Source organism: Mycolicibacterium alvei, assembly GCF_010727325.1.
GTDB lineage: Bacteria > Actinomycetota > Actinomycetes > Mycobacteriales > Mycobacteriaceae > Mycobacterium > Mycobacterium alvei.
The window spans coordinates 2340278-2397201 of sequence record NZ_AP022565.1 but is presented as its reverse complement, the minus strand read 5'-3'; the positions used below and the strand labels follow the sequence as shown (position 1 = coordinate 2397201).

55 protein-coding genes and 1 pseudogene (2 of these 56 running past the window's edge) are annotated in these 56924 nt (G+C 67.1%); 43 read left to right on the top strand and 13 right to left on the bottom strand.

The annotated features are described in order from the left end of the window. The 4 genes from eccCb to G6N44_RS11515 form a co-directional block, all read left to right on the top strand. A protein-coding gene (gene eccCb, locus G6N44_RS11530) for a type VII secretion protein EccCb (protein ID WP_163664071.1) crosses the window boundary here: on the top strand, window positions 1-3150 show its 3' portion. Its footprint begins 570 nt before the window's first position; the window shows 3150 of its 3720 coding nt (coding positions 571-3720); its start codon lies beyond the left edge, outside the window; it ends in the stop codon at window positions 3148-3150. Continuing rightward, window positions 3147-4304 (top strand): type VII secretion-associated protein, encoded by a 1158-nt coding sequence (locus G6N44_RS11525; RefSeq protein WP_163664069.1) that lies wholly within the window; start codon window positions 3147-3149, stop codon window positions 4302-4304. Before eccCb ends, G6N44_RS11525 begins: the two co-directional genes overlap by 4 nt. Window positions 4305-4381: 77 nt before the next feature. Further along, window positions 4382-4705 carry a WXG100 family type VII secretion target gene (locus G6N44_RS11520; protein ID WP_163664067.1) on the top strand — a complete coding sequence of 108 codons (324 nt, stop codon included), beginning with the start codon at window positions 4382-4384 and terminating at the stop codon, window positions 4703-4705. A gap of 12 nt (window positions 4706-4717) precedes the next feature. Next, the gene (locus G6N44_RS11515) at window positions 4718-5014 is read left to right on the top strand and encodes a WXG100 family type VII secretion target (RefSeq protein WP_163664065.1); all 297 of its coding nucleotides are present in this window, start codon (window positions 4718-4720) and stop codon (window positions 5012-5014) included. A gap of 73 nt (window positions 5015-5087) precedes the next feature. Here G6N44_RS11515 and G6N44_RS11510 read toward each other — a convergent pair whose 3' ends face one another. After that, window positions 5088-6473 carry a DEAD/DEAH box helicase gene (locus G6N44_RS11510; RefSeq protein ID WP_163664063.1) on the bottom strand — a complete coding sequence of 462 codons (1386 nt, stop codon included), beginning with the start codon at window positions 6471-6473 and terminating at the stop codon, window positions 5088-5090. A gap of 250 nt (window positions 6474-6723) precedes the next feature. Here G6N44_RS11510 and G6N44_RS11505 point away from each other — a divergent pair, with 250 nt between their 5' ends. From G6N44_RS11505 to G6N44_RS11455, 11 genes are all read left to right on the top strand, one after another. Next, window positions 6724-8058 (top strand): helix-turn-helix domain-containing protein, encoded by a 1335-nt coding sequence (locus G6N44_RS11505; RefSeq protein ID WP_276039410.1) that lies wholly within the window; start codon window positions 6724-6726, stop codon window positions 8056-8058. Between the two features lie 168 nt (window positions 8059-8226). Then, the gene (gene adh, locus G6N44_RS11500) at window positions 8227-9750 is read left to right on the top strand and encodes an aldehyde dehydrogenase (protein ID WP_163664059.1); all 1524 of its coding nucleotides are present in this window, start codon (window positions 8227-8229) and stop codon (window positions 9748-9750) included. Between the two features lie 96 nt (window positions 9751-9846). Continuing rightward, window positions 9847-10908, top strand: coding sequence for an alcohol dehydrogenase AdhP (gene adhP / locus G6N44_RS11495; protein WP_163664056.1), 1062 nt, complete (start codon window positions 9847-9849; stop codon window positions 10906-10908). Between the two features lie 173 nt (window positions 10909-11081). Beyond that, on the top strand, window positions 11082-11525 hold the full coding sequence (gene rplM / locus G6N44_RS11490; protein ID WP_163664054.1) for a 50S ribosomal protein L13: 444 nt from the start codon (window positions 11082-11084) through the stop codon (window positions 11523-11525). Beyond that, a complete protein-coding gene (rpsI, locus tag G6N44_RS11485; RefSeq protein ID WP_163664052.1) occupies window positions 11522-12010 on the top strand; it encodes a 30S ribosomal protein S9 in 489 nt (162 codons plus the stop codon). The genes rplM and rpsI overlap by 4 nt, the downstream gene beginning before the upstream one ends. Window positions 12011-12338: 328 nt before the next feature. Continuing rightward, complete coding sequence (locus G6N44_RS11480; RefSeq protein ID WP_235683004.1) at window positions 12339-12764, top strand: hypothetical protein; 426 nt, start codon at window positions 12339-12341, stop codon at window positions 12762-12764. A gap of 139 nt (window positions 12765-12903) precedes the next feature. Next, a complete protein-coding gene (gene glmM / locus G6N44_RS11475) occupies window positions 12904-14244 on the top strand; it encodes a phosphoglucosamine mutase (RefSeq protein WP_163664050.1) in 1341 nt (446 codons plus the stop codon). 69 nt (window positions 14245-14313) lie between these two features. Next, on the top strand, window positions 14314-14619 hold the full coding sequence (locus G6N44_RS11470) for a type VII secretion target (protein WP_163664048.1): 306 nt from the start codon (window positions 14314-14316) through the stop codon (window positions 14617-14619). Between the two features lie 3 nt (window positions 14620-14622). Further along, complete coding sequence (locus G6N44_RS11465) at window positions 14623-16053, top strand: hypothetical protein (protein ID WP_163664047.1); 1431 nt, start codon at window positions 14623-14625, stop codon at window positions 16051-16053. A gap of 69 nt (window positions 16054-16122) precedes the next feature. Beyond that, window positions 16123-16779: a TetR/AcrR family transcriptional regulator gene (locus G6N44_RS11460; protein WP_163664043.1), complete on the top strand. Its 657-nt coding sequence runs from the start codon at window positions 16123-16125 to the stop codon at window positions 16777-16779. A 132-nt stretch (window positions 16780-16911) separates the two neighbouring features. Beyond that, on the top strand, window positions 16912-20100 hold the full coding sequence (locus G6N44_RS11455) for an ATP-binding protein (RefSeq protein WP_163664041.1): 3189 nt from the start codon (window positions 16912-16914) through the stop codon (window positions 20098-20100). Between the two features lie 16 nt (window positions 20101-20116). On the opposite strand, the gene G6N44_RS11450 is transcribed toward G6N44_RS11455, so the two are convergent. After that, window positions 20117-21157: an LLM class F420-dependent oxidoreductase gene (locus G6N44_RS11450; protein ID WP_163664039.1), complete on the bottom strand. Its 1041-nt coding sequence runs from the start codon at window positions 21155-21157 to the stop codon at window positions 20117-20119. 106 nt (window positions 21158-21263) lie between these two features. Here G6N44_RS11450 and G6N44_RS11445 point away from each other — a divergent pair, with 106 nt between their 5' ends. Then, window positions 21264-21410: a hypothetical protein gene (locus tag G6N44_RS11445; protein WP_163664037.1), complete on the top strand. Its 147-nt coding sequence runs from the start codon at window positions 21264-21266 to the stop codon at window positions 21408-21410. 7 nt (window positions 21411-21417) lie between these two features. Here the strand turns inward: G6N44_RS11445 and G6N44_RS11440 are convergent, their stop codons facing one another. Then, entirely contained in the window at window positions 21418-22269 is an 852-nt protein-coding gene (locus G6N44_RS11440; protein ID WP_179964513.1) for a dienelactone hydrolase family protein, read from the bottom strand. A 115-nt stretch (window positions 22270-22384) separates the two neighbouring features. Between G6N44_RS11440 and glmS the strand changes: the two genes are divergently transcribed. The 10 genes from glmS to G6N44_RS11390 all read left to right on the top strand — a co-directional run bounded on the left by glmS (window position 22385) and on the right by G6N44_RS11390 (window position 32621). Next, window positions 22385-24262: a glutamine--fructose-6-phosphate transaminase (isomerizing) gene (glmS, locus tag G6N44_RS11435; protein WP_163664035.1), complete on the top strand. Its 1878-nt coding sequence runs from the start codon at window positions 22385-22387 to the stop codon at window positions 24260-24262. 174 nt (window positions 24263-24436) lie between these two features. Further along, window positions 24437-25858, top strand: a complete 1422-nt coding sequence (locus tag G6N44_RS11430) for an NAD(P)H-hydrate dehydratase (protein WP_163664033.1) — start codon at window positions 24437-24439, stop codon at window positions 25856-25858. A 15-nt stretch (window positions 25859-25873) separates the two neighbouring features. Beyond that, window positions 25874-27268 carry a glutamate decarboxylase gene (locus tag G6N44_RS11425; protein WP_163664031.1) on the top strand — a complete coding sequence of 465 codons (1395 nt, stop codon included), beginning with the start codon at window positions 25874-25876 and terminating at the stop codon, window positions 27266-27268. Window positions 27269-27357: 89 nt separating this feature from the next. Beyond that, window positions 27358-28527, top strand: coding sequence for an alanine racemase (alr, locus tag G6N44_RS11420; protein WP_163664030.1), 1170 nt, complete (start codon window positions 27358-27360; stop codon window positions 28525-28527). Then, the gene (locus tag G6N44_RS11415) at window positions 28524-29612 is read left to right on the top strand and encodes an alpha/beta fold hydrolase (protein WP_163664028.1); all 1089 of its coding nucleotides are present in this window, start codon (window positions 28524-28526) and stop codon (window positions 29610-29612) included. The genes alr and G6N44_RS11415 overlap by 4 nt, the downstream gene beginning before the upstream one ends. Then, on the top strand, window positions 29605-30072 hold the full coding sequence (tsaE, locus tag G6N44_RS11410) for a tRNA (adenosine(37)-N6)-threonylcarbamoyltransferase complex ATPase subunit type 1 TsaE (RefSeq protein ID WP_163664026.1): 468 nt from the start codon (window positions 29605-29607) through the stop codon (window positions 30070-30072). Before G6N44_RS11415 ends, tsaE begins: the two co-directional genes overlap by 8 nt. Further along, on the top strand, window positions 30069-30707 hold the full coding sequence (gene tsaB, locus G6N44_RS11405; protein ID WP_163664023.1) for a tRNA (adenosine(37)-N6)-threonylcarbamoyltransferase complex dimerization subunit type 1 TsaB: 639 nt from the start codon (window positions 30069-30071) through the stop codon (window positions 30705-30707). The genes tsaE and tsaB overlap by 4 nt, the downstream gene beginning before the upstream one ends. After that, complete coding sequence (rimI, locus tag G6N44_RS11400; protein ID WP_163664020.1) at window positions 30704-31165, top strand: ribosomal protein S18-alanine N-acetyltransferase; 462 nt, start codon at window positions 30704-30706, stop codon at window positions 31163-31165. The genes tsaB and rimI overlap by 4 nt, the downstream gene beginning before the upstream one ends. Beyond that, window positions 31162-32184, top strand: a complete 1023-nt coding sequence (gene tsaD, locus G6N44_RS11395) for a tRNA (adenosine(37)-N6)-threonylcarbamoyltransferase complex transferase subunit TsaD (RefSeq protein ID WP_163664018.1) — start codon at window positions 31162-31164, stop codon at window positions 32182-32184. The genes rimI and tsaD overlap by 4 nt, the downstream gene beginning before the upstream one ends. Then, complete coding sequence (locus G6N44_RS11390; RefSeq protein ID WP_163664016.1) at window positions 32181-32621, top strand: nuclear transport factor 2 family protein; 441 nt, start codon at window positions 32181-32183, stop codon at window positions 32619-32621. Before tsaD ends, G6N44_RS11390 begins: the two co-directional genes overlap by 4 nt. Before the next feature lie 50 nt (window positions 32622-32671). On the opposite strand, the gene G6N44_RS11385 is transcribed toward G6N44_RS11390, so the two are convergent. From G6N44_RS11385 to G6N44_RS11375, 3 genes are read right to left on the bottom strand one after another with little or no spacing between them, the layout of a single operon-like run. Continuing rightward, window positions 32672-33232 (bottom strand): hypothetical protein, encoded by a 561-nt coding sequence (locus G6N44_RS11385; protein ID WP_163664013.1) that lies wholly within the window; start codon window positions 33230-33232, stop codon window positions 32672-32674. Next, window positions 33225-36296, bottom strand: coding sequence for an ATP-binding protein (locus G6N44_RS11380; protein ID WP_163664011.1), 3072 nt, complete (start codon window positions 36294-36296; stop codon window positions 33225-33227). The genes G6N44_RS11385 and G6N44_RS11380 overlap by 8 nt, the downstream gene beginning before the upstream one ends. Further along, on the bottom strand, window positions 36293-36640 hold the full coding sequence (locus tag G6N44_RS11375; RefSeq protein ID WP_163664009.1) for a hypothetical protein: 348 nt from the start codon (window positions 36638-36640) through the stop codon (window positions 36293-36295). The genes G6N44_RS11380 and G6N44_RS11375 overlap by 4 nt, the downstream gene beginning before the upstream one ends. Between G6N44_RS11375 and G6N44_RS11370 the strand changes: the two genes are divergently transcribed. The 3 genes from G6N44_RS11370 to groL all read left to right on the top strand — a co-directional run bounded on the left by G6N44_RS11370 (window position 36635) and on the right by groL (window position 39243). Continuing rightward, entirely contained in the window at window positions 36635-36901 is a 267-nt protein-coding gene (locus G6N44_RS11370) for a hypothetical protein (RefSeq protein WP_163664007.1), read from the top strand. The two genes, G6N44_RS11375 and G6N44_RS11370, sit on opposite strands and share 6 nt — an antisense overlap. 334 nt (window positions 36902-37235) lie before the next feature. Continuing rightward, window positions 37236-37538: a co-chaperone GroES gene (groES, locus tag G6N44_RS11365; RefSeq protein ID WP_163669842.1), complete on the top strand. Its 303-nt coding sequence runs from the start codon at window positions 37236-37238 to the stop codon at window positions 37536-37538. A gap of 85 nt (window positions 37539-37623) precedes the next feature. Next, window positions 37624-39243 (top strand): chaperonin GroEL, encoded by a 1620-nt coding sequence (gene groL / locus G6N44_RS11360; RefSeq protein ID WP_163664005.1) that lies wholly within the window; start codon window positions 37624-37626, stop codon window positions 39241-39243. Between the two features lie 82 nt (window positions 39244-39325). Here groL and G6N44_RS11355 read toward each other — a convergent pair whose 3' ends face one another. Then, on the bottom strand, window positions 39326-39727 hold the full coding sequence (locus tag G6N44_RS11355) for a styrene oxide isomerase (RefSeq protein ID WP_163664003.1): 402 nt from the start codon (window positions 39725-39727) through the stop codon (window positions 39326-39328). A gap of 92 nt (window positions 39728-39819) precedes the next feature. On the opposite strand from G6N44_RS11355, the gene G6N44_RS11350 reads away from it, so the two are divergent. Then, window positions 39820-40206, top strand: a complete 387-nt coding sequence (locus G6N44_RS11350; protein ID WP_163664001.1) for a hypothetical protein — start codon at window positions 39820-39822, stop codon at window positions 40204-40206. Window positions 40207-40261: 55 nt separating this feature from the next. Next, window positions 40262-40741, top strand: a complete 480-nt coding sequence (locus tag G6N44_RS11345; protein ID WP_163663999.1) for an SRPBCC family protein — start codon at window positions 40262-40264, stop codon at window positions 40739-40741. On the opposite strand, the gene G6N44_RS11340 is transcribed toward G6N44_RS11345, so the two are convergent. After that, the gene (locus G6N44_RS11340; protein WP_163663997.1) at window positions 40704-41240 is read right to left on the bottom strand and encodes a hypothetical protein; all 537 of its coding nucleotides are present in this window, start codon (window positions 41238-41240) and stop codon (window positions 40704-40706) included. The two genes, G6N44_RS11345 and G6N44_RS11340, sit on opposite strands and share 38 nt — an antisense overlap. A gap of 133 nt (window positions 41241-41373) precedes the next feature. Between G6N44_RS11340 and G6N44_RS11335 the strand changes: the two genes are divergently transcribed. The 4 genes and pseudogenes from G6N44_RS11335 (at window position 41374) to G6N44_RS11320 (ending at window position 45528) form a co-directional block, all read left to right on the top strand. Beyond that, a complete protein-coding gene (locus tag G6N44_RS11335) occupies window positions 41374-42891 on the top strand; it encodes an adenylate/guanylate cyclase domain-containing protein (RefSeq protein ID WP_163669840.1) in 1518 nt (505 codons plus the stop codon). A 78-nt stretch (window positions 42892-42969) separates the two neighbouring features. Beyond that, window positions 42970-44409: an FAD-dependent oxidoreductase gene (locus G6N44_RS11330; protein WP_163663995.1), complete on the top strand. Its 1440-nt coding sequence runs from the start codon at window positions 42970-42972 to the stop codon at window positions 44407-44409. A 94-nt stretch (window positions 44410-44503) separates the two neighbouring features. Beyond that, window positions 44504-44656: pseudogene (locus G6N44_RS11325) on the top strand (IMP dehydrogenase); the annotation flags it as partial. A gap of 86 nt (window positions 44657-44742) precedes the next feature. Continuing rightward, window positions 44743-45528, top strand: coding sequence for an enoyl-CoA hydratase (locus G6N44_RS11320; RefSeq protein WP_163663992.1), 786 nt, complete (start codon window positions 44743-44745; stop codon window positions 45526-45528). An 11-nt stretch (window positions 45529-45539) separates the two neighbouring features. Here G6N44_RS11320 and G6N44_RS11315 read toward each other — a convergent pair whose 3' ends face one another. Further along, window positions 45540-45923 carry a hypothetical protein gene (locus tag G6N44_RS11315; RefSeq protein ID WP_163663990.1) on the bottom strand — a complete coding sequence of 128 codons (384 nt, stop codon included), beginning with the start codon at window positions 45921-45923 and terminating at the stop codon, window positions 45540-45542. Window positions 45924-46056: 133 nt separating this feature from the next. Between G6N44_RS11315 and G6N44_RS11310 the strand changes: the two genes are divergently transcribed. Continuing rightward, a complete protein-coding gene (locus tag G6N44_RS11310) occupies window positions 46057-46602 on the top strand; it encodes a TetR/AcrR family transcriptional regulator (protein ID WP_163663989.1) in 546 nt (181 codons plus the stop codon). 7 nt (window positions 46603-46609) lie between these two features. Here G6N44_RS11310 and G6N44_RS11305 read toward each other — a convergent pair whose 3' ends face one another. Together G6N44_RS11305 and G6N44_RS11300 are read right to left on the bottom strand one after the other, a co-directional pair. After that, window positions 46610-47017, bottom strand: coding sequence for a nitroreductase family deazaflavin-dependent oxidoreductase (locus tag G6N44_RS11305; protein WP_163663987.1), 408 nt, complete (start codon window positions 47015-47017; stop codon window positions 46610-46612). Between the two features lie 115 nt (window positions 47018-47132). After that, a complete protein-coding gene (locus G6N44_RS11300; protein ID WP_163663985.1) occupies window positions 47133-48008 on the bottom strand; it encodes a sigma-70 family RNA polymerase sigma factor in 876 nt (291 codons plus the stop codon). A 77-nt stretch (window positions 48009-48085) separates the two neighbouring features. On the opposite strand from G6N44_RS11300, the gene G6N44_RS11295 reads away from it, so the two are divergent. Then, window positions 48086-48448, top strand: a complete 363-nt coding sequence (locus G6N44_RS11295) for a DoxX family protein (RefSeq protein ID WP_163663983.1) — start codon at window positions 48086-48088, stop codon at window positions 48446-48448. A gap of 74 nt (window positions 48449-48522) precedes the next feature. On the opposite strand, the gene G6N44_RS11290 is transcribed toward G6N44_RS11295, so the two are convergent. After that, window positions 48523-48813 (bottom strand): WhiB family transcriptional regulator, encoded by a 291-nt coding sequence (locus G6N44_RS11290; protein WP_163663981.1) that lies wholly within the window; start codon window positions 48811-48813, stop codon window positions 48523-48525. A gap of 437 nt (window positions 48814-49250) precedes the next feature. Between G6N44_RS11290 and G6N44_RS11285 the strand changes: the two genes are divergently transcribed. The 3 genes from G6N44_RS11285 to G6N44_RS11275 all read left to right on the top strand — a co-directional run bounded on the left by G6N44_RS11285 (window position 49251) and on the right by G6N44_RS11275 (window position 51884). Next, a complete protein-coding gene (locus tag G6N44_RS11285) occupies window positions 49251-50048 on the top strand; it encodes a hypothetical protein (RefSeq protein ID WP_163663979.1) in 798 nt (265 codons plus the stop codon). 89 nt (window positions 50049-50137) lie between these two features. Continuing rightward, window positions 50138-50716: a sigma-70 family RNA polymerase sigma factor gene (locus G6N44_RS11280; RefSeq protein WP_163663977.1), complete on the top strand. Its 579-nt coding sequence runs from the start codon at window positions 50138-50140 to the stop codon at window positions 50714-50716. Then, complete coding sequence (locus G6N44_RS11275; protein WP_163663975.1) at window positions 50709-51884, top strand: anti-sigma-D factor RsdA; 1176 nt, start codon at window positions 50709-50711, stop codon at window positions 51882-51884. Before G6N44_RS11280 ends, G6N44_RS11275 begins: the two co-directional genes overlap by 8 nt. On the opposite strand, the gene G6N44_RS11270 is transcribed toward G6N44_RS11275, so the two are convergent. Next, a complete protein-coding gene (locus tag G6N44_RS11270) occupies window positions 51875-52279 on the bottom strand; it encodes a DUF5319 domain-containing protein (RefSeq protein ID WP_003882245.1) in 405 nt (134 codons plus the stop codon). The two genes, G6N44_RS11275 and G6N44_RS11270, sit on opposite strands and share 10 nt — an antisense overlap. A 158-nt stretch (window positions 52280-52437) precedes the next feature. On the opposite strand from G6N44_RS11270, the gene guaB reads away from it, so the two are divergent. The 3 genes from guaB to G6N44_RS11255 all read left to right on the top strand — a co-directional run. Further along, on the top strand, window positions 52438-53979 hold the full coding sequence (gene guaB / locus G6N44_RS11265) for an IMP dehydrogenase (protein WP_163663973.1): 1542 nt from the start codon (window positions 52438-52440) through the stop codon (window positions 53977-53979). Window positions 53980-54008: 29 nt separating this feature from the next. Next, window positions 54009-55145 carry a GuaB3 family IMP dehydrogenase-related protein gene (locus tag G6N44_RS11260; RefSeq protein ID WP_163663971.1) on the top strand — a complete coding sequence of 379 codons (1137 nt, stop codon included), beginning with the start codon at window positions 54009-54011 and terminating at the stop codon, window positions 55143-55145. Between the two features lie 199 nt (window positions 55146-55344). Then, on the top strand, window positions 55345-56924 hold the 5' portion of the coding sequence (locus G6N44_RS11255; RefSeq protein WP_163663969.1) for a GMC family oxidoreductase. It continues 157 nt past the right edge of the window; the window shows 1580 of its 1737 coding nt (coding positions 1-1580); it begins with the start codon at window positions 55345-55347; its stop codon lies beyond the right edge, outside the window.

Below are 56924 nucleotides of genomic sequence, written 5' to 3'. Positions count from 1 at the left end.
TCGGCTCTGGCACAACTGATCCGGCGCCGGTCGACGGTGGCAGGCGTCCCGGTGACGGTGAACTTGCGCGGCCTGGGGCACGTGACGGTGGGCGGGCCGGTCGACGCGGCACGGGCCTTGCTGCGCGCGGTCGTCTGCCAACTGGCCACCACGCACGGTCCGCGACATGTCCGCATCGCCGCGGTCGTCGACGTGTCGACGGCAGGTCACTGGGAATGGTTGAAATGGCTTGGCCACCACTGGTATCCCACCGGACACGGTCCACCGGTCGCGCTGCGGTTGCGCACCCTGGCCGACCTGCCGGCCACGGAGTCGCCGGCCCAGACCATCGTCATCGTCGATTCCGCCACCGCCGGCCCGGCCGGTTCGCCCCCGGGTACGGGCGTCACCGTACTGACCGTCGCGGCTCATTCCGGGATTCCCGCCGCGGACCTGCATCTGGAGCTCGGGGCCGACGTGCTGCAATTCGGCGCCGCCGCGGTGCGGCCCGACCGGATGAACCATGAGCAGGCCGTCACGTGTGCCCGGTGGTTGGCGCGATGGCGTTGCGCTCCCGTGCCCGAAGCCGCCGGCTGGCCCGAGCTGATCGGCATCGCCGACCCGGCGCGCTTCGATCCGCCCAGCGTGTGGACGACATCGGACCCGCAGCGGTTCCTGCGGGTTCCCGTCGGCCGGTGTGCCGACGGCACCCCGCTGCACCTCGACCTCAAGGAAGCGGCCCACGACGGCATGGGCCCGCACGGACTGTGCGTCGGTGCCACCGGATCGGGAAAGTCGGAGTTTCTGCGCACGCTGGTCCTGGGGCTGATCACCACACACCCGCCCGAGGAGCTCAACCTGGTCCTCATCGATTTCAAGGGCGGGGCAACATTTCTCGGACTGCACCGGGCACGTCATGTCAGCGCATTGATCACCAACCTGGCCGAGGAGGCGCAGCTCGTGGCCCGGATGGCCGATGCCCTGGCGGGGGAGATGACCCGCCGTCAGGAACTGCTTCGGGCAGCCGGCAACGTGGCCAACATCGCGGAATACCGGCGTCGCACCGATCTGCCCGCCCTACCCGCCCTGCTGATCGTGGTCGACGAGTTCTCCGAGCTGCTGCAGCAGCACCCGGATTTCGCAGAGTTGTTCGTGGCGATCGGCCGCCTCGGGCGATCGCTGGGTATGCACCTGCTGCTGGCCAGTCAGCGACTCGACGAAGGCCGGCTACGCGGGCTGGAGAGCCACCTGTCGTATCGGGTGTGTCTGAAGACGTTCTCGTCCAACGAATCCCGATCGGTGCTCGGAATCGCCGATGCGTACGAGCTGCCGAACACACCAGGCGCGGCCTATCTGAAGACACCATCCGGCGACCTCGTCAGGTTTCAGACCGCGTTCGTCTCGGCGACCGGTACAGTGCCCGAACACTTGCCCGCGGCGCCGCACCACACGCCGCGGCCGCGGCTTTTCGCGACGTCCTGGATGCCGGCCTACCACCGCCCCGCCACATCCGCGACGACCGTGCTGCAGCAGGTCGTCGATCGGCTGGCCGGGTACGGCACCTCGGCACATCAGGTCTGGCTGCCACCGTTGCCGTCTGCCATCCCGCTCAGTGACGTCCTGTTGTCGGATCCCGGTCCACTCGACGTTGCGATCGGGCTGATCGACCGCCCCTTCGAACAGCGCCGGGACCGCCTGATGCTGTCGTTGGGTGGCGCTCGGGGCAACGTGGCGATCGTCGGTGGGCCCCAATCCGGAAAATCCACGACGGCAAAGACTTTGGCGGTGGCGCTGGCTGCGACCCACCATCCCCGAGATGTTGCGATCTACTGCCTGGACTTCGGTGGCGGAACGTTGAGCGCACTGCGGGCCCTGCCACACGTCGGCGCGGTCGCCGGACGTACCGATACCGATCTCGTTCGACGCACCGTCGCCGAGATGCAGGTCCTGGTCAACGTCCGCGAGGCGCGTCGTGCCGCCGGAGAGATCGACGATCCCTGGGGCGATGTATTCCTGATCATCGACGGCTGGCCGACGTTCCGCGCCGAGTTCGATGCGCTGGAGCCGACGATCACCGCGCTTGCCGTGCAGGGACTTTCGCTCGGCGTGCATGTGGTCGTGACGGCGTCGCGGTGGGCAGACTTCCGGCCGGCGCTCAAGGACCAGCTCGGAACCCGTATCGAGCTGCGACTCGGCGATCCGGCCGAGTCCGAGATGGACCGGAAAGGCGCCAGGCAACTGACCCAGAACGCACCGGGGCGGGGGCTCACCCACGACGGGCGTGAGTTGTTGATCGCGTTGCCCCGGCTTGACGGGACACCGTCGGACACCGGAATCGGTGCAGCGTTGGCACGGATCGCCGACACCTTGGCGGCCCAGCACGGCGCGGTCCGCGCGCCGGCCGTGCGGTTGCTGCCGGTGCGCGTGAGCGGACACGAACTGCGTCCGCTGTCCCGCATCAGACCCGCCACCGACGTGCTGCTGGGCCTCGGGGAACGCGAACTCACGCCGGTGCTGGTCGATTTCGAAGCTCAGCCCGATCTGGTGATCCTCGGTGACACCGGATGCGGCAAGTCGACCGCGCTGCGCGCCCTGTGCTGCGACCTGGTGGCGGGCAACGGCCCGGAGGGCGTGCAACTGCTCATCGTGGATTTCCGTCGCGCGCTGCTGGGCGCGGTGGAATCGGAGCATCTGGCGGGGTATGCGGCGTCGGTCGTGGCGCTGGATGCCGCGCTTGCGGGAGTGCTTGAGACCCTGAAGAGCCGGATGCCGGGGCCCGAGGTCACCCAGCGTGCGCTTCGCGACCGTTCGTGGTGGACCGGACCCGAACTCTATGTCGTGGTCGACGACTACGACCTGGTGGCCGGAGGTGGGTCGAATCCACTGTCACCGCTGTTGAATTACCTGCCCCATGCCCGTGACATCGGACTGCACCTGGTGCTGGCCCGTCGTTCGGGCGGTGCGGCGCGGGCGATGTTCGATCCGCTGCTGGCCACGGTGAAGGACCTCGGCTGTATGGGTCTGATGATGAGCGCCGGTCCCGACGACGGCGTGCTGCTGGGATCGGTACGGCCGGTACGGCTTCCACCGGGGCGCGGCACGCTGATCACCCGTGCGGCACCCGACCAGCTGGTTCAGGTCGCCCTGCCCGGCCGGGACGAGACGCGGTGAGGTCAACGGTCGTGGCGGTAGGGCCGGTGACCGTGTGTGGACCCGGCCCGGTGTCGGCGGACCTTGCGGCAGTCGCCGTCGCCGGAATCGACGACGAAATCGCCCTGGTCGACGACGAACCCGTTGCGGTGTCGGATCTGTGGGCCGAGGTTCTCGATTCCGCCGGTGCAGGGGCACGGTCGCTCACCCTGGTGTGTCCGACCTGGTGGTCCACCGAGCGTTGTGACCGTGTGCGGGAAGCCGCGAGGGATTCCGACGTTGTGGTGATGCGGCGGGTTCAGGCCCTGAGCGACTTCCCGCCCGGCGTGTCTTCGGTGGTCGTCGAGATTGCCGACGAGGTCGTCATGGTGTCGGGTGTGGATACCGGTGACATCGCACTGGCCCGCCATTGCGAGGGCGATCCGAATCCGGACACAGTGGTGCGTGCGGTGATAGCGCTCGCCGGCACGTCGGCACAGGTGGTCGTCGATGCTCCGGCGGAGGTGGTCGGAGCGGTGCCACTGGGCCACGCGGTGGCGGCGGCGCTTCGCGGCCGTGGCGTGGTGGCGAACGTGGCCGACACCTGGTTCTGGCGCGACACCCCTGTCGTGCCGGACGACACGGCCGAGGAGCAGATCGGTAGCCGGAGACGGACTGGTCGGGGCGCGATATGCGCGGCTGCGGCTGCGGCTGCGGCTGCGGCGTTGGTGTTGGGTGGGATCGTCGTTGCCCGGGGCGGACCCGCGGACGATCCGTCGATGACGGTGGTGGTCGAGGGCCGGGTGGGTATGCAGATTGCGGCTGGCTGGGCCGTGCGGCGGGTCACCGATGGCCCGGGATCGGCTCGGCTTGAGGTGGTTTCGCCGAGCGACCCACAGATGATGATTCACCTGACCCAGTCCGGTGTCGGTGACGGCACGGTTGCCGACACCGTGGGCCGCGCACTCGAGGAGCAACCTGCGGGCATTTTTGTCGACTTCGACCCGTCCGCGGTCGTCGCCGCCCGGTCGGTGGTCAGCTACCGGGAGGTCCGTACCGGGCGGGAGATCCGGTGGGCGGTGTTCGCCGACGGTGCCGTGCGGATCGCGGTCGGATGCCAGAGCGCACCGGGTCGCGAGGAAGCCGTCCGTCCGGCCTGCGAGGCGGCCATCGGGTCCGCGCACGCGGTGTTCTGAAAATCGGATGGAACCAAACCGGGCGGTGCTGCGTCGAATTGTTATATCCCGCAAGACGAGACCGGAGGCCAGAGGACATGCCAACAGGACTGACGGGGCCGTTGGGCACCGACTTCGAGATGATGACGAGCGTGGCAGGCCGGATCGACGTGCTCAACGACGATGTCCGGGCCATGTTGGCGACCTTCATCGGAAAGATGAGCAGCGTGCCACCGTCGGTATGGGGCGGCGTGGCTGCGGCGCGGTTCCGCACCGTGGTGGACCGCTGGAACGGCGAATCGCTGACTCTGCACACCACACTGGGCCGGATCGCCGAGACCATCCGGACCAACGAGCGCACGCTGCGTGCCGCTGCCGACGCTCACGCGCAGCGGCTCGGCGTCGTCGGCGACGGCATCTGATCGGCATCGGCCATGGATCACGTGCTGTCATACAACTTCGGCGAGATCGAATACTCGGTTCGCCAGGAGATCCACACCACGTCGAGCCGATTCAACGCCGCGCTCGATGAATTACGTTCGCAGATCGCGCCGTTGCAGCAGGTCTGGACGCGTGAGGCCGCGCAGGCCTACGCCGTCGAGCAGGCGCGCTGGAACCAGGCCGCGGCGGCCCTCAACGAGATTCTGTTCTCCCTGGGCAATGCGGTGCGCGACGGCGCCGACGAGGTGGCCGCGACCGACCGCAGCGCGGCCAACGCGTGGGGAGTCTGAGGCCGATCACCCCGGAAGACATGTGCGGTCCCGTTCGGTGGAGAGGACCGAGCGGGACCGCACACTTTCGTCTCTAGCGGGCCGAGCCGGCGTCGCCTCCGCGACGGGGTCGGCGGTGTCCACCACCGCGCTGTCCGCCGGCACCGGCACCGGACCGGGCTGCGTGGGCGCCGCCGCCGTTGCGGCCGGACCCGTTGGGGCGGTTGCGATTCTGTTGCTGCCCGGACCTACCGCCCTGACGGCGCGGTGCCTGGGTGGCCTGAGCGACCGGCTCCTGACGGATCGGATCACCGAAAACCCGCTCCCCGGGGGCGATCTCACGCAGCACCGGGTGGTCCACGTTGTTGATCCGGGTGATGGTGGGCTTGACCCCGGCCTTCTTGGTCAGGGTGCGCACATCCGACACCTGCGCGTCATGCATGAGAGTCACGACGGTGCCCTCGTTCCCGGCGCGGGCGGTGCGCCCGGACCGGTGCAGGTAGGCCTTGTGCTCGACGGGCGGGTCGGCGTGGACGACCAGGCTGACGTCGTCAACGTGGATACCGCGGGCGGCGATGTCGGTGGCCACCAGAACTGCCGCCGATCCGTCGGAAAATGCCGTGAGATTGCGCGTGCGGGCATTCTGGGACAGGTTGCCGTGCAGCTCAACAGCGGAAACGCCACGCGAATTAAGCTGGCGAGCAAGGTTTTTTGCCCCGTGCTTGGTGCGGGCGAAGACGATGGTGCGGCCCGGGGCGGCAGCCAGATCGGCGACGACGTTGACCCGTGCGGCGTTGTCCACGTGCAGCACGTGGTGCACCATCGCGGACACCGGTGACTGTGCCGAATCGACACTGTGCACCACGGGATCGTGCAGATAGCGCTTGACCAGCACGTCGACCCCGGCGTCGAGCGTGGCCGAGAACAGCAGGCGCTGGCAGTCTTTCGGGGTGCGGTCCAGCAGGCGCTTCACGCCGGGCAGGAACCCGAGGTCGGCCATGTGGTCGGCCTCGTCGAGCACGGTGATCTCCACCGCGGACAGGTCGGCATGGCCGGACCGCATGTGGTCCTCGAGCCGGCCCGGGCAGGCGATCACGATGTCGACGCCGCCTCTGAGCGCGGAGATCTGCGGGTTGGCGCCCACGCCACCGAAGATGTTGACCGAGCGCAGGCCGGTTGCCGCAGCCAACGGGGCCAGCGAGGCCTGGATCTGGGTCACGAGCTCGCGGGTGGGCGCCAGGATCAGCGCGCGCGGCCGGTTCGGTGCCCGGCGGGTGCCACTGGTCGCCAGGCGGGCCACCAGCGGAAGCAGGAATGCGTACGTCTTGCCGGAGCCGGTGCGGCCGCGGCCGAGCACATCGCGGCCCTTGAGGGAATCGGGCAGGGTCGCGGCCTGGATCGGGAAGGGGGACTCCACGCCGTTTCCGGCGAGGGTGGCGACGATCTCGGCGGGCAGGCCGAGCTCGGCGAAAGTGGGCACAGCAGTGCCAGGGATTTCTTGGACAGACAAAATGAAAGCTCCGAAAATAGAGGGCGGTCGTCCTGCCCGGCGCGAGTGATATCTCGCGGCGCTCGGTTGACGATCGAGAAGGCGGCAAAGGCAGAACAGACAAGCCGCCGTGCCCCAACTATACGGGTAGTGGGGTGGATTCCCCGAGTTCTGAGGGCTGACCTGCGGGTGGTATCCATCACAGGTCCGGCCGGTCAACTATCCTGGCGGACACGCGTGAATGCCATGCCGCTGGTCCGACGCCGGGAGCGTGATTGCCGTGGCCGCATCGAGAAATGCGGGAGGCCGGGTGTCCACCCGTGCCCTACCCGCGAAGGTGCGCGCGATCCATGACCTGTTCGTCGGGGGCCAGGTCGACGCCGATTCCCTCGATTCCACTCCGGTGCGCCGAGTCATCGTGGAGAGCTGGCAGCGCAGCCTGGCAACGGGAGTGGACCCCGATCTGGGCACCCGGGCGGCGGCCGCAGCGGCGGCACTGACCGAGTTGCGCGATGCCCATCCGCTGGCGTCCACGCTGCCGCTGATCCGTCGACTCCTGGTCGACGATGCCGTCGATTCCGGAGTGGTGGTGGCCATCACCGCGGCCGACGGCACCCTGTTGTGGGTCGAAGGTGACCCCGGTGCGCGCCGGAAGGCCGAGGCGATGAACTTCGTGCCCGGGTCGGACTGGAGCGAGCGGGTTGCCGGGACCAACGCGCCAGGTACGGCGCTGGCGCTCGACCGTGAACTGCAGATCTTGGGGTCGGAGCACTTCTCCCGCACGGTGCACTCCTGGAGCTGCACCGCGGTACCGGTGCACGACCCGACGACCGGGGTGCTGCTCGGTGCCATCGACCTGACCGGCGGCGCCACGGTCGCCTCACCGCAGACCTTAGCCCTGGTCAGAGCGACTGCGGTCGCCGTCGAAAACCAGTTGGCCCTGCTGCGGCTCACCGGGCCCGCCGCCCCGGCCGCGACCGAGGGAGCCCGGCTCACCGTGCTGGGCGCCGACCGCCCTCGCTGGCACGTGACCGATGCCGCAGGCCGCCCGCAGTCCAGTGCGCTGACCGGCAGGCACGCCGACATCCTGGTCCTGCTGATCCGGCACCCCGAGGGTTTGAGCGCCGATCACCTGGCCATGCTGCTCGACGACAAAGACCTCGATGTGGTTACCGTGCGGGCCGAGGTGTCGCGGCTGCGCCGGGTCATCGGCAGCACCTACGTCGAGTCCCGGCCTTACCGCCTGTTGGCGCCGGTTGCCAGCGACATGGCAGATGTCTACGACGCGCTGCAGACCGGGAATGTCTCGGCCGCCCTGGACGCGTATTCGGGGGCGTTGTTGCCGCAATCGGTCTCGCCGGCGATCGCGCGACTGCGTACCGAGCTGAGTGCCGGCCTGCGCGAAGCCGTGCTGACCGGAAGTGATCTGAGCCTGCTGCGGCGGTGGTTGGCACTTCCCGACGGCCGTGACGATCGGCAGGGCTGGCGGACGTTGCACGACCATGCCCAGGCCGATCCGGTGGTCAGGGCGCAGGCCCGCGGTCATCTGGCCGGGATCGACGCCGAACTGGGTTGATCTTGTCGGCCCGCCGACGTGTTGATCTTGTCGGCCCGCCGACGTGCTGATTTCCGGCGTTCTGAGGTCTGCAACGGTCCGATTATCTGTGCAACCGCGCTGCAACCTACTCCTGACTACCTTTAGTGATCACCGACACATTTCAGTGTCCGACTGCAGGAGATTGCCATGACTGTTTATGCACGTCCGGGTGCCGACGGCGCCGCGATGTCCTTTGAGGCCCGCTACGACAACTTCATCGGCGGCCAGTGGGTCGCACCCGTGGAAGGCCGCTATTTCGAGAACCCGACGCCGGTCACGGGTCAGGTGTTCTGCGAGGTGGCCCGCTCCACCGAGGCCGATGTCGAGAAGGCGCTGGATGCCGCCCACGCGGCTGCGCCGGCGTGGGGCAAGACCTCGCCCGCCGAGCGTGCGATCGTCCTCAACAAGATCGCCGACCGGATCGAGGAGAACCTCGAAGCCGTGGCGCTGGCCGAGTCGTGGGACAACGGCAAGCCGATCCGCGAGACGCTGAACGCCGACATCCCGTTGGCGGTCGACCACTTCCGCTACTTCGCCGGGGTGCTGCGCGCCCAGGAGGGCTCGCTGTCGCAGATCGACGAGGACACCGTCGCCTACCACTTCCACGAGCCGCTCGGTGTCGTCGGCCAGATCATCCCGTGGAACTTCCCGATCCTGATGGCGGTGTGGAAGCTGGCCCCGGCGCTGGCTGCCGGCAATGCCGTGGTGCTCAAACCTGCTGAGCAGACCCCGGTTTCGGTGCTGTTCCTGATGTCGTTGATCGGCGACCTGCTGCCCGCCGGTGTGATCAACGTGGTCAACGGTTTCGGCGTGGAGGCCGGCAAGCCGCTGGCCTCCAGTAACCGGATCGCCAAGATCGCCTTCACCGGTGAGACCACCACCGGCCGGCTGATCATGCAGTACGCCAGCCAGAACCTGATCCCGGTGACCCTCGAGCTCGGTGGCAAGAGCCCGAACATCTTCTTCTCCGATGTGCTGGCCGCCGCCGACGATTTCCAGGACAAGGCCCTGGAAGGGTTCACCATGTTCGCCCTGAACCAGGGTGAGGTGTGCACCTGTCCGTCGCGGTCGCTGATCCAGGCCGACATCTACGACGAGTTCCTGGAACTGGCCGCCATCCGCACCAAGGCCGTGCGGCAGGGCGACCCGCTGGACACCGAGACGATGATCGGTGCCCAGGCCTCCAACGACCAGCTGGAGAAGATCCTGTCCTACATCGAGATCGGGAAATCCGAAGGCGCCCAATTGATCACGGGCGGTGAGCGGGCCGATCTGGGTGGTGATCTCAACGGCGGGTTCTACATGGCGCCGACGATCTTCACCGGCCACAACAAGATGAGGCTCTTCCAGGAGGAGATCTTCGGGCCCGTCGTGGCGGTCACCTCGTTCAAGGATTACGACGACGCCATCTCGATCGCCAACGACACCCTCTACGGACTGGGTGCCGGCGTGTGGAGTCGCAACGGCAACACCGCCTACCGTGCAGGCCGGGACATCAAGGCCGGTCGGGTGTGGACCAACTGCTACCACCAGTACCCCGCGCATGCGGCGTTCGGCGGCTACAAGCAGTCCGGTATCGGCCGGGAGAACCACAAGATGATGCTCGACCACTACCAGCAGACCAAGAACCTGCTGGTGAGCTATGGCAACAAGGCTCAGGGCTTCTTCTGAGCGTTCTGTTGCCGCAACGCTGCTGCCTGTGAACTACACAACCGGATAACAACAAGAATCAGTCGACAGCAACATCTTTCACGAACGGAATGACTCATGACCCAGACCCTTGACGACGGTGTCAGCGCCAACAGTGCCGGCTCGATGCGCGCCGCGATGGTGACCGAATTCGGTGCACCGCTACAGGTTTCCGATCTTGAACTGCCGACACCCGGTCCGGGTGAGGCCTTGGTCGAACTGGAGACCTCGGGCGTCTGCCACACCGATCTGCATGCCGCACATGGGGATTGGCCGGTGAAGCCCAGTCCGCCCTTCGTTCCGGGCCACGAAGGGTACGGCACCGTGGTGGCGCTGGGACCCGGGGTGACGGACCTCAAGGTCGGTGACAAGGTCGGCAATGCCTGGTTGTGGTCGGCCTGCGGTAGCTGCGAATACTGCCGTACCGGCTGGGAGACACTGTGTGAGAGCCAGCAGAACGGCGGCTACAGCGTCAACGGCAGCTTCGGCTCCTACATGTTGGTCAATACCGCCTACGCCGCCCGCATCCCCGACAACGTCGACCCCGTCGAGGTGGCACCGATCCTGTGTGCCGGCGTGACGGTCTACAAAGGCCTGAAGGTGACCGACACCAGGCCGGGGCAGTGGGTGGCGATCTCCGGTGTCGGGGGACTGGGGCACATTGCCGTGCAGTACGCCCGGGCGATGGGTCTGCGGGTCGTCGCCATCGATATCGACGATGCGAAACTCGCGCTGGCCAGCCGGTTCGGCGCCGAGGTGACGGTGAATGCCAAGACCTCAGATGTGGTCGAGGAGGTGCAGAAGGCGACCGGTGGGGTACACGGAGTACTGGTCACGGCGGTGCATCCGCAGGCCTTCGGCCAGGCCATCGGTCTGGCCCGGCGTGGTGGCACCATCGTGTTCAACGGCCTTCCGCCCGGAGATTTCCCGGCGCCCATCTTCGACATCGTGCTCAAGGGGCTGACGATCCGCGGCTCGATCGTGGGTACCCGTCAGGACATGGCCGAGGCGCTGGACTTCTACGCCCGTGGCCTGATCCACCCGGTCGTCGAGACGACGTCACTGGATCAGATCAACGAGGTGTTCGGCCGGATGGAACGTGGGCAGATCGACGGTCGGGTCGTCATCGACTACCGGTAGTCGTTTTGACCTGCATGGACGCTCACCGGTAAGCTGCTCCGTTGGTGTGTGCTGCCCTTAGGGGCAAGCGGGTCCCGGGTCAACGTCGGTCGCCGGGAAAACCGAGTACATGCACCGCGACCGGCACCCGGGACATCCTGGGATCTAACCCGAGAATAGAAGAGGTATGCGCTGTGCCTACGTACACGCCGAAGGCGGGTGACACCACACATTCGTGGTACGTCATCGACGCCCAAGACGTGGTGCTCGGCCGGCTCGCCGTCGAAGCAGCCAAGCTGCTCCGCGGCAAGCACAAGCCGACATTCACGCCGAATGTCGATGGTGGCGACTTCGTCATCGTCGTCAACGCCGAGAAGATTGCCGTCAGCGGCAACAAGCTCACCAACAAGTTTGCTTACAGCCACTCGGGTTACCCGGGCGGTCTGCGCAAGCGCGCGATCGGTGACCTGCTGGAGAAGCACCCGACCCGCGTCGTCGAGAACGCCATCATCGGCATGCTGCCCCACACCAAGCTTGGTCGGCAGATCCAGAAGAAGCTCAAGGTCTACGCCGGTCCGGATCATCCGCACGCCGCGCAGCAGCCGGTTCCGTACGAGATCAAGCAGGTGGCCCAGTGACTGAAGCAACTGAAGTGACTGAGACCGAGGTCGTGGTCGAGGTCGAGGCTGACGCCGCGCCCGAGGCTGTCGAGGATCACCGCGAGCCGATCATCATCGACCGTCCCATCCAGACCGTCGGCCGCCGCAAGGAGGCCGTGGTGCGGGTGCGCCTGATGCCCGGCACCGGCCAGTTCAACCTGGACGGCCGCAGCCTGGAGAACTACTTTCCGAACAAGGTGCACCAGCAGCTGATCAAGGCCCCGCTGGTGACCGTCGATCGCCTCGAGCATTTCGACATCTTCGCCCACCTCGATGGTGGCGGCCCCTCGGGTCAGGCCGGCGCCCTGCGCCTGGCGATCGCCCGTGCGCTGATCCTGGTGCAGCCGGAGGACCGGCCCGCGCTGAAGAAGGCGGGCTTCCTGACGCGTGACCCGCGTGCCATCGAGCGCAAGAAGTACGGCCTCAAGAAGGCCCGCAAGGCACCGCAGTACAGCAAGCGCTGATCTGTCGCCTTCGTGGCCGAACGAACCCGCCGGGTGTGTCCTGTACACACCCGGCGGGTTTGTTTTTGGTCGTTGAACTGCGTCGTTTTCGACGCCACGGTCGGCGTTTCGCCCCATCCACGACCCTGGTGCAGAAAACGGCGCGCGACCGCTCACAACTTTTTTCCGGATTCGGGTTTGAGGACCGCCACGGCGTGGAAGACCTCTGGGCGGAGAGCAGGGGGCCGCTTTGTGTCAGCAGGGTTGCGCTCGCAGGACCTTCCTGCCACCCGGTGGACGTCGTATCGACGTCGGGGGCCCGGGGTGCCGCTTATCGGAAGGAGCAATTGTGGGGAACTTCGCGAAGACAGCGACTGCGGGCGCGATGCTCGGCGGGTCGCTGCTGTTTACCGTCGGCCTGGGTATCGCCAACGCCGCGCCCGAAACTGCCGGAGACGGCAAGGTCAACCTCACCCTCGGCAATGTCTCCGTCCTGGAGAACATCGACGACGCCGCGGCCGCGCAGATCGCCGCGGGGGTGTGCGAGAACACCGACACGGCATCGTTGACCACCGCGGTGCAGGGGGTCGACGCGAACAGCACCGACCACGTGGTCTGCACCAACAACCTGGGGACCATCTCGTTCAGCCAGAACGGCAGCACTGAGCGCCCGGGCGGGGTCTCTCAGGGGACGGCGCCGCACAGCGTTGCGCCGACGACCGAACCCATGGCGCCTGGGGGCAGCCACTCGTCGTCAGACACCGGTTCGAACTAGCGAGGTGTCGCCGATCACCGCCCGCGCCCGATCCGCGGGCGGTGATCGGTGATCTCGATGCGATATCAATCGAGCCGCGGGACGGTCGCTGACCTCCTCGGTTGTGTTTCCGACAGCAAATTATGAGAAATTTGAGGGCATGGCTCGACTGTTCGGCACGGATGGGGTGCGCGGGGTCGCCAATCGCGATCTGACCGCTGAACTGGCAGTGGCACTCGGTTCGGCGGCTGCGCGGCGTCTCGGCAATTCCACCGGCCCAGGCCGTCGGGTGGCCGTCGTGGGCCGCGATCCGCGGGCGAGCGGCGAGATGCTGGAAGCCGCGGTGATCGCCGGCATCACCAGCGAGGGAGTGGACGCCCTGCGGGTCGGCGTGTTGCCGACACCCGCGGTGGCGTACCTGACCAGCGCATATGACGCGAATTTCGGGGTGATGATCTCCGCGTCGCACAATCCGATGCCGGATAACGGCATCAAGATCTTCGGTCCCGGCGGGCACAAGCTCGACGACACCGCCGAGGACCGCATCGAGGAACTTGTCAACGCCGGGCCGGAGCAGCGCCCGACGGGGGCCGGGATCGGCCGGGTGCTGGACGCCGAGGACGCGTTGGACCGCTATCTGCGGCACGCGGGCAAGGCCATGACGACGCGGCTTGACGGGGTGACCGTCGTGGTCGACTGCGCGCACGGTGCCGCGTGGGCGGCCGCCCCGAGGGCCTACCGGGCAGCAGGGGCCAACGTCATCGCGATCAACGCCGAACCCAACGGCCTCAACATCAACGACGGCTGCGGATCCACCCATATGGAGGTGCTGCAGGCCGCTGTCCTGGAGCACGGCGCCGATCTCGGGCTGGCCCACGACGGTGATGCCGACCGGTGCCTGGCGGTTGACGCCGCGGGCCGGATCATCGACGGCGACTCGATCATGGTGGTGCTGGCGCTGGCCATGCAGGAGGCCGGCGAGCTGGCCTCCGACACCTTGGTGGCCACGGTGATGAGCAACCTGGGCTTGCACCTGGCCATGCGGGAGGCCGGCATCGAGGTCCGCACCACCGGTGTCGGGGACCGTTACGTGCTGGAGGAACTGCGGGCCGGCGAGTTCTCGCTCGGCGGTGAGCAGTCCGGTCACATCGTGTTGCCCGGCTTCGGCACGACCGGAGACGGCATCGTCACCGGGCTGCGGCTGATGTCTCGGATGGCCCAGACCCGCGCCACGTTGGCTGCGCTGGCCGAGCCGATGCATACATTGCCGCAGGTGCTGATCAACGTTGCGGTAGACGACAAGGCTGCGGTGGCCAAAGCGCCGTCTGTGCAGTGCGCCGTGGCCGAGGCTGAGGCCGAACTCGGCGACACCGGCCGAATCCTGTTGCGGCCCTCGGGCACCGAACAGGTGGTTCGGGTGATGGTCGAGGCTGCCGATGAGAACACGGCCCGGATGGTCGCGGTGCGGGTGGCCGACTCGGTCAGCGACCAGTCGGCCTGACGAGCGCTCGCGCGAGGCACATTCAACCCCGAGGGAACCGAACGGTGCCCGGCTGCGTCTAAACCGGGCATGGGAGACGTAATTGCCGCCAGTCTCGACGGCGCGGCGCTCGCGGCAGTGGCCGCCGGATATGACGCCGTTGCCGCCGATCTCGATTCAGTGGTGCGTGACTGTCGGCGCGGGCCGGTATTCGACGGTGCCTCCGCCGGGTATCACCATGTTGCGGACGGGGATGCCGTGCGCAGCGCCGTGGACGAGGTGACGGACGGGCTGCGTCGGTGGTCGCGGGCCAGTGCCGAGATCGCGGCCGTGCTGCGCGGTTCGATCGACCGGTATGCGGTCGCCGACGCGCGTGCCGCGGCCCGGGTGGGTTGAGCCGTGGTGGCCAGCCTCGACGTCGCGGCCCGGTTGGATGAGGGGCACGCCGCCGTCGACACGATCGCCGAGTACGTCTGGGCCTGTCACCTGCTGGGCTTCGGTCACCCCGATCTGACGCGATACCGCTATCAGGTGCGCGACGGGTACGCCGCCGAGGACGGTCTGGATCTGCGGGCTCTGGACGCCGAATGCACATCGCTGGCGGCCGCTGCGGCCGCGGCCGAGCGGGCATTGCAGCTGCAGGACAACCAGTTTCAGAATTTGACGCAGGCCTGGCAGGGCGCCGGGGCTCGGGCGTCGACGGGTTTCCTGGGCAGACACGCGACGTCGGCGGCGCAGGTCGCCTCCGGGATCGCCGGTGCCGCAGCCACATTGGGCCGATTGCGCGATCAGCTGTGGGATGCGGTGGACGCGAAGGTCGCCGCCGTGCTGCAGATCGAGGCGCGTCAGGCCGGGCGGCGTGGCATCTGGCTGGCCGCGGCGCACACGGTGAATACCGGTCTGGGGGATCGCTCGGCGGCCAGTGAGCTGATCGACACGCAGGTGAAGCCGTTCGTGGTCAACGATATCGGCGGAGACTGGGTGATGGCGATGCGCAGCACTTCGCGCGCGGTGGCCGATGCGTACGCGCACGCCGTAACCGCATTGCGCACCGAGGTGTCCCCGGTGTTCGGTATTCCTGGAGACCTCGGGCCGGTCTGGCATTCGTCGACGCCCGAGTCCCGGCACCCCGCTCTGGCCCTGGCCGCTGACACAGCCGACCGGTCTTCGGTTGCCGGTGCGCGTGGGGGATTCACCGCGGCGCCACAGAGCGCGCCGTCGTTCGCGGCTCCGGCGGTGATGGTGCCCGCCGGGACGGCGGCCGGGGCTCCGGTCGGCATGCCGGGGGTCGGGCCTGAACCGATCGTCCCGGCGGGAGCGCCCAGTGAGTCGGTGGCCCCTGCCTTGGCCTCGCCGACGGGCCTGGGCCAGGGCCTCGGTGGTGGCGGTCTGCCTGGTCTGGGCGGCATGCCCGATATCGGTTCCGGCTTGGCCGGTTCGGGGCAGCAACTGGCCGATCTGCTGGGCGGGCTGATCGGGTCGTCGGCCGGTGATCTGCCCGAAGGTATCGGTGATATGACGGACGACGATCTCGGTCCGGTGGCAGACGATGACGGACACGACGAGGGCAGCGATGAGGAGAGCGACGAGCCCACCACCGGCGCGGGCGGGACCGATGACAGTGCCGTGGACCAACCTTCCGGGCCGGAGGATCCTGATGCGGAAGTGACCGAATCGCAGCCGGATTCACCGCCGGCGGCCACGGAGGTGCCCGAGGCTATCGCCTCGCCACCGGCGGCGCCCGGACCCGCTGCCGCACCACTTGTCGAGCCCGCGGGTGGCACACCGTGTGAGATCGCTGCCGATGAACTTCCGCAGGTCGGCGGCTAGATACCCGCGCCGACCGCTGACAACTGACGTGGTCACCCGGGGCCCCGATTTCTGCGTCAAGATGGTCTGATGAGCGCGCCCAGGACCGGGAAGGTGGGCCCCGGACGGCCGGCGGGCACCGACAGCGGCGACACCCGCCAGCGAGTGCTGGACGCCGCCTGCCGGTGCTTTGCCCAGTTCGGCTACGGACCCGCGACAAACAATCAGATCGCCGAGATGGCCGGTGTGACAGCGGGTTCGGTCTACTACCACTTCGGTACGAAGGGCAAACTGTTCGAGGCGGTGTGCGCAGATGTCTACGGCAAGATTCTGGCGAGTGCCGCACCGGCAATGTCTGGGCCGCATTCGATGCACGAACTGCTGAGTACGGCGCTGGCCGAATCGATACGGATCAACCGCGAGTTTCCCGACCTGGCCGGTTTCGTCGCGACCGCGCCGATCGACGCGCGTCGGCACCAGGAGCTGGCCGAAGCCTTCGCGCGGCAGGGGGCGCGGATAACGGACGCGCTGGCACGTTCGGTGGTCGATGGGCAGCGGGGCGGGTTGATCCCCGCCGAGTACGACCCGGTCCAGGTGGCGCGGGTGATCGGTGCGATCGTCGACGGATTCGCCCATGCGGCGGCGGTGACCGAACCGGCTGAGATGGACGGTGTGAACCAACTGTTCGAATCGTTGGTGATGAATGCAGCGCTCGCCAAGCGCCAGGTCGCCGGCGAGCCCGGTTGAGGATGGTGGGCGGCACCGTCCTCATCACTCCGCGCCATCGACGGTGGTGTCAAAATTTCGTGATTCCGCGCCGATGAGCGGCTTATTCTTGGGCAGTTGAGGGTGCACTGACCCCGGATCGGCGGTTCTGCGATGACGGCGGACGCGGCATGCGAGTCCTGCGGTACCAGGTTGCGAACGCACGCCCGGTTCTGCGACGAATGCGGTGCCCCGGTGGTCGGTACAGCGGAGTACAAGCAGGTCACGGTGTTGTTCGCCGACGTGGTGCGGTCGATGGACCTTGCCGCCGCCTTGGATCCGGAGCGTTGGCGACAGATCGTGACCGAGTTGGTGGATCGGTCGACGGCGAGCGTGCGCCGCTACGGCGGCGGCACCGTGGAGTTCACCGGTGACGGGTTGATGGCGGTGTTCGGCGCCCCGGCCGCGCTGGAGGATCATGCCGTCCGAGCGTGCCTGGCGGCGTTTGCCATCCAGGACGAGGCGAACCGGTTGGCCGAAGAGGTTTCGCGACGCGACGGGCTGACACTGCGGTTGCGGCTGGGCCTGAACTCAGGTCGGGTGATCGCCGGGGACGTCGGATCAGGTGCGTTGGGCTACACCGCGACGGGCCAAGCCGTGGGATTCGCGCAGCGGATGGAGTCGGTGGCGCCTCCGGGTGGGGTGATGGTGTCGGAGTCCACAGCGCGGCTGGTCGAACACGTCGCGGTCCTGGCGGACCCGGAACTGGTGCACGTCAAAGGCAGTGATGCGCCGGTGTCCGTGCGTCGGTTGCTCGGGATCAGTCCGGGCCACGGGGCGGTGCCGCGGCGGGAGGCGCGCCTGGTCGGTCGCCGTCCGGAAATGGCATCGCTGGATGCCGCGTTGGACGGCGCTCTTGCTGCGCGCGGTGGTGTGGTGAATGTGGTGGGGCCGCCGGGTATCGGCAAGAGCCGGGTGGCTCGGGAGGCCGCAATCCTCGCGTCCGGGCGCGGGTTTCAGGTGTTCTGGACCTTCTGCGAATCTCATGCACGCGAGGTTCCCTTTCTTGCCGTCGCGCGGCTGCTGCGTGAGCGCACCGGGGTGGCCGACCTCCACGACGCGGCGGCTCGCACGAAACTGCGGCAGCAGATTCCAGCGGCCGACCCGGAGGACCTGCTGCTGCTCGCCGATCTTCTCGGCTTCGCCGATCCAGATGTGGCGCTGCCCCAGGTCGATGCGGACACCCGGCGACGACGGTTGACGGACCTGCTCAACGCGGCCGCTCGGGCGCGCACCGATCCTGCGCTGTACATCATCGAGGATGCGCACTGGATCGACCCGGTCAGTGAGTCGATATTCGCCGATCTCCTCGCCGTGATCCCGCACACCCCGTCGATGGTGCTGATCACTGCACGCCCCGAATACGGGGGAGTGCTGGCGGAAGCCCCAGGTGCTGAGGCGATAAAACTTGCCCCGCTGGATGATTCGGATACGGCGACGTTGATCGGTGAATTGGTCGGAGCAGATCCGTCGGTCGGCGAGCTGGCATCGATCATCGCCGACCGGGCCGCCGGAAACCCGTTCTTCGCCGAAGAGATGGTGCGGGAGTTGGTGCAACGCGGGGCGCTGATGGGCGATCACGGCGATTACGTGTGCCGGGTCGATGTCGCCGAGGTGAGTGTGCCCGCGACGGTGCAGGCGGCCATCGAGGCGCGCATCGACCGGCTGAGCGCTGCGGGTAAGCGGGCGGTGTGTGCGGCGTCGGTGATAGGAGCCCGTTTCGAGTCCGAACTCCTCGTTGCCCTGAGCCCCGATATGGTGGTCGACAACCTGGTCGGAGCCGAACTGATCGACCAGGTGCGGCTCAACCCCAACCCCGAGTACGCGTTCCGCCATCCCTTGATCCATGCGGTGGCCTATGAGTCGCAGCTGAAATCGGATCGAGCCGAGCTCCACCGGCGGGTGGCCGCGGCCATCGAATCACGCGACCCGGACGCCGCGGATCAGAATGCCGCGTTGATTGCCGAACACCTGCAGGCGGCCGGCGAATCGCTGGCCGCGTACGGATGGCATATGCGGGCGGCCGGGTGGGCCTCGATCCGAGACATCGACGCGGCCCGGGTCAGCTGGGAGCGTGCCCTCCGTGTCTCGGATACGCTGCCCGAGGAGTACCCCGAAGCGCTCGCCATGCGTATTGCTCCTCGAACCATGCTGTGCGCCACTGATTTTCAAGCGACATCGGCTCATGAAACCAGCGGCCGTTTTGACGAGCTGCGCGAGCTGTGTGCTACCGCCGGTGACAAGGTGTCGTTGGCCATCGGCATGACCGGGTTGGCCACCGAACTGGTGTACTCCGGCCGCTCGCGCGAGGGTGCACAGCTGGTGACCGAGCAGATGGCGCTGCTCGAGTCGATCGGTGATCCCAATTTGACCATGGCGCTGGCCGTCATTGCGTTTGTCAACTGGGCGGACGCCTGTCAGTTCGACAAGGTCTTGCAATGGTCACAGAGTGTCATCGACCTCGCCGACGGCGATCCCATCAAGGGTGCTGGCTACGGTGTGGGCTCACCACTGGCGCACGCGCTGGCAGTTCGTAGCGTCGCGCGGTGGTGGCTGGGTCGCCCCGGGTGGCGCCAGGACATCGACGACGCCCTCGCGATGGCCCGAGACAATGATCTGACAACTATCGGATTCGTCATTCTCTGGACCTATGGTGTGGGAATCGTCTACGGGGTGCTCCGGGCTGACGATCGCGCAGTGCACGCGTGCGAGCGGGCGGTGCAGACGATTCAAGCGGCCAGCAATGATCACGCATTGGGCTGCGCTGTGCTGGCGTGGGCTGGCGCGTTGGTCTTTCGAGATACCGCGGCCGACCGCGAGCGCGGGCTGGAAATCGTGGTGCAGTTCGGTGACATGGTTCGAGAACATGCTCCCTTCTTGGGCCCGGTCGTCGAGTTGTTGACTGCCCGTGGCCGGGCGGGGTGTGGTGACCGCGATGCAGCAATTCCGGGGATGCGCCGTGCCGTCAGTGAGCTGTACCAAAGCGACCGGCTCACCTACGACGCCTGGGGTTCGGTCCTTCTCGCGGAAGAGCTGATCGAACGTGGCCGCACCGAGGATCTGGACGAGGCACAGCGGGTGATCAATCGGCTCACGCACCGGTATTCCGGTCGGGATTGGGCGCTGGTGGAGGTGTCTCTGCTGCGGCTGCACACGCTGCTGGCTCGAGCCCACCGCGACGACGTTGCTTTCCAAGACTTCGTGACCCGCTATCGAGCAATGGCGGAAACCTATGGCTTTGAACGACATGTCGACTCGGCCCGGGCCTTGACGGGTGACGGTGCACCGGTGCCACCGGGATGACGGCCTCGGCAACTGCCTATCGGGTGAGCTCCACCAACTCCTCGCAGAACTTCACCGTCTCGGCGGTATCGGTGGCCATCGGATGCACGAGCATCGTGGTGACCCCGGCCTCCGCGTAGGCGGCCAGGCGTTCCTTGACGAATCCCTTCGGTCCCACGAGCGACACATTGCGCACCAGATCGTCGGGTACCGCCGCGATGGCCTCGGCCTTCTTGCCGGCCAGGAAGAGATCCTGGATGTGGTCGGCGACCTCGCCGTAGCCGTACCGGGTGGCCAGCTTGTGGTAGAAATTCTGCCCGCGGGCGCCCATCCCGCCGATGTACAGCGCCAGTTGGGGTTTCGCCCAGGCCAGTCGATCGTCGACATCGTCGCCGATGGCCAGGCTGGCGCTGACCATGACGTCCAGCGGGCCCAGTTCCGGGTCACGCTTGGCGGCCCCGGCGCGCAGGGCGTCGCCCCATACGTCGTCGGCCTTCTCGGGGAGGTAGAACACCGGTTGCCAACCTTCGGCGATCTCAGCGGTCAGCTCGACGTTCTTCGGCCCCAGTGCGGCGATTGTGATCGGAATACGGTCCCGCACCGGATGATTGATCAACTTCAGAGATTTACCCAGGCCGGTGCCGCGTTCGGCCGGCAACGGCAGTTGGTAGTACTTGCCGTCGTAGTCGAGGTTCTCGCGGCGCCACACCTTGCGGCAGATCTCGACGACCTCGCGGGTGCGGCCCAGCGGGGCGTCGAACGGCACGCCGTGGAAGCCCTCCACCACCTGCGGGCCCGAGGTGCCGAGGCCGAGGCGGAACCGGCCGTCGGACACGTAGTCGACGCCGGCCGCGCTCATGGCCATCAGCGCCGGTGTGCGGGTGTAGATCGGGACGACCCCGGTGCCGAGTTCCATCCTCGTGGTCTTGGCGGCCAGGTAGCCGAGCTGGCTGATCGCATCATAGGAGTACGCCTCGGGGACCAGGGTGAGGTCGATGCCCACCTTCTCCAGTTCGACGACTTGCTCGGCGGCTTCTTTGAAGCCGCCGGCATAACTCAGGAAGATGCCGGTCCGCATCGCTGGAGTGTAGCAACCCAACTAGTTGGTTGAGGATGGAGGAGTCGCCGGCGTGAAGGCGCACGCTACTGTTCGAGGCCGATCAACAGACAGGGGAGAGTCGAAAATGGAACCAGAGCACCAATTGACAGCCGGGCAGAAGGCCAAACTCTATGCGCAGGCCGCGGGCGCGTTCGCCCGTAATCCCAAGGCGTTGGTCGCGCTGGTGAAGTACAAGCTCTCCGAGCGGAAGTCGGCCAAAGAGGCGGGCTGACGCACCGTCACGGCTTGAGCAGCGCGACGACCTTGTCCTCCAGCGCTACCGGATCGGCGTTTGGGTCGGCCGTTGCGGTGTGGGGCAGCGTGGCGTCGGGATCGGCGAAATCGCGGTAGGTCTTGTCGCCGGTCAGCGTCGCCAGCAGATAGCCGGTGAGCAGAGCACGCACGATCTTCTGGGTGTCTTTGTCGGCGCCGGGCAACCCGATGAATCGGGCCAACCGCCGTCCCTCGACCAGGCCCCCGGCCTGCGCCTTGCTGACCGTCCGCAGCGTCGCCCCCTCCCAGGCCCGAGCCAACTCCACGGCGTTCGACCGCAGTGTCATCGGGTCGCCGGGAGCGGTCAGGACCAGGCCGGGTACGCGCAACGTCGACGCGGGTTGTTCGGCCGGTGGCTTGGTCACCGTCGGGAAGAGCGACACCACAGCCTTGGGACGCTGGGTGGAACCGCCCATTCCCGCGGCGGCGAACACCGCCGCGGACCCGCCGAAACCGTGCCCCACCACCCCGCGCTTGCCCGGGTGCACGCTGATCTTGCCCGTACCCAGCCGCACCCCGGTGATGATTTCGAGGGCTGCGCCCAGATCGAAGGCGAAATTGAGCACCGACGGAGCGACGCTGGTCTCGGTATCGGGTGCCGCCGCCACGATGCCCCAGGACGCCAGATGCTCGAGCGTGCCTGTGTAGTTGTCCGCCCGCGTCATCCACTCATGGCCCACGACCACCCCGGGCAGGTTCAGGCCGGACTCGGGCGTGTACACCACGCCCGGCATGCCGGCGAACGCCAGGTCGCCCCGCAGGACTCGATGCGGTCCGCGGCGGGTCAACCCTGCGAAGAGCTTCTTTGTGCTGGCCACGCGTTGACCGTAGCGCAGGGCACCGAATCTGCACCCGGTGCTTTCGCGGTGATCTGCGTCAAATGCCATCGCGCAGAATCGGGCCAGCGCCCCGGCTGCACTACCCTGGGAACCTATGTGTGGAATCGTCGGCTACGTCGGGGCGCGCCCGGCCCTGGGCATCGTGGTCGACGCGCTGCGCCGGATGGAATACCGGGGTTACGACTCCGCGGGAATCGCGCTGATCGACGGCAACGGCGGGTTGACGGTGCGGCGCCGGGCCGGCCGGCTGGCCAACCTGGAAACCGCCCTTGCCGAGACCGACGAGGGTGTCCTGACCGGTAGTACCGGGCTCGGCCATACCCGCTGGGCCACTCACGGCCGCCCCACCGACCGCAACGCCCACCCGCACCGCGATGCGGCAGCCAAGATCGCCGTCGTCCACAACGGCATCATCGAGAACTTCGCCGTCCTGCGCGCCGAGCTGGAAGCCGACGGCGTGGAGTTCGCCAGCGACACCGACTCCGAGGTGGCTGTGCACCTGGTGTCACGCCAATACCGCGACGGGGCGACCGCCGGCGATTTCCCGGCCTCCGTGCTCGCCGTGCTGCAGCGCCTCGAAGGCCACTTCACCCTGGTATTCGCCAACGCCGACGATCCGGGCACGATCGTGGCCGCCCGCCGGTCCACCCCGCTGGTGGTCGGCATCGGTGACGGCGAGATGTTCGTCGGCTCTGACGTGGCGGCGTTTATCGAGCACACGCGGCACGCGGTAGAGCTGGGCCAGGACCAGGCCGTGGTGCTCACCGCCGACGGCTACCGGATCACCGACTTCTTCGGCCGCGACGATCTGCAGGCCGGCCGCGACTACCGCGAATTCCATATCGACTGGGATCTCGACGCCGCCGAAAAGGGTGGCTACGACTACTTCATGCTCAAGGAGATCGCCGAGCAGCCCACCGCCGTCGCCGACACCCTGCTGGGCCATTTCATCGACGGCCGCATCGTGCTCGACGAGCAGCGGCTGAGTGACCAGGAACTGCGCGAGATCGACAAGGTCTTCATCGTCGCCTGCGGCACCGCCTACCACTCGGGTCTGCTGGCCAAGTACGCCATCGAGCACTGGACCCGGCTGCCCGTCGAGGTCGAGCTCGCCAGCGAGTTCCGGTACCGGGACCCGGTGCTGGACCGCAGCACGCTGGTGATCGCCATCTCGCAGTCCGGCGAGACCGCCGACACGCTGGAAGCGGTACGGCACGCCAAGACGCAGAAGGCCAAGGTGCTGGCGATCTGCAACACCAACGGCAGCCAGATCCCGCGCGAGGCCGACGCGGTGCTCTACACCCGGGCCGGGCCCGAGATCGGTGTGGCCGCCACCAAGACGTTCCTGGCGCAGATCGCCGCGAACTACCTGGTGGGGCTGGCCCTGGCGCAGGCCCGCGGGACCAAGTACCCCGACGAGGTCGAGCGCGAGTACAACGATCTCGAGGCGATGCCGGCCCTGATCAGCCGCGTGCTGGCCGGCATCGAACCGGTGGGGCAGTTGGCGCAGCGCTTCGCCACGTCGCCGACGGTGCTGTTCCTGGGTCGCCACGTCGGTTACCCGGTGGCACTGGAGGGCGCGCTCAAGCTCAAGGAACTGGCCTACATGCACGCCGAAGGCTTCGCCGCCGGTGAGCTCAAGCACGGTCCGATCGCGCTGATCGACGAGGACCTGCCGGTGATCGTGGTGATGCCGTCACCCAAGAACGCACAGATGCTGCATGCCAAGCTGCTGTCCAACATCCGCGAGATCCAGGCCCGCGGCGCGGTGACCATCGTGATCGCCGAGGAGGGTGACGACACGGTGCGGCCGTATGCCGATCACCTGATCGAGATCCCGGCCGTGTCAACGCTTTTCCAGCCGTTGCTGTCGACCATCCCGCTGCAGGTGTTCGCGGCCGGGGTGGCCCGGGCCCGCGGGTATGACGTGGACAAGCCGCGCAATCTGGCCAAGTCCGTCACCGTCGAATAGGTTTCTCGCGCCGAACGTGAGCTTGTGTGCGAGATTCGCACGAAAGTTCGCACATATCCTCACGTTCGGCGGATGGTTCGCCGCCCCCGGCGATTCTCTGACCGTGCCGAGCAAACACACGTAACCTGTTGGCGCGCGGCAAAGTCGACGACAGATCGAGCGGAGCGGGAGCTGATGCGGTACTACTACTCGGCCGATGCGATCCGCGAGGCCGAGGCGCCACTGCTGGAATCGCTGCCCGACGGTGTGCTGATGGGCCGCGCCGCGTATGGGCTGGCGACGGCGATCGCCACCGAACTGAAGATGCGGACCGGCGGTGTTGCCGGCCGGCGGATCTGTGCGGTGGTGGGTTCCGGTGACAACGGCGGCGACGCGCTGTGGGCGGCGACGTTCCTGCGTCGTCGCGGAGCGGCCGCTGACGCCGTCCTGCTCAACCCGGAGAAGGTTCACGCCAAGGGCCTGGCCGCCTTCCGGGGCGCCGGGGGCCGGGTGGTGTCCGGCGTCTCTGCAGCAACCGATCTGGTGATCGACGGCGTGGTCGGTATCTCCGGACGCGGGCCGCTGCGCGCCAACGCCGCAGCGGTCTTCGAGGCCGGCACCGCTCCCGTGGTCGCCGTCGACATCCCCAGCGGACTCGACGTGCAGACCGGCGCCGCTGACGGTGCCCACGTTCACGCCGTCCTGACCGTCACGTTCGGCGGCCTCAAACCGGTCCACGCATTGGGCGAATGTGGTCGTGTCGAGCTCGTCGACATCGGTCTGGACCTGGCGCCCACCGATCTGGCCGGCCTCGAGGCGTCCGACGTCCGGGAGCTGTGGCCGGTACCGAGTCCCCACGACGACAAGTACACCCAAGGGGTGACGGGCGTGCTGTCGGGTTCGGCCACCTATCCCGGTGCGGCCGTGCTGAGCACCGGGGCCGCGGTGGCCGCCACCTCCGGGATGGTCCGCTACGCGGGAACTGCTGCACCGCAGGTGCTTTCACACTGGCCCGAGGTGATCGCCGCGCCCAGCGCGCAGGAGGCCGGCCGGGTCCAGGCCTGGGTGGTCGGGCCCGGACTGGGCACCGACGACACGGCCAAGGCCGCTCTGCGTTTCGCGCTCGAATCCGACCTTCCGGTGATCGTCGACGCCGACGCTCTCACGCTGCTGGCCGCCGACCCCGGTCTGCTCAGCGGGCGCAGTGCACCGACCGTGCTCACCCCGCATGCCGGCGAATACCAGCGGCTGGCCGGTGATCCACCGGGCGCCGACCGGGTTGCCGCCACCCGCGGCCTGGCCGAACGACTCGGCGCCACCGTGCTACTCAAGGGCAACGTCACCGTCATCGCCTCACCCGGGCGATTAGGCACGATGACCTACCTCAACCCCGCCGGCCAAAGCTGGGCTGCCACCGCCGGATCCGGCGATGTGCTGTCGGGCATCATCGGGGCACTACTGGCCGCCGGACTGCCCGCCGGTGAAGCCGCCGCCGCGGCCGCCTTCGTCCATACCCGCGCCGCCAATCTGTCGGCGGCCGATCCGGGTCCCCGCCCGGCGCCCACCTCGGCGTCACGAATCCTCGCCCATGTCCGAGCCGCGATCGCCGCGCTGTAGAAGAAAAGGATCTCCATGCCGCACAAGCACCCTCGTACCCCGCATATCTCTCCGGCCTACACCGGCAGACTGGCGATGGCCCCGGTTCCGTCGCTGCGCCTACCCGATGAGGCGATGGAACCCGATGCGGCCTACCGCTTCATCCACGACGAGCTGATGCTCGACGGCAGCTCACGGTTGAACCTGGCGACGTTCGTCACGACGTGGATGGACCCCGAGGCCGAGAAGCTGATGGCCGAGACGTTCGACAAGAACATGATCGACAAGGACGAGTACCCGGCCACCGCGGCGATCGAAGCGCGCTGCGTGAGCATGGTTGCCGACCTCTTCCACGCCGAGGATCTGAGCGACGAGGACTCATCGGCCGCATGCGGCGTCTCCACGATCGGCTCCAGCGAGGCCGTCATGCTGGGCGGCCTGGCCATGAAGTGGCGGTGGCGCGAGAAGGTCGGCAACAACTGGAAGGGGCGCACCCCCAACCTGGTGATGGGCTCCAACGTCCAGGTGGTGTGGGAGAAGTTCTGCCGGTACTTCGACGTCGAACCGCGCTACCTGCCGATGGAAGAAGGGCGCTACGTCATCACCCCCGAGCAGGTGCTCGACGCGGTCGACGAGGACACCATCGGCGTCGTCGCGATCCTGGGCACCACCTACACCGGGGAGTTGGAGCCGATCGCGGAGATCTGCGCGGCCCTGGATCAGCTCGCATCGGGGGAAAATGGGGTCAAGGGTCCTGACGTTCCCGTGCACGTCGACGCCGCCAGTGGCGGATTCGTCGTCCCGTTCCTGCATCCCGACCTGGAGTGGGACTTCCGCCTGCCGCGCGTGGTGTCGATCAACGTCAGCGGCCACAAGTACGGGCTGACCTACCCGGGCATCGGCTTCGTGGTGTGGCGCAGCAAGGAGTACCTGCCCGAGGACCTGGTGTTCCGGGTCAACTACCTCGGCGGGGACATGCCGACCTTCACCCTGAACTTCTCGCGGCCCGGCAACCAGGTGGTGGGCCAGTACTACAACTTCCTGCGGCTGGGCCGGGCCGGCTACACCCAGGTGATGCAGTGTCTGTCGCAGACGGCGCGCTGGCTGGGAGACGAGCTCCGCGACAGCGAGCACTTCGAGCTGATCAGTGACGGGTCGGCGATCCCCGTGGTCAGCTTCCGGCTCAAGGGCAAACCCCGATACACCGAGTTCGACGTGTCCGAAGGATTGCGCTCCTTCGGCTGGCAGGTACCGGCCTACACGATGCCCGACGACGCCACCGACGTCGTCGTGCTGCGGGTTGTCGTGCGGGAGGGATTCTCGGCCGACCTGGCCCGCGCACTCAAGGACGACTTGGTCACGGTGCTCGGGCGGCTCGACAAACTCAAGCCGAGCGGAGCCTTCAACGACCTGCAGCCGTTTGCGCACTAGATGCACTAGATGCACTAGATCGGCCCGCAGCAGGTCCGCTGATCTGCCCCGATACCTGCCTCTGGGACAATGGTCGGCGGTGATATGACATGCAGACGACCGAAATCGAGACATCGTTGACCCCACACGCATCGCCGCGGGCGATGGTGGACCTCGGCGCGATCGACCACAACGTCCGCCTGCTGGGTGAACATGCCGGCAACGCCCAGGTGATGGCGGTGGTCAAGGCCGACGGGTACGGGCACGGCGCCGTCGAGGTGGGCCGGGCCGCACTGGCCGCCGGAGCCGCCGAACTCGGGGTGGTGACCATCGCCGAGGCAGTTGAGCTGCGGGCCGCCGGGATCACCGCCCCGGTGCTGTGCTGGCTGCACTCGCCGGGCACCGACTTCGCGCCCGCGCTGGAAAACGATGTGCAGATCGCGGTGTCTTCGGTGCGCCAGCTCGACGACGTGCTCGACGCCGTCCGCCGGACCGGCCGCACCGCGAGCGTCACGGTGAAGGTGGACACCGGTCTGAGCCGCAATGGTGTCAGCCCGGCAGATTTCCCCGCGATGGTCGCAGCGCTGGGCCGGGCCCAGGCCGACGGTGCGATCCGGGTGCGCGGCATCATGAGTCACCTGGTGCACGGCGACGAGCCCGACAATCCGTTCAACGAGCTGCAGGGCAAGCGCCTGACCGCGATGCGGGAGCAGGCCGCCGAGCGGGGCGTGGTGTTCGAGGTGGCCCACATCGCGAACTCGCCGGCGGCGATGACCCGGCCGGATCTGGCGTTCGACATGGTGCGGCCCGGAATCGCGGTCTACGGGCTGAGCCCGATCCCGGAGCGCGGCGATATGGGTCTGCGTCCTGCCATGACATTGAAATGCCCTGTGGCGCTGGTACGTTCGGTGCATACGGGTGATGGAGTGTCCTACGGTCACCGGTGGATCGCCGACCGGGACACCAGGCTGGCGTTGCTGCCGGTGGGGTACGCCGACGGTATCTTCCGCTCGTTGAGCGGGCGGATCGAGGTGCTGATCAACGGCAGGCGCTGCCCGGCCGTCGGGCGGATCTGCATGGACCAGTTCGTTGTCGACCTAGGCCCGGACGTCACCGACGTCGCCGAAGGTGACGACGCCATCCTGTTCGGCCCCGGCACCCACGGTGAACAGACCGCCCAGGACTGGGCCGAACTGCTCGGCACCATCAACTACGAGGTGGCCACCAGCCCACGCGGCCGGATCACCCGCACCTACCTGCAGGCAGGTCGCGAGCGTTGAGTCGCAATGCTCAGTGGCTGGCCGGTGCCGCCGGGCTCACCGCGGTGAGCTCGGTGGCGGGCAGATCGGTGGCGCGGTCGCTGACCCGGCGCAGCGCCGGTGAGGATCCCTACCTGGGTGAGGATTTCGAACGCCTGGACGCCGACCGTAGTTCGGTGGTGACGACCGAGGACGGGGTACCGCTGGCGGTACGTGAAGTCGGCCCCAACGACGCACCGCTGACGGTGGTTTTCGCCCACGGATTCTGTTTGCGTATGGGCGCCTTCTACTTTCAGCGCATCCGGTTGGCCGAACAGTGGGGCCCGCAGGTGCGCATGGTGTTCTACGACCAGCGCGGCCACGGCCAGTCGGGGACCGCGTCGCCGGACACCTACACCGTCGAACAACTCGGTCGTGATCTGGAAGCGGTTCTGGCGGTGACGGTTCCACGCGGCCCCGCGGTGCTGGTCGGCCATTCGATGGGCGGCATGACCGTTCTTTCGCATGCCCGGCAATTCCCGCATCGCTACCGGAAACAGATCGTCGGCGCCGCGGTGATCTCCTCGGCGGTCGAGGGCGTGGCACGCTCACCGCTGGGGGAGATTCTGCGCAACCCGGCGCTGGAGGCGGTGCAGTTTTTGGCCCGCTATGCCCCCGGCGTGGTGCACCGCGGCCGCGGCGCGGCCCGGTCGGTGATCGGGCCGATCCTGCGTGCGGCGTCCTACGGCGACGAGTCGGTCAGTCCGAGCGTGGTCGAGTTCTCCCAACGGATGATGCACGGCACGTCGATCACCACCCTGGTCGAATTCCTGCACGCCCTCGAGGTCCACGACGAGGCCGGTGCCCTGAAGGTGCTGGCCAAGGTGCCGACACTGATCGCCTGTGGTGATCGGGACCTGCTCACCCCAATGGAATACTCAAAGGCCATGGCCGCACAGCTACCCCGCTCCGAACTGGTGATCGTCGGGGGAGCCGGTCATCTGGTCCAGCTTGAGGAGCCCGTGGTGATCGACGACGCACTGGTCCGTCTGGTGGAGCGGGCCACCCCGTCCAAACTGGTCACCTTGACCCGCCGGGTCCGCGACCGGGTCCGGTTCCGTGGCTGAGCGCAGCGCCGGTACGGCCGAACTCGCCACCACCGAGGACACCATCGCCCTGGGCGCGACGCTGGGTGCCGGGCTGAAAGCCGGTGACGTGGTGGTGTTGTCGGGTCCGCTGGGGGCAGGCAAGACCGTGATGGCCAAGGGGATCGCGGCGGCCATGGATGTGGACGGCCCGGTGGTCTCACCGACGTACGTGCTGGCCCGGGTGCATCGCGCCCGGCAGGCAGGCCGGCCGGCGATGGTGCACGTGGACATGTACCGACTGCTCGACCATCCCGGTGTCGACCTACTGGGGGAGCTCGATGCGCTCGACCTCGACACCGATCTCGACGACGCCGTCGTGGTGGTCGAGTGGGGTGAGGGCCTGGCCGAACGGCTCTCCGATCATCACCTGGACATCCGTATCGAGCGCGACACCGACACCGAGACGCGCACGGTGATCTGGCAGTGGAGCGCCCCATGAACATCTTGACCATCGACACCGCGACCCCGGCGGTCAGCGCCGGAGTGGTCCGTCGTGCCGAGGACGGCACGGCGCAGACCCTCGCCGAACGGGTGACCGTCGATGCCCGTGCCCACGCCGAACAGCTCACCCCGAACGTGCTCGGCGCCGTGGCCGATGCCGGAATCACCGTCGCAGATCTCGACGCGATCGTCATCGGGTGTGGACCCGGCCCGTTCACCGGCCTGCGGGTGGGCATGGCGAGTGCTGCGGCGTTCGGCCATGCGTTGGGCATTCCGGTCCACGGAGTATGCAGCTTGGACGGCATCGGAATCCATACCGACGGCGACGTATTGGTGGTCACCGATGCCCGGCGGCGCGAGGTGTACTGGGCGCACTACCGGGACGGAGTCCGGGTCGACGGCCCGTCCGTCAACGCACCCGCCGATGTGGCGGCCGTACTGGCCAGCTCGGTCGCCGCGGTGGCCGGTTCCCCCGAGCACGCGGCGCTGTTCGCGCTGCCCCGGCTCGACCTCGTGTACCCGACCCCTGCCGGCCTGGTGCACGCCGTCGCGGATTGGGGCGACCCGCAGCCTCTGGTGCCGCTGTATCTGCGCCGGCCCGACGCCAAACCTTCTGCGGCGGTGCGCAAATGACGGTGTTCGACGCCCTTGGCCGTGCCGATGCCACGCGGTGCGCTGAGCTGGAAGCCAAGCTGTTCGTCGGTGACGATCCTTGGCCGGCGACGGCATTCCTGGCCGAACTCGACGCCAAACACAATCGCTATATCGCGGCCCGCAGCGACGGGGTGTTGGTCGGCTACGCCGGGATCTCCCGGTTGGGTCGAATGCGCCCGTATGAATACGAGATCCACACCATCGGTGTCGACCCCGACTTCCAGGGGCAGGGGATCGGACGTCGGCTGCTCGACGACCTGCTCGACTTCGCCTCGGGCGGAACGGTTTTCCTGGAAGTCCGCACTGACAACGAACCGGCCATCGCGCTGTATGAGAGCGCCGGATTCGTCAACATCGGCCTGCGCAAGCGGTACTACCGCGTCAGTGGGGCTGACGCCTACACCATGCAACGCCTTCCCCAAGGGGGCCCGACGTGATCATTCTGGCCATCGAAAGTTCTTGTGACGAAACCGGAGTCGGTATCGCCGACCTCGCGGAAGACGGAACGGTAAAGCTTCTTGCCGATGAGGTCGCCTCCAGCGTCGACGAGCACGCGCGCTACGGCGGCGTCGTCCCCGAGATCGCGTCGCGGGCCCACCTCGAGGCCCTGGGCCCGACCATGCGTCGCGCCCTGGATGCCGCAGGAATCGACCGCCCCGACGTCGTCGCCGCGACCATCGGTCCCGGACTGGCCGGGGCTCTGCTGGTCGGGGTGGCCGCCGCCAAGGCGTACGCGGCAGGCTGGAACGTCCCCTTCTACGGCGTCAACCACCTGGGCGGGCACTTGGCCGCCGACGTCTACGACCACGGCCCGCTGCCCGAGAGCGTCGGCCTGCTCGTCTCGGGTGGGCACACCCACCTGCTGCATGTGCGGTCATTGGGCGAGCCGATCGTCGAGTTGGGCAGCACCGTCGACGACGCGGCCGGGGAGGCTTACGACAAGGTGGCCCGGCTACTCGGACTGGGTTATCCGGGCGGACGGGTACTCGACGAGCTGGCCCGCAGCGGTGACCGCGACGCCATCGTCTTTCCGCGGGGGATGACGGGGCCGCGTGACGACCCGTACGTGTTCAGCTTCTCGGGGCTCAAGACCGCGGTGGCCCGGTATGTAGAAGGTCACCCGGAGGCTTCGCAGGCGGATGTGGCGGCCGGCTTCCAGGAGGCTGTCGCCGATGTGCTGACCGCCAAGGCGGTCCGCGCGGCCACCGATCTGGGGGTGTCCACCCTGCTGATCGCGGGCGGGGTGGCGGCCAACTCACGCCTTCGCGAACTCGCCGAGGAACGCTGCGCGGCTGCGGGCCTGACGTTGCGGGTGCCGCGGCCACGGTTGTGCACCGACAACGGCGCGATGATCGCCTCGTTCGCCGCGCACCTGATCGCCGCCGGTGCGGAGCCGTCGCCGCTGGATGTGGCCAGCGATCCGGGTCTGCCGGTGGTGCAGGGGCAGGTGGCATGAGCGTCGCGGACAAGCTCGAGGTCACCGAGCTGCTGTACCGCTACGGCGAGCTGATCGACGCCGGTGACTTCGACGGGGTCGGGGAGCTGCTCGGTCGCGGCTCGTTCATGGGTGTGGCGGGTGCGCCGGCCATCGCCCAGTTGTTCGCGTCGACGACGCGTCGATTCCCCGAGCACGGCAATACCCCACGCACCCGGCATCTGGTGCTCAACCCGATCGTCGACGTCGATGGTGACCGGGCAACCGCCCGCTCGACCTTCTGTGTGGTGCAGAAGACCGACACCGTGGTGCTGCAGCCCATCGTGGTCGGGCGGTATTTCGACTCGTTCGCCCGCGGCGAAGACGGCTGGTACTTCACCGAGCGCCGAGTCGATGTCGAAATGGTCGGCGACGTGTCCGAGCATCTGAACATCGCTCTGAGCAAATACGGCGCATGACATCGCCCGAGGCGGGTAGGTCCGTCTTTCTCGCCTGTTCGTCAAAGCGCTCAGATGCCCCATTGGTTACTGCTGGTGCTGCTGGAATTCTTGGTCGACGAGTCCGTGACCTTCCCCGTCGAATCTCGGTTTTCGGTGGTAGTCGATGTCTTGATCGTTGTGGAACCGTCCCGTTTGATCGTGGTGTCGGTATTGGACTTCGACGTGGACGACGAGCCGTCGTGATGCCTCGTCGTGTTCGTCTCCTTCTTGTTTTCGAAGCTGCTGCCGTCCTTCTTGTCGGTCCTGGTGACGTCGGTGGTCTTGGTCGACGTCGAGCCGTCGTACTTGTTGTGGGACTTGACGCTCTCTGAAGTCTTGGTGTGGTCGCCGGTGCGGTCCTTCCACTGGTCGCTGGTGCGGACCGTTGTGGTGCCGTCTTTGTGCTTGCTCTCCGATGACTTGTCGTGGACGGCGCCGTCCTTGCCTTTCTCCTGCCAGGTCCGTTTCTGATCGCCTCCGGCGCGGTCCTCGGCGTGCCGGTAGCTGCGTGACGGGTCGTCGTGCGAGTCGCGCGGTTGGGTCGCCGAACGGTTATCTGTCGGGGTTCTCCGGTGTGTGACCTCAGGCATGGTCGTGCGCTCCTTCTGGTTGTGGGTCGGATTGCAGCTGCTGCTCGGCGAACAGGGCAATGAGTGCCCGCCGCGAGGCGACGGGGTGCGTCCATTTCTGGGCGCCGAGCATCTGTTGGGCGAAGCACAGGCCGAGCCGGTCCGCATTACGGTTGATGCGTGGCAGGTCTGCGTCCCTGGCATCGAACGGGTTGACCTCGATCAGTTCAAAGGCGGCTGCTGTGCACACATCCCAGGTGGCTTGGCGTCGATTGCCGGCGCGGTCGTCGTAGCCCGCATCCGTCCATTGCTCATTGAACTGCCCTGACGCCACCAGTTCGGCCACTGGGACCGCACACGCACAAGCATCGGCGGCGTCGCTGGCCCAGATCTTGCTGCAGGCGGGGAAGGGACCGAAGCCCTCTGCGCGTAGCGCCCGCAGCGCTCCGCGCAGCTCGTCGAGGGTCGACGCGTCGGCGTGGCCGTCCGGCGCGGCACTGATCAGCTGCCCGATGAGGGTGGCTATCCGGCTCGTCTCGTCGAAGGGCCAACTGCCGCGTGCGCCTGCGGCGTCCGACCACTGTTCGGCTCCGCGGTGAATCACGCAGCGCAGAAAAGTGTTTCGGTCGATGTCGGGCGGCCGCATGGGCTCGATCAGAGCGACCACGTCCGGCCAGGTCCGCGCGAGGCCACCCGGGTTGTAGATTGCGGACAGCACCACGCGGCTGAATGCTCTTTTCACCGAAGGGGTTTCGACAACCTTAAGGGCTCGCGGGCAGGCGACCAGCTGGGCGCAAACGGTGGTCTGGAGCGTCCCGGTCATCCGGACGCGTACGTCCCCATCGGTGGGCCAGGTGCCCGATCCGCTCTTGCGGCGGTGGATCTGCAGCAGCAGTGACGCATCCTCGCCGTCGTTGAAAGCGACGGCCCAGCCGACCGGCATGGTCGCCAGGGCCGACTCCTGAGCCTTGGTCATGGCCATCGCGTCGGCGATCACCCCGCGGTCATCGCCGGCAACGAGGCGGTGTGCCAGTTTCAGGTTGGTGTTCTTGACCACGTCAGGCGCCAGTTTGGTGGGCACCTGATCGACCACCAACACACCTTGCCCGTAGGCCCTTATCTCGGAGAGTAGATTCGAAAATGTCTCGACTGCCTTGCCTTTCATATCGCCTTCGGCGTCCGGTCCGCCTTGTTTGGGGGCGGTGTTGGCCAGCAGTCGGTGTGCCTCCTCGATAACCATCAGGTGACGTAGCTTGTCGAAGTCGCCCTGAACGCGGCGGTGCTCGATCAGCCGGATCATCACCAGTCCCATCAGGAAGGCCTTGTCGTCGTCGTCACCCATGTCTTCCAGTTCGACGATGGTGGGCCGGCTCAACAATTCGGCGAAATCCAGGCCTTGGCGGGTATCCAGCATCCGGCCCTTGCCGCCGGTTCGTAGGCTGTTCAAGCGAGTGCGCAGCGCTGCACTGATGTCGTTGGCGACCTTGTCGTCGTAGCCGAGTTCGGGGACTGTGACTTCGACCTTGCGGACCAGCTCGGTCAGTGTGGGGAACGCGAGGGAACGATCTACACAACACCGCAGCCGGTGGTTGGTATTGGTGGTGATGTCCCAGCCGCGGTCGGTATAGACCTCGTGTAGACAGGTTTCCAGCACCTGTGGCAACGGGGTCCACATACCGAAGCTCGCGTTGAAGACCGCCCGCAACATGTCCAGGTGTACCGAGACCGAAATGCCCTCAGGTACTTCGAAGGGATTCAATCGGTACGGTGACACCATCTCGTCGCCGAGGGTGTATACCCTTATAGCAGAACCGATTTCAGTGTCGTTGAGCAGCGCCCGATATTCCGTCTTTGCGGGTTCGATCACCAGGAATGGAATGCGACGGGATGACACTTCGCCGAGGATCTGGAATACGGTATTGGTCTTTCCCGAACCGGTGACCCCGGAGATGAATCCGTGGCGGGTCAGGCGATCAGGGTCGATCGCGTAGGGATGCATACTCACAGTCCGGCGCTCGACGACGTTGCCCAGCGCAATGTCCGCGGCACCGGCGGGCAGGGTGACGACATCGAAATCGGCGATGTCGCTGATCGCGAATCCGGGTGTCTCCACCTGCGGCAACTGAAGGTAGGTGGCCAGTTGGCCCGAGGTGAGCAAGGTTTGGTGCTCGAACGGATGCCGGTAATAGCCGGGCGCCGATTCCGCGGACACCGGGTCCGGCAGTACCCAACCGTCTGCCAGCGCCGGGACGTCGACCCGGCTGAAAACCCGCAGCGGTTCAGGGGCGGAATCGGCTCCGAAGTAGATGCCACGCCACAGGCTGGCCGCCTCGTCGTAGCCGTCCTGGTCGCTGAGTAGGTAGACCGCGGTGCGCCAGGTTCCCGATCCCTGCCCGGAGTTCAGCGAATCCAATTGCCCAGCAAGAATTTGCAGGTAACTCTCGGCCAGTGGGCTGGGTACTCCGAAGTCCGCGGTATCGGTCTGCACCGTCCGCATCTCGTTGATCAGCCTGATCCGTAGATCGCGGATGGCGGTGTCGTCCACGGGTTGCGCCAACACGAGCGCCGACCAGGAACGACCGGCCAGCGCGCGCAAGAGGCGATCTACCTGGCGGACCCCTTCTCGTGCGGTAGGCAGTTTGAACGTAGGTATCCCCATGACCAGGCCGCCGCGTTGCCACTGCCCGGTTTGCGGCGAAACCGGGGTGATGTCGATAGCCGGGTACAGCGAGCGCAGAGCCGAATCCAGCACCTTGGTGTGGCGGGTGAGCGCTGAGGAGTTGGAGATGCCGGGCAGCCACGTGCCGAACTCGACGCGCGCGGTGCCGCGGTCATGTCCGATCCGGAATGCCAGCGGCACACGGGACATGTGCAACCCGGCCAGCAGGTCGTCGACGCCCAACGTGTCGTCGGCGAGGTGCGACGTCTTCTCCTGCTTGCCCAACCGTCCGATACCGGTGATCCGCAGCATGCTGCGCTGTGCGGTCGGGGCGCGGGTGACTCGCGTCGGATCCACCGGAGGTGGCTCGAACCCCACCCGCTGGATGTAGTCGAGATTGGCGGTGCTGACGATGTCGCTGCTCACGGCGTGCCAGTAAGGTCATCGCATTGACTGAAATGGGCCCCGGCGTCGGCGGCGTCCTCACACCATTGACGTTGCATCTGATCGCGTTCCTGGCGGAAGGTGTTTTCCGTTTGTTGCCGGTCCCGGTCGAAATTCGACGTGCCCCAATGGGCCAGCCCCAAGCCGATCGCTCCGAATATGACGGCGGGCACTAGAAGGACACCGGCCGCCAGCGCCAGGGTTTTGCCGGGCGACCAGTTCCGCGATTTGGTTGATTCCCGGGTGGTCAGATTCTCCACCTGAGTGGCGATGATGGTGCCGGTGTCCCATTGCCCGTGCACGCGCACACGGTCACCCTCGTGCACATCGAGATCCTTGCCGAAGGCGCCGCCGAACGAGACGAACTGTACGGGGATGCGTTGGCGCCGGCCGCCCTCGTGATCGAATTGCTCGACCCGGAAGTGCACGATCGCACGCCCGTTGACCGGCATGCGTTTCTCGACATTTCGGACCTGGCCTTCGACCAGAGCGCTCCCGGCCTGGCGCTGCCGGGGCCGGGACGGCGCCGGCCCGACATCCTGCCGATGGCGCTGCGGGGCATCATCCGCGGCTTGCGGTTTCCATGAGTAGGCGCTGTCGACCATTGTTCCGCTCCCCATGCTGAAGTTCGGGCAATGGACTCAGCATCCTGGCGCGATACGCGCTGAACATCAGTAGTCGACTACTCCAGTTTGTGGTTGCGACCGTCGGGCTACTCGTAGGGCCGCCTGGTACGGCCCCTAAAGCACAGGCCCCCCTTGAGTGCTAGCACTCGCATGTATAGAGTGCTAGGTGGCATGCGGCCTACCCCAGCGCCGGCACCCGCGACGACGGAGCGAGGGCACGGACGCTTGCCGAACACCTGGTAACCGGCATCTGGGGATCCCCCCGGATCCACACCCCGACAAGTGGAGGGCTTCCATCGTGGCAGTCAACATCAAGCCACTCGAGGACAAGATCCTCGTTCAGGCCAACGCGGCCGAGACCACGACCGCTTCCGGTCTGGTCATCCCCGACACCGCCAAGGAAAAGCCGCAGGAAGGCACCGTCGTCGCAGTTGGCCCCGGCCGCTGGGATGAGGATGGCGAGAAGCGGATCCCCCTGGACGTTGCTGAGGGCGACACCGTGATCTACAGCAAGTACGGCGGCACCGAGATCAAGTACAACGGCGAGGAGTACCTGATCCTGTCGGCGCGCGACGTGCTGGCTGTCGTCAACAAGTAAGTACTCGTGCGACCGCCCCGGAGATCCCCGTGTTCAGCGCGGGTGATGTCCGGGGCGGTATGCGTTCTCAAGCAGAAAGACATCTATGAGCAAGCAGATTGAGTTCAACGAGACTGCGCGCCGTGCCATGGAGGCGGGCGTCGACAAGCTCGCCGACGCGGTCAAGGTGACGCTGGGTCCGCGCGGTCGGAACGTGGTGCTGGCCAAGGCTTTCGGTGGACCGCAGGTCACCAATGACGGTGTGACCATCGCGCGCGAGATCGACCTGGAAGACCCGTTCGAGAACCTCGGTGCCCAGCTGGTGAAGTCGGTGGCGACCAAGACCAACGACGTCGCCGGCGACGGCACCACCACGGCCACCGTCTTGGCGCAGGCCCTGGTCAAGGCCGGTCTGCGCAACGTGGCTGCCGGTGCCAACCCCATTGCGCTGGGTCTGGGCATCAGCAAGGCCGCCGACGCGGTGTCCGAGGCATTGTTGGCCGCGGCTACCCCGGTGTCGGACAAGACCTCCATCGCGCAGGTCGCCACGGTTTCCTCGCGCGACGAGCAGATCGGTGAGCTGGTCGGCGAGGCCATGACCAAGGTCGGTCACGACGGTGTGGTCACCATCGAGGAGTCCTCGACGCTGAACACCGAACTCGAGGTCACCGAGGGCGTCGGTTTCGACAAGGGGTTCATCTCGGCCTACTTCGTCAACGACTTCGACTCGCAGGAAGCGGTGCTCGAGGACGCGGTGGTGCTGCTGCACCGCGACAAGATCAGCTCGCTGCCCGACCTGCTGCCGCTGCTGGAGAAGGTCGCCGAATCCGGTAAGCCGCTGCTGATCATCGCCGAGGACATCGAGGGCGAGGCCCTGTCCACACTGGTCGTCAACGCGATCCGCAAGACGCTCAAGGCCGTCGCCGTCAAGGCGCCGTTCTTCGGCGATCGGCGCAAGGCGTTCCTGGATGATCTGGCGGTCGTCACCGGCGGTCAGGTCGTCAACCCCGACGTGGGCCTGGTGCTGCGCGAGGCCGGCCTGGACGTGCTGGGCTCCGCCCGTCGCGTCGTGGTCACCAAGGACAGCACCGTGATCGTCGACGGTGGCGGCTCCAAGGACGCGGTCGCCGATCGCGTCAAGCAGCTCAAGGCCGAGATCGAGACCACCGATTCCGACTGGGATCGGGAGAAGCTGCAGGAGCGGCTGGCCAAGCTGTCCGGCGGTGTCGCGGTGATCAAGGTCGGCGCGGCCACCGAGACCGACCTGAAGAAGCGCAAGGAAGCGGTTGAGGACGCCGTCGCGGCGGCCAAGGCTGCCGTCGAGGAGGGCATCGTCGTCGGTGGTGGTGCCGCACTCGTGCAGGCTCGCTCTGCCCTCGACAAGCTGCGCGGTGAGCTCAAGGGTGACGAGGCGCTCGGCGTCGACGTGTTCTCTTCCGCACTGTCGGCCCCGCTGTACTGGATCGCCACCAACGCCGGCCTGGACGGTTCGGTCGTGGTGAACAAGGTCAGCGAGCAGGCCAATGGGCAGGGCTTCAACGCCGCCACGCTGTCCTACGGCGATCTGGTCGCCGAGGGCATCGTGGACCCGGTCAAGGTGACCCGTTCGGCGGTGCTCAACGCCGCATCCGTGGCGCGCATGATCCTGACGACCGAGACGGCCGTCGTGGACAAGCCGGCCGAGGAAGAAGATCACGGGCACGGCCATCACGGCCACGCTCACTAAGTTCGTTTCGCGAAACACCCTCGGTCCGGTTGGGCCGGGGGTGTTTTCGTCATTTACGCGGCACTGTGTCGACGGAGCGTCGTCAGAGCCCGAAGATGACGATGCCGACGCCCACGACGATCGACGCCGAGAGGGATACCAACAGAAAGCTGACGATCTGTTCCTTTGTCGTTGAGGCCTGGTGGTCGGCCGCTGCGATCGGCGCGAGTTTGCGGCCGGCACCCCATGCCGCGGCGAGCAGCGTCGCCAGCCAGTTCGCGTAGGCGGAGTACACGATGAGTACGACTGCCACAACTGCCCAGGCGTGAGGCAAGTGGATGTATGGCCAGAGCAACCCGAGCAGCACGAGGAACATGCCGTTGAGAATCGCTTCGAGGTGGCTCGACAGCGCCATGCGCGGGTTTTTCAGCGTCGGCACGGCGAACCCGGTGAGCAGGCCGATCAGAAACAGGACCAGACCAAGCGTGAACAGCAATGTCTGCATGTCAGAACTGTAGGGACGGGTGGCCGCGCGCGTCTTGGATTGATCGTCAACCTGCGACTGCAAGTCGCGGCCACGTGCTTTAATCGCCCTTCATGGGGGATCCCTTCGTCGACGCCGATAGTTCTGACGAGTGGTTGACGACGATCGGTGATGTTGCAGTTTCGCAGTACTGGATATCGACGCCGATCGGCCAATTTCCGATCCGTGGAACCGAGTGGACGGTCACGGACATGTCCACCTCCGAAGAGCACCTCTCGAACAGTAGGGTCGTTCTGGCGATTGTGGGTTCCTTGTTCTGTCTGCTGGGCCTGCTTTTCCTGCTCGCGAAGGACGTGCGGCAGGTTGGGTTTATTCAGGTCACCGTCCAGGGCGACGGGTTCTGTCACTCGACGTTGGTTCCGGCGACCCACCCCGACACGGTTCTCGATGTCAGCGACGAAGTCGACTATGCGCGTGAGTTGGCGGGTCAGCTGCCCTAGTCCACGCGGGTTGCAGGCTCGATGAGTTTCGAGATCGCCCACGGTCGGTACGGGTATGACTGACGAAACCATCAGCACCGCTTGCACCATCGATGCATCGGCCGAAACCGTGTTCGCGGTGCTGGCCGACCCGAGCACCCATCAGGCGATCGACGGCACCGGGTGGGTCCGGGAGTCGCTCGACGGCAAGCCGCTCACCGAAACCGGCCAGATCTTCCGGATGGCGATGTACCACGACAACTACGGCGGCATGCACTACGAGATGGCCAACCGGGTCGAGGTTTTCGAGCCTCCGCACGCGATCGCCTGGCTGCCGGGCCAGGGCGCTGACGACGCCAACCTCGAGTTCGGCGGCTGGATCTGGCGCTACGACCTCGAGCCGCTCGGCGACGACCGGACGAACGTCACCCTGAGCTATGACTGGTCGGCGGTGCCGCAGGCCCTACGCGAACACATCGAGTTCCCGCCGTTCGACCGGCGGCACCTGGACAACTCGCTCAAGCACCTGGCCGGGCTGGCACAGGATCGGGTGTAGCGGTCGGCTGAATCGACACCAAGCGGAACGCGTCCGGCCGGGAGTCGTCAGCCACGAATCCGACGAGCAGACTGCCAGAGGGAAACTTGGTGGCCAGTTCGTTGAGGGTCCTGGGCAGGAACACCCTGGCCTTGGCGTTGCCGTACCAATTGGGGTCGGAGGGGGAGGTGTCGAGGTCACTGACCCTGTCAATCGAGGCGTCCCATTCCTGAACCGGGTCCGGCGGTGCGTCACCGAATCCCGCCGATTTCAGGTACGCATCCGCTGGCCCCGCCAGGGTGATCGCAGTCCCGCTGCCGACCGGCTTCCCGGTGATCGTCCCGTCGATGACGTCGGCCGTCGCCGACGTCAACCGCGTCGTGCAGACGTCGTCGACGACGTTGGGCGGCACACAGAAACCGGGCAGCGGCCCGGCGTGGGCCGGGGCGGCAGCCAGGACGGCCAGTGCTGCTGTGGCTGCACCGGCCGCGGCCACTGCGCGGGGCCAATGTTTCGGCATCGGCGTCTCCCTTCAGGCGCGAAGACCCGTCGGGACCGCGCTGACCTGTATGTCGGCCCGCCCGCCGCGCGAGTTACAGGCGTTGGAGGAGAAAACACTGCCGGCGACCAGTCCGTGGGTGTTTTGTTTCGACATGGACCGGATCTTTCAGTGGGTGTGGGATCGGTACGGACCGGTGTATTCGTGGGCCGTCTGCGTGCTGGTATACGTCGCGGGGCTGTCGGTTCACCTCGCCTACCCGTTGATCATCGTTGCGTTCGAGGGGTCCGATCGCTATGCCGAGGCGGCCGTCATCACCTTTGCCGCCCTGCTGGTGCGGGTTTACCTGATGGTTCTTCCCGGCTCGAAACTGCTGCGCCTGATCGAAACGTGGGCGGCAGGCCACGAGGTCGATCCGATGCAGGCGCTACGCGCCACGTTCACCTACGCGCGGGGGACGACTGCCCGAGTGCTTGCCATCGATGTGGTCTGGGTGCCTTGCGTCGCGGTCGTGGTCGGTACGGTCGCCGGGGCGACCGGATGGAGACTGATCCAGTACGGGATTGTGGGCGCCGCATACGGAGCGGCCACCGGACTGTTCGGTGTACACAGCTTCACCGAGGGATCGCTGCGGCCGGCGCGGGCTGCCATGGCCGGTGACACCGGAATTGGCGACTTCCTGCCGCGCTCGCGTCCGACATTTGCCGCCTGGTCTCACGTCACCATGCTCGCGATGGCGTTGGGGTTCTCTACCGGGGCCGCGATCACGGCGTCTGTGATCGACCGCGCCCGGGAGGACCCGATCGTCTCCTTGGCGATTGGGTGTGCGTTGACGCTGATCTCAGGGCCGATAGCGGTCATGGCGATGTCGCCCCTGTTGCGACCGATCCGCGACCTCGCCGAGGGGACCGATCGGGTTGCCGTCGGCGACTACAGTCAACGTCTGCCGGTGGTTCAGGACGACGACCTGGGAGCCCTGTCGGCGTCGTTCAACCGGATGCAGGCGGGACTGGCCGAGCGGCAACGCCTTCAAGCGGCATTCGGGACGTATGTCGACCCGGCCTTGGCGGCACGGCTGCTTGAGCAGGGTGACGATGTGTTCGCCGGTGAGCGTCGTGAGGTGACGGTCGCGTTCGTCGACGTCCGCGATTTCACGCCGTTCGCCGAGGCCAACAGTGCCGAGGACACCGTTGCCCAGCTCAATGCGCTGTTCGAGATCGTGGTGCCTGCGGTGGTCGATGCCGGCGGGCACGTGAACAAGTTCCTCGGTGACGGTGCATTGGCGGTGTTTGGTGCCCCGAATGACCTTGCGCACCACGCCGATGCGGCGGTGAGCGCCGCCGTGTCGATTCAGCGGATCGTCGGCGAAAGATTCGGCGGTGGCCTTCGGATCGGGATCGGCATCAATACCGGTGTGGTGATCGCGGGCACCATCGGCGGCGGAGGCAAGCTTGAGTTCACGCTGATCGGGGACACGGTCAATGTGGCTGCCCGTGTCGAGCAGCTCACCAAGACCACCGGTGACGCGATCTTGCTCACCCAGCAGACGTTGGATGCCTTGGTGTCTCGTCCGACCGGACTCGCGGACCGGGGAAGGCATGCGGTGAAAGGCAAGTCAGCCGAGGTGAAGGTTTTCGGGCTTGACCCCGCAAGCACGAAGGCGCACGGGTGACGAATCGGTACCGGACCGAGACCACGACACATCATGCGGTGGTGCGGCGTCTCACGCGATCTGGCCCAGAATGCGAACATGACGGAACCGCGCGGGGTCTCGCGTCAGACGTTCCTGCGGGGAGCCGTCGGGGCGTTGGCCGCCGGAGCAGTGTTCGGGTCGTCTCGGGCCGGCGCCGCCCCGGCCGGTTGGGGCGATCTCGCGGCTGCCATCAAAGGGCAGGTGATCCTGCCGGACAGCGGTGGTCAATTCGGTGCGGCCAAAAGCGTTTTCAACACCAACTTCAACGGTCTGACGCCCGCGGCGGTGGTCACCCCGTCATCGGCGACGGACGTACAGAGGGCGATGGAGTTCGCTGCAGCGCATAACCTCAAGGTCGCTCCACGCGGCGGCGGGCACTCCTATGTGGGCGCCTCGACCGCGAACGGCACCATGGTCATGGACCTGCGTCACCTGCCCGGCGACATCAACTACGACGCGGCGACGGGGTACGTCACGGTGGCGCCCGCGACCGGTCTGTACGCGATCCACCAGGCGCTGGCCGGAGCCGGCCGCGGCATCCCGACGGGTACCTGCCCGACGGTCGGCGCGGCCGGGCACGCCCTGGGCGGTGGGTTGGGCGCCCAATCGCGGCATGCGGGTCTGATGTCCGATCAGCTGGTGTCGGCGACGGTGGTGCTGCCCGGCGGCGCCGGAGTCACGGCGTCGGCCAACGAGCACCCGGATCTGTACTGGGCGCTACGTGGTGGAGGTGGCGGCAATTTCGGGGTGACGACCGCGCTGACCTTCGCCACCTTCCCGATCGGTGACGTGGACGTCGTCGGCCTGCATTTCCCGCTGGAGTCGTTCGCGCAGGTCCTCCTCGGGTGGCAGAACTGGCTGCGTACCGCCGACCGCAGTAGTTGGGCGCTGGCCGACACGATCACCGATCCGCAGGGCGCGCACTGTCGCATCTTGGCTACGTGCCCGGCCGGATCAGGCAAGAGCATCGGAGACGCGGTGATCAAAGCGGTGGGGCTGCAGCCATCCGGGACCGAGAACCGCACATTCAACTACCTGGATCTGGTGAAGTTTCTGGCGGCCGACAATCTCAACCCGTCGCCGCTCGGCTATGTCGGTGGATCCGATGTATTCCCGACGATCACCCCAGCCGCTGCCCAGGGGATCGCCGCGGCGTTCAATGCCTTTCCCGGCGGGGCCGGTCGCCCGATCGTGATCATGCACGCGCTCGACGGTGCGCTGGCCACCGTGGGTCCGGGTGACACGGCCTTTCCGTGGCGGCGGCAATCCGCCCTGGTGCAGTGGTATGTGGAAACCTCCGGTTCACCTGCGGCAGCGGCCAACTGGCTCACCATCGCCCACCAGGCCGTGGCACCGTATTCGGTCGGCGGCTACGTCAACTATCTCGAAGCGAACCAGCCGGCGTCGCGGTATTTCGGGGCCAATCTGTCCCGCCTGGCCGCCACCCGGCAGAAATATGACCCGGCCCGGATCATGTTCTCGGGCTTGAATTTCTGATCGCGGAATAGCTTTCACCCCCGAGACGGCAGCATCGGCCTAGCCTCGAAACGTTGGGTCTCACCTGCCACCTGGACGAGTGAAGGAACCGAGCATGCGAACAACTGTGATGTATGGGGCCGGCGACGTGCGGGTCGAGAACGTACCGGACCCCATTCTGAAGGAGCCGACCGACGCCCTCGTGCACGTCACCAGCGCCTGCATCTGTGGCAGTGACCTGTGGCCCTACCAGTCCATGCCGCACAAGTTCGATCGGACCATCGGCCTGGACGAGACCCCCGACGGTTACCGCGCGATGGCCGACCGCGAGGCCCTCAAGGTGTTGATCGAGCCATGACACCACTGCTGCTCCAGGACCGTGACGATCGCGGTGTCGTCACCCTCACGCTGAACCGTCCGCAGGCCTTCAACGCGTTGTCCGAGGCGATGCTGACCGCGTTGGGCGAGGCGATCGATGCGCTGGCCGAGGACACCACGGTGCGGGCCGTCATCCTCGGAGCGTCCGGCAAGGCGTTCTGCGCCGGGCATGACCTCAAGGAAATGCGGGCCGAACCGTCACTGGCGTACTACGAGCAGTTGTTCGAGCAGTGCACCCGCGTGATGCTGTCGATCCAGCGCCTACCGGTGCCGGTGATCGCCCGGGTTCAGGGCATCGCGACGGCGGCGGGTTGTCAGCTCGTCGCGATGTGCGACCTGGCGGTGGCGACGGACGACGCGCGCTTCGCGGTCAGCGGCGTCAACGTCGGGTTGTTCTGCGCGACTCCGGGAGTGGCGCTGTCGCGCAACGTGCCGCGCAAAGCTGCCTTCGAGATGCTCGTCACGGGCGAGTTCGTCTCAGCCGAGCAGGCTCGGGTGTTGGGGCTGGTCAATCGGGTGGCGTCGGCGGATGCCCTGGACGGCGAGATCGAGGCGATGGTCGCGAGCATCGTCTCGAAGCCACGTGTCGCCATCGCGATCGGAAAAGCGTTGTTCTACCGCCAGATTGATTCCGATATCGAATCCGCGTACGCCGACGCGGGCGCGACGATGGCCTGCAACATGATGGATCCGAGCGCCCTCGAGGGGGTGCAGGCGTTCATCGAGAAGCGGCCTCCCGCTTGGCCGCAGGCGCCGGCATAGCGGGTGGGTTGTCAGGCGGCGTGGCGACGATGGGCGCCCGCCGAGTCCGCTGCCAGGTCCTTCGATTCGCCGCCGGGAAGAACCGCCATGACCCGGTCGCTGGTGCGGTACATCTCGCGGTAGCGGTCCACCTGATCCTGGTCGATCAGGGTGGAGAACATGCTCACGTTGTGAGCCGCAGCGCCGGGGAGGCGGGCCTCGTTCAGCTTGCGGCCGCCGGCTCGGAAACCGGCCACGGCGCCGGCGAAGGAAGCGATCAATGCGGCGCCGGCGACGAACGCCAGGTCGCTGCCAAGTGCCATGGCGCCGACGAACAGTCCGAGCGAGACGAACGCGATGAGCAGTAGGACGTACGCGACAGTGGTAATCGGAATGCGGCGGAAGGTCTTGAGCATGGGGTCACCTCAATGGAGTCGAATGTTTCGACGATCGAAACGCTACGCGTATCGTATCGTTTGCTACGTATAGCGTAGCGCACGGCGGGGCTGAAATATTCCCGGCACGAAACGACGGGCGAGATGGAGACCGATGGCACAGCGACGCGTCGAGGACGGCATTGCCGAATCGACACTGCACCTGCTGCGGAGCGGCGGGCCGCGGGCGGTGACGGTCGAAGCGGTGGCCGCGCATTCGGGAATCGCCAAGACGACGATCTACCGACGGCATCCCAATCGACGGGACATGCTGGCCAGCGCACTGTCTGGCCTCGCCTCCCCGAACGCCTTGGATCCTGAGGCGGCAGCACCGGACCGGCTACGGTGGGTCATCGCCCAGGCCATCGGAACGATCGAGGACGGCATCGGCCTCGGTGGTCTGGCGGCCCTGCTCACCGAAGACGACCCCGAGTTCACCACGCTGTTTCGGCGAATCCTCGTCGATCAACGGGCGGCTCTGGCGACTGTGGTCGATACCGCCAAAGCCGATGGTTCGATGCGCGCGGATGTCGACACCGTCACGCTGATCGATGCAATGGTCGGTGCCTACATCGCCGAAAGCGCCCGGACCGGCGGCGTCAAGGAGGGCTGGGACGAGCGGTTGTTCCAGCTCTTCTGGCCCATTGTGCGGTGCGGTTGATCGACGGCTACCGCCGTTGCAACTCGATCACCGGGATGACCCGGTTGGTCTTGGTCTGGTACTCCCCGAATCCCGGTGCCTTCTCGACGATCCGTGGGTACGCGGCATCGCGCTCGGCCAGCGACATCTCCCGCGCACGCACGTCGTAGGCGTCGGTGCCGATCTCGATATGGGCATCGGGATGCGCACGCAGATTGTGCAACCACGCGGGGTCGACGTCGGCGCCCGCGTAGGAACCGACGACGGCGAGCTTTCCGTCCAGATCGAATGCCATCACCGGGTTGACGCGCTCCTTGCCGCTCTTGGCCCCGGTCGTGTGCAGCAGAAGTAGCGTCGCACCCTCGAACGGCCCGCCAACCTTGCCGCCGTTGGCGCGGAACTCGGCGATGATGTTGTCATTCCAGTTGTCTGCCATGTCTTCCTTCCTACGCCTGGACGCGGCGACGGTGCCCTCAGATCGCGAAATCGCGGGGCATACGCGATCTCAGCGCACGCTCGCGTTCGGTGACGTCCAACGCGGAACAGGAGAGTCAGTTCCCCAACGCTATATCGACGGCGGCCAACCGGTCCGGATCGCCGATGATGTCGATGACGTGAATCCTCCCTCCGCGGATATCGAGGCGCAGAAGGGATTTCAGCCGGCCTGCGGGTGCGATGACGATGCCTGCCGCGCCATCGAGCATCGCGACCTCGCCGCCCCGGGCGACCGCCGAGAACAACTTGGACTCCTCGACGAACTTGTGCGCACCGCGCAGTTCGACGGGGATGTGCTGGTCGACGAGCACGGGGTCGACGCGGCGCACCACGTCGGGGTCGAGAATTTCCAGCAGCGCATCGAGGTTGCCCTGTTGGGAGGCGGCCAGGAAGGTCCGCGCGATGTCGAGGTGTTCGGCAGTGGGGCGAGCCGCGACGGTGGCACCGTGCACCCGCTCCCGGGCCCGGCTGGCCAGTTTCTTCGTGGCCGCCGGGGTGCGGTCGAGCAGTGCGGCGATGTCGTCGAAGGGCACGGCGAAGGCATCGTGCAAAACGAACGCCACGCGCTGGGCGGGGGAGAGTCGGTCGAGCACTACGAGCAGGGCGCGGCCCACCGACTCGGCCATCGCCACCTCTTCGTCGGCGGCGGGGGCCATGGCGGTGGAGGCGGTGGGAAGGTGCTCGTCGGCGCCGAGGACCTCGGCACGTCGTTTCCGCTCCCGCAGTCGGTCGAGGCATTCGTGCGCGGTCACCGTGGTGAACCAGCCGGTCGGATTGGCCACGTCGGCGATACCGCGCGTGCTGACCTTCAGCCAGGCGGACTGGACTGCATCGTCGGCGTCATGCACCGAACCGAGTAGCCGATGGGCGACCCCACGCAGGTGGTGGCGGTCTTCCTCGAATCGGGCGGCCAGGGTCTCCAGGTCGTTCACAGCGTCACCTCTCGGGCGTGGGAAACGTCATCAAGGTGAACCACCACCGCAGCAACCGAACATGGGAGACGACCATCATGACCCTACAACTCGGCATGATCGCAGCCGTGATCGTTGCGATCACCATCGCAGCCAATGGGGCGATGGCTCTCGCGGACCTGGTCGGGGCCGGCTTCGTCCTGGCGAACTCTGCAGAGGTCGGCGTCCCGCGGACCTGGGTATCGACGCTCGGGCTGCTCAAGGGTGCGGGCGCCGTCGGACTGTTCGTGGGTCTGGTGGCGTTCCCGCCGCTCGGCGTCGCCGCAGCGATCGGGCTGATCGCGTTCTTCGTCGGCGCGGTCATCACCCACATCCGCGCGCGGGTGTTCTACAACATTGCCTTTCCTGCCGCGTTCCTCGTACTCGCGGTACTCGCGCTGGGCGCCTTCGCGGCGGGCTGACCCAACGGCAAAGGCCCCGTCCCGCGCGGGGACGGAGCCTCTGCCGTTGGGTGTGTGACGTTTCGCTGTGGGGCTCAGGCGCTCCGGCGGATGCCGCGCTTGAGCAGAAGTTCGCGCTCGGACTCGCTCAAGCCGCCCCAGATGCCGTACGGCTCACCCACGGCCAACGCGTGCGAGCGGCACTGGGTGATCACCGGGCAACTGCGGCACATCTCCTTGGCGCGCACCTCGCGCTGGGCCCGGGCGCGCCCGCGTTCGCCGTCGGGATGGAAGAACACCGACGAATCGACTCCACGGCAAAGTCCCTGCATTTGCCAATCCCAGATATCCGCATTGGGTCCGGGAAGTTGCTGTGGCTGCGGCATGTGGAAAACCCCTCTCTGCTCGCCCATTTCGCTAAAAAATGGTCGGGTTTGAGTCGGTGGAACCGAACTGAGCTCATGTCGCCGATGACCGCTCGTGCACATAAACTATGGGCCCCCGATAAAGTGAGTCAATACCTTGCCGGTGTGTCAAAGGGCATAACCGCAGGTCCAGAATTTACATCACGTTCATCATTGTGACGCGGTGACTGACGCATCGGTGCTGAGGATCTGCTAGAGGTCTTCGGGTTTTCCCTGTTGAGCCCGATCTTCGGGATCTGGCTAATTCCGGGCATCCGACAGTTAGTTGACGCGCTATTAACATTCAAGCCATCAATTGTTAACCAATGTTTATCGGGAAAGTCCTCAATACCCGGTTCCGCCGGTATCCAGTTCCCGTGGACCCTTGAAGGGTGGCGTATTGATACCGTCGCCTACCGATGAGCACATCCGCACCTGCTGCCACGACGCTGGTTGACGCTGCCTTCGGGTCCGACCCCGGTCGCTGGCCGCTGCCGAGCGCGACCACCTCGCACGAGCGGTGGCTGCGGGCGGTCGCCGCCGGCGGGCAGGGGCGTTACGCCTGCGCGCTCACCGAACTCGCCGAGATCGTGCGGTCCCCGAACTCCGGCCCGTTGGTGTCGCTGGCGCACAGCACGCGCGCGTCGTTCCTCCGACAGTTGGGCGGGCACGTACGGGCCCGTGGCGCCGACGGTCAGGCGTGGGCGCATCGCGGTGACGACGACGAGGCCGCCGCCGACGCAGTCGTCGGGCTCGCCGCGGACGCCCTCGGGATCGGTCGGTTCGGCGTCTCGGCGCGACTGCTCGAGCGGGCGCGCGACATCGACACACCTGACGGTTCTCGACAGCGGATCCGGCTGTCGTGGGTGAGCGCCGAACTGGCGATGGTTCAGGGCGATGGCTCCGCGGCGGTTGAGCACGCCCGTCGCGGCGTCGCGGCGGCAACCGGTTACCGCTCGACGCGCCACGCCGTCAAATCTGAAGTGGTGCTGGCCGCGGCGCTGTGCAGCGCCGGCGAGCTCGACGCCGCCAGGGAAGTCGCCGACGCGGCACTGCCGGCCGCCGAGAAGTCCGGGTTGATCCCGCTGCGTTGGGCGCTGGCCTGCGTGCTGGCCGACATCGGCAGCACTACACACGACGCTGCTCAAATCAGCCGGATCCGGGACCGCAGCGCCGATACAGTGCGTCGCAGAGGTGGGGTGTGGGTCGGCGCCTGATCCGGCCACTGCCCCCCGATCGTTATTGTTTAGCTGAGCCAATCCGCCGCGAGTGTCGGTGCAACGTAACGCTGGAGAGATCGCCCACGATGACAAGTTCGGGAGACCGTCTCGACATTGTCGTTGCTGACGCAGTGGCAGGTGATCGGAACGCGCTCTCGGAAGTGCTGGCGATCATTCGGCCGATCGTCGTTCGGTATGTCCGGGCGAGGGTGGGGGCGACCGAGCGCAGTGGTCTGTCAGCTGATGACGTTGCGCAGGAGGTGTGCTTGGCCGCCATAACGGCGCTGCCGCGCTACAAAGATCAGGGACGCCCGTTCCTGGCCTTTGTCTATGGCATCGCTGCGCACAAGGTTGCTGACGCGCATCGCGCGGCGGCCAGGAATCGTGCCGAGCCCACCGAGGTGGTGCCCGAGCGGCTCTCGCTTGAGGCCGGGCCCGAGCAGACCGCGCTCGACACCGAATCGTCTGAACGGATGGCCCGGTTGTTGTCCGTCCTGCCCGAGAAGCAGCGCGAGATTCTGATCCTGCGTGTCGTGGTCGGGATGAGTGCCGAGGAGACCGCCGAGGCCGTCGGGAGCACCGCCGGCGCCGTGCGTGTCGCACAGCACCGTGCACTGGCCCGGCTCAAGAACGAGATCATGGCGACGGGGCGGGATCATGCCTGAATTCGGCCGCTGGAGCTCAAACGGTGGTGATCCGTCCCTCAACGAGATCAACCGGTCCGAGAAGTTCATCGAGGCGCTGTCCCTCGAGCATCAGGTCTACGCGACCGACCGGGAGGAGGCCGAACTGGCCGTCCTGCTGGCCGGCTGGCGCGACGACGCCCGCCGCGCTCCGATGTCGGGTATCGCGACGCCACGTGAGGCCGTCAAGGCCCTCGACAAGTCGACCGGTCAGGGCCGGGTGCGGTTCCCGATGGCATTGGTCGGGTCGATGGCCGCCGCATTTCTGTGCCTTGGCGGGTTCGGCGCGGCCGTGTACGGATCCGGCCCGGGCGATGCCCTGTACGGCGTGCGCGGACTCGTCTTCGGGTCAGCGCCGTTGACGCGCGACGTGGGCGTCGAACTGGCGTCGAGTGAGCTGAAGCAGGTGCAGCAGCTGATCGACGACGGGCAATGGGAAGAGGCTCAGCAGAAGCTGCAGACCATCACCACCACCGTGGCCACCGTCGGCGACGAACAGCGCAAGCAGGAACTCGTCGACCAGTGGCAGCAGCTGTCGGTCAAGGTGGAGACCCGCGACCCGAATGCGACGGTGCCGCCCGACGCGCCGCCGGTGGTGTTGCCCGAGGTGACGGTGACGACGACCCCGTCCCCGACCGAAAGCACGCCGGGGGAGAGCCCGACGTCGACACCGACGACCGGGCCTTCGACCTCACCGACAGAGCCCAGCCCGGGTTCGGAGACGTCCACGCCGTCCTCGTCGGAGAGCCCGACGACGTCCCCACCGACGAGCACGCCGCCGACGACCACCCAGCCGACGACACCGACGCCGTCGAGCAGTGCTCAGCCGACGACGAGCGCGTCGTCCCCGGCGACACCGTCGACGTCACCCGCTACGCAGCCGTCGGCGACCCATACGTCGTCGGCTCCGACCACGTCGGCAGCGCCGGTGGCCGAAGCGCCTCCGGCGACCACCGCGACCGTCGCGCCGTCGGTGGAGCCGACATCGGTGCCGTCAGCACCGCCGGCGCGCACGACAGCGTCCGCCCCGGCGGAAACCGGCGGTGGCGGAGGTCACGAAAGCCCGTCGGAGGGGAACAGCGGAGAGGGTCCGGCGTTGCCGGGAATCGAACTGCCCCTGTTGCCGGGGCTAGGCGGCGGTCAGCGGTAGCCGTCGGTGTCCGAGGTGGCCTCGTTGAGGGACGCATCGGCGTAGCCGCGGCAGTAGTCCCATGTCACGTAGGCATCGGGTTCAGGGTCGTAGGCCGGCTCGTGCGGACGCACCGTGCCGTCGACGAGCAACTGCAGCAGGTTGGCCCGCAGCATGTCCCAGTCGTGGTAGTGGTCTTGCTGGCATTCGTCGCAGCACACGACGAGACCACGAATTCCCTTGTGCGCCAACAGCGCCTCGTACACCGCGAGATCGGCTAGATCAGCCTCGACAGCCGTCCGTTCCTGAGGGTCCAGAGGCTGGCCCGGCTCGATCGCGTCCAGCGCAGCAGAAGGATCGCAAGGATCGTCGGCAAACGGATCGGGCGGCAAACCAGGGGGGAGGTGGTCACGCACGAGTCCCACACTACGCAGCCGTGCAGGTATCGCGCCAGCCGTCCTGATGCGCGCCGTGATCTGCGGCCTGAGGTGCAAGGAGCGGCAACATCACCGTCAATACGCGAGCCGATAGAATCGGGTTACACGCCCCACGCCTGCCACTGGAGGCCCCACCCATGTCGATCGCTGAAAGCAGCGTTCCCATCGCCCTACCGGTGCCGACCGGCGGCGACGATCCCACAAAGATCGCAATGCTCGGTCTCACCTTTGATGACGTGCTGCTGCTGCCGGCTGCCTCCGATGTCATCCCGGCCACCGCCGACACGTCGAGCCAGCTGACCCGGAACATCCGTCTGCGGGTGCCGATGGTCAGCTCGGCGATGGATACCGTCACCGAATCGCGGATGGCCATCGCGATGGCCCGCGCCGGCGGCATGGGGGTGCTGCACCGCAACCTTCCGGCCGCCGAACAGGCCGCCCAGGTCGAGACGGTGAAGCGGTCCGAGGCCGGCATGGTCACCGACCCGGTCACGTGCTCACCGGCGAACACGCTGGCCGAGGTCGACGCGATGTGCGCCCGGTTCCGGATCTCCGGTCTCCCCGTTGTGGACAGCTCGGGTGCGCTGGTTGGGATCATCACCAACCGCGACATGCGCTTCGAGGTCGACGAGAACAAGCCCGTCGCCGAGGTGATGACCAAGGTGCCGCTGATCACCGCGCAGGAAGGTGTGTCCGCCGAGGCTGCGCTGGGCCTGCTGCGCCGTCACAAGATCGAGAAGCTGCCGATCGTCGACGGTCACGGCAAGCTGACCGGGCTGATCACGGTCAAGGACTTCGTCAAGACCGAACAGTTCCCGCTGTCGACCAAGGACAGCGACGGCCGGTTGTTGGTCGGCGCCGCGGTCGGCGTCGGGGACGACGCCTGGGCGCGGGCCATGAACCTGGTCGATGCCGGTGTCGACGTGCTGATCGTCGACACCGCCCACGCCCACAACCGGGGCGTGCTCGACATGGTGGCGCGGGTGAAGAAGACCGTGGGCGACCGCGTCGAGGTGGTCGGCGGCAACGTCGCGACCCGTGCCGCGGCCGCTGCCTTGGTGCAGGCCGGCGCCGACGCGGTCAAGGTCGGTGTGGGCCCCGGCTCGATCTGCACCACCCGGGTGGTCGCCGGTGTCGGCGCTCCACAGATCACCGCCATCCTGGAGGCGGTGGCAGCCTGCAGGCCCTATGGCATCCCGGTGATCGCCGACGGTGGCCTGCAGTACTCCGGCGATATCGCCAAGGCACTGGCGGCCGGCGCGTCGACGGCGATGCTGGGCTCGCTGCTGGCCGGCACCGCCGAGTCACCCGGTGACCTGATCTTCGTCAACGGCAAGCAGTTCAAGAGTTACCGCGGCATGGGTTCACTGGGCGCCATGCAGGGACGCGGCGGTGGCAAGTCCTACTCAAAGGACCGCTACTTCCAGGACGATGTGCTCTCCGAGGACAAGCTGGTGCCCGAGGGCATCGAGGGCCGGGTGCCGTTCCGCGGTCCGCTGGGTTCGGTGATCCATCAGCTGACCGGCGGGTTGCGGGCGGCCATGGGCTACACCGGCTCGGCGACCATCGAGCAGTTGCAACAGGCGCAGTTCGTCCAGATCACGGCGGCCGGGTTGAAGGAAAGCCACCCACACGACATCACCATGACCGTCGAGGCCCCCAACTACTACACCCGCTGAACCGGTGGGGCAGGAGACTAAGAACAGTCATGCGCGACATGGTTGAAATCGGCATGGGCAGGACCGCCCGCCGCACCTATGAGCTCGACGACGTCACGATCGTGCCCTCACGGCGCACCCGCTCGTCGCAGGACGTCTCGACAGCCTGGCAGCTCGATGCCTACCGCTTCGAGGTCCCGGTCGTCGCACACCCGACCGACTCCCTGGTGTCGGTGGAGTTCGCGATCGAGATGGGTCGGCTCGGCGGGCTCGGCGTGCTCAACGGCGAGGGACTCATCGGCCGACATGCCAACGTCGAGGAGAAAATCGCCCAGGTGCTGGATGTCGCTGCGTCGGCACCTGACGATTCGGCGGCGATCCGGATGCTGCAGCAGTTGCATGCCGCGCCGCTGGACCGCGAGTTGCTCGGCGCCGCGGTGGCCCGTATCCGTGAGGCCGGGGTGACCACAGCGGTCCGCGTCAGCCCGCAGAACGCCCAGGCGCTGACCCCGACGCTGGTGGCCGCCGGGATCGACCTGCTCGTCATCCAGGGCACCATCATCTCCGCCGAGCGCGTCGCGTCCGATGGCGAGCCGCTGAACCTGAAGACGTTCATCTCCGAGCTCGATGTCCCGGTCGTGGCCGGAGGCGTTCTCGACCACCGGACCGCGCTGCACCTGATGCGTACCGGCGCGGCCGGCGTGATCGTCGGCTATGGCTCCACGGCCGGGGTCACCACCAGCGACGAGGTGCTCGGCATCAGCGTGCCGATGGCCACCGCGATCGCCGACGCGGCGGCCGCCCGTCGCGAATACCTCGACGAGACCGGCGGCCGGTACGTGCACGTGCTGGCCGATGGCGATATTCACACCTCCGGCGACCTGGCCAAGGCGATCGCCTGCGGCGCTGACGCCGTCGTGCTGGGGACGCCGCTGGCGGTGGCTGCCGAGGCGCAGGGCGGTGGCTGGTTCTGGCCGACCGCGGCCGCGCACCCGTCACTGCCGCGCGGTGCCCTGCTGCAGGTGGCGGACGGAGAGCGGCCGGGCCTGCAGCAGGTGCTGACGGGGCCGTCCGATGACCCGTTCGGTTCGTTGAACCTGGTCGGCGGCCTGCGCCGGTCGATGGCCAAGGCCGGGTACTGCGATCTCAAGGAGTTCCAGAAGGTTGGTCTCACGGTCGGGTCCTGACCCGGGTCCCTCCCCGCCAAACCCTCCGCGTCTCCAGCTAAACCCTCCGCGCGGTTTTCTTCACCAGGGCTGTGTGAGCGCGCGATCACGACCCTGCGGTAGAAGTCGGTGGCCGTCGCCGCGTCGAGGAAGAAGTTTCCTTTACAAGTTAGGGCTTCCTGTCTAGAAAGTTACCTCTCGGTAGCGTCATACTGGTCACATGCAGCCTGACTATGACGTCCTGGTGATCGGTTCGGGATTCGGCGGCAGCGTCAGTGCGCTGCGGCTGACCGAGAAGGGCTATCGAGTCGGTGTACTCGAGGCCGGTCAGCGCTTCACCGATGCGGACTTCGCCAAGACCTCGTGGGATCTGCGCAAGTTTCTCTGGGCACCGCAGTTGGGCATGTACGGCATCCAGCGCATCCATCTCCTGCGCAACGTGATGATCCTGGCCGGAGCCGGTGTCGGCGGCGGGTCGCTGAACTACGCCAACACCCTGTACGTGCCGCCGGCCCCGTTCTTCAACGACCCGCAGTGGAAGGGCATCACCGACTGGCGGGCCGAGTTGATGCCGCACTACGACCAGGCCCAGCGCATGCTCGGCGTGGTGAAGAACCCGACCTTCACCGACGCCGACCGCATCGTCAAAGAGGTCGCCGACGACATGGGTTGCGGGGACACGTTCGTCGCGACGCCGGTCGGCGTGTTCTTCGGTCTCGACGGTGAGCTGACCCCCGGCAAGACCGTGCCGGACCCCTTCTTCGGCGGCGTCGGCCCGGCCCGCACCGGGTGTATCGAGTGTGGCGAATGTATGACCGGCTGTCGGCACGGCGCCAAGAACACGCTCGTCAAGAACTACCTGGGCCTGGCGGAATCGGCCGGCGCACAAGTGCATCCGATGACCACCGTGACGAGTTTCGAGCAGCGCGCCGACGGGCTCTGGGAAGTCAGCACCGTGCGCACCGGCAGTAAGCTGCGGCGTCACCGCAAGACGTTCACCGCCAAGCATCTGATCATGGCCGCCGGGACGTACAACACCCAGAAGCTGCTGTTCAAGATGCGGGACCAGGGCAAGTTGGCAAAGCTGTCGTCTCGTCTCGGCGTGTTGACCCGCACCAACTCCGAGTCCATCGTCGGCGCACAGACCCTCACCGTGCCGCCCGGCATGGACCTCACCCACGGCGTGGCCATCACCTCCTCGGTGCACCCCACCTCCGACACCCACGTGGAGCCGGTGCGCTACGGCAAGGGTTCCAACGCCATGGGTCTGCTGCAGACACTGATGACCGACGGCACCGGGCCGCAGGGCACCGATGTGCCGCGCTGGCGGCAGTTCCTCGATCAGGCCCGCGAGGATCCGCGCAATATGATCCGGCTCCTCAACCCGCAGCGCTGGAGCGAGCGCACAGTGATCGCGCTGGTGATGCAGCACCTGGACAACTCGATCACGACCTTCACCAAGCGTGGGCCCGGCGGCAAGCGGGTCATGACGTCCAAACAGGGCCACGGTGAACCGAATCCGACGTGGATCCCGGTGGGCAACGAGTTCACCAGGCGGATGGCGGAGAAGGTCGACGGCGTCGCCGGCGGCACCTGGGGCGAGCTGTTCAACATCCCGCTCACCGCGCACTTCCTCGGCGGGGCGGCCATCGGTGAGGACGCCGAGCACGGCGTCATCGACCCGTATCAGCGCGTATACAACTACCCGACGCTCCATGTCATGGACGGTGCGGCAATCTCGGCGAACCTCGGGGTGAACCCGTCGCTGTCGATCACCGCGCAGGCCGAACGCGCGGCGTC

Coding starts and splice junctions, on each gene's coding strand:
- G6N44_RS11520 (WP_163664067.1), top strand. CDS start 4,382: ATGCCAACAGGACTGACGGGGCCGTTGGGCACCGACTTCGAGATGATG.
- G6N44_RS11515 (WP_163664065.1), top strand. CDS start 4,718: ATGGATCACGTGCTGTCATACAACTTCGGCGAGATCGAATACTCGGTT.
- G6N44_RS11505 (WP_276039410.1), top strand. CDS start 6,724: ATGCCATGCCGCTGGTCCGACGCCGGGAGCGTGATTGCCGTGGCCGCA.
- adh (WP_163664059.1), top strand. CDS start 8,227: ATGACTGTTTATGCACGTCCGGGTGCCGACGGCGCCGCGATGTCCTTT.
- adhP (WP_163664056.1), top strand. CDS start 9,847: ATGACCCAGACCCTTGACGACGGTGTCAGCGCCAACAGTGCCGGCTCG.
- glmM (WP_163664050.1), top strand. CDS start 12,904: ATGGCTCGACTGTTCGGCACGGATGGGGTGCGCGGGGTCGCCAATCGC.
- G6N44_RS11470 (WP_163664048.1), top strand. CDS start 14,314: ATGGGAGACGTAATTGCCGCCAGTCTCGACGGCGCGGCGCTCGCGGCA.
- G6N44_RS11460 (WP_163664043.1), top strand. CDS start 16,123: ATGAGCGCGCCCAGGACCGGGAAGGTGGGCCCCGGACGGCCGGCGGGC.
- G6N44_RS11455 (WP_163664041.1), top strand. CDS start 16,912: ATGACGGCGGACGCGGCATGCGAGTCCTGCGGTACCAGGTTGCGAACG.
- G6N44_RS11450 (WP_163664039.1), bottom strand. CDS start 21,157: ATGCGGACCGGCATCTTCCTGAGTTATGCCGGCGGCTTCAAAGAAGCC.
- G6N44_RS11445 (WP_163664037.1), top strand. CDS start 21,264: ATGGAACCAGAGCACCAATTGACAGCCGGGCAGAAGGCCAAACTCTAT.
- glmS (WP_163664035.1), top strand. CDS start 22,385: ATGTGTGGAATCGTCGGCTACGTCGGGGCGCGCCCGGCCCTGGGCATC.
- G6N44_RS11430 (WP_163664033.1), top strand. CDS start 24,437: ATGCGGTACTACTACTCGGCCGATGCGATCCGCGAGGCCGAGGCGCCA.
- G6N44_RS11425 (WP_163664031.1), top strand. CDS start 25,874: ATGCCGCACAAGCACCCTCGTACCCCGCATATCTCTCCGGCCTACACC.
- alr (WP_163664030.1), top strand. CDS start 27,358: ATGCAGACGACCGAAATCGAGACATCGTTGACCCCACACGCATCGCCG.
- tsaB (WP_163664023.1), top strand. CDS start 30,069: ATGAACATCTTGACCATCGACACCGCGACCCCGGCGGTCAGCGCCGGA.
- rimI (WP_163664020.1), top strand. CDS start 30,704: ATGACGGTGTTCGACGCCCTTGGCCGTGCCGATGCCACGCGGTGCGCT.
- G6N44_RS11390 (WP_163664016.1), top strand. CDS start 32,181: ATGAGCGTCGCGGACAAGCTCGAGGTCACCGAGCTGCTGTACCGCTAC.
- G6N44_RS11385 (WP_163664013.1), bottom strand. CDS start 33,232: ATGCCTGAGGTCACACACCGGAGAACCCCGACAGATAACCGTTCGGCG.
- groL (WP_163664005.1), top strand. CDS start 37,624: ATGAGCAAGCAGATTGAGTTCAACGAGACTGCGCGCCGTGCCATGGAG.
- G6N44_RS11355 (WP_163664003.1), bottom strand. CDS start 39,727: ATGCAGACATTGCTGTTCACGCTTGGTCTGGTCCTGTTTCTGATCGGC.
- G6N44_RS11350 (WP_163664001.1), top strand. CDS start 39,820: ATGGGGGATCCCTTCGTCGACGCCGATAGTTCTGACGAGTGGTTGACG.
- G6N44_RS11345 (WP_163663999.1), top strand. CDS start 40,262: ATGACTGACGAAACCATCAGCACCGCTTGCACCATCGATGCATCGGCC.
- G6N44_RS11340 (WP_163663997.1), bottom strand. CDS start 41,240: ATGCCGAAACATTGGCCCCGCGCAGTGGCCGCGGCCGGTGCAGCCACA.
- G6N44_RS11335 (WP_163669840.1), top strand. CDS start 41,374: ATGGACCGGATCTTTCAGTGGGTGTGGGATCGGTACGGACCGGTGTAT.
- G6N44_RS11330 (WP_163663995.1), top strand. CDS start 42,970: ATGACGGAACCGCGCGGGGTCTCGCGTCAGACGTTCCTGCGGGGAGCC.
- G6N44_RS11320 (WP_163663992.1), top strand. CDS start 44,743: ATGACACCACTGCTGCTCCAGGACCGTGACGATCGCGGTGTCGTCACC.
- G6N44_RS11315 (WP_163663990.1), bottom strand. CDS start 45,923: ATGCTCAAGACCTTCCGCCGCATTCCGATTACCACTGTCGCGTACGTC.
- G6N44_RS11310 (WP_163663989.1), top strand. CDS start 46,057: ATGGCACAGCGACGCGTCGAGGACGGCATTGCCGAATCGACACTGCAC.
- G6N44_RS11305 (WP_163663987.1), bottom strand. CDS start 47,017: ATGGCAGACAACTGGAATGACAACATCATCGCCGAGTTCCGCGCCAAC.
- G6N44_RS11295 (WP_163663983.1), top strand. CDS start 48,086: ATGACCCTACAACTCGGCATGATCGCAGCCGTGATCGTTGCGATCACC.
- G6N44_RS11290 (WP_163663981.1), bottom strand. CDS start 48,813: ATGCCGCAGCCACAGCAACTTCCCGGACCCAATGCGGATATCTGGGAT.
- G6N44_RS11285 (WP_163663979.1), top strand. CDS start 49,251: ATGAGCACATCCGCACCTGCTGCCACGACGCTGGTTGACGCTGCCTTC.
- G6N44_RS11280 (WP_163663977.1), top strand. CDS start 50,138: ATGACAAGTTCGGGAGACCGTCTCGACATTGTCGTTGCTGACGCAGTG.
- G6N44_RS11275 (WP_163663975.1), top strand. CDS start 50,709: ATGCCTGAATTCGGCCGCTGGAGCTCAAACGGTGGTGATCCGTCCCTC.
- guaB (WP_163663973.1), top strand. CDS start 52,438: ATGTCGATCGCTGAAAGCAGCGTTCCCATCGCCCTACCGGTGCCGACC.
- G6N44_RS11260 (WP_163663971.1), top strand. CDS start 54,009: ATGCGCGACATGGTTGAAATCGGCATGGGCAGGACCGCCCGCCGCACC.